The organism is Stenotrophomonas mexicanensis (genome assembly GCF_032911605.1).
In the GTDB taxonomy this organism is placed as follows: Bacteria; Pseudomonadota; Gammaproteobacteria; order Xanthomonadales; family Xanthomonadaceae; genus Stenotrophomonas; species Stenotrophomonas maltophilia_A.
This window is the reverse complement of the sequence record NZ_JAWJTG010000039.1, coordinates 1-45358: the sequence shown is the minus strand read 5'-3', so window position 1 is coordinate 45358 and position 45358 is coordinate 1. Positions and strand designations below refer to the sequence as shown.

Annotated in this window: 46 protein-coding genes; 23 read left to right on the top strand and 23 right to left on the bottom strand. The window is 67.7% G+C overall.

Annotation, left to right across the window (positions count from 1 at the left end):
• Positions 1–238 precede the first annotated feature (238 nt).
• The 4 genes from R1L06_RS15860 to rnfB all read left to right on the top strand — a co-directional run bounded on the left by R1L06_RS15860 (position 239) and on the right by rnfB (position 3983).
• Positions 239–682, top strand: coding sequence for a DUF2147 domain-containing protein (locus R1L06_RS15860; RefSeq protein WP_032130402.1), 444 nt, complete (start codon positions 239–241; stop codon positions 680–682).
• 101 nt (positions 683–783) lie between these two features.
• Complete coding sequence (metG, locus tag R1L06_RS15855) at positions 784–2877, top strand: methionine--tRNA ligase (RefSeq protein WP_182266497.1); 2094 nt, start codon at positions 784–786, stop codon at positions 2875–2877.
• 76 nt (positions 2878–2953) lie between these two features.
• Positions 2954–3544 (top strand): HAD family hydrolase, encoded by a 591-nt coding sequence (locus R1L06_RS15850; RefSeq protein ID WP_049463206.1) that lies wholly within the window; start codon positions 2954–2956, stop codon positions 3542–3544.
• 25 nt (positions 3545–3569) lie between these two features.
• Complete coding sequence (rnfB, locus tag R1L06_RS15845; RefSeq protein ID WP_080291848.1) at positions 3570–3983, top strand: Rnf electron transport complex subunit RnfB; 414 nt, start codon at positions 3570–3572, stop codon at positions 3981–3983.
• A 149-nt stretch (positions 3984–4132) separates the two neighbouring features.
• Here rnfB and R1L06_RS15840 read toward each other — a convergent pair whose 3' ends face one another.
• Entirely contained in the window at positions 4133–4480 is a 348-nt protein-coding gene (locus R1L06_RS15840) for a RidA family protein (protein ID WP_005410556.1), read from the bottom strand.
• 192 nt (positions 4481–4672) lie between these two features.
• On the opposite strand from R1L06_RS15840, the gene mprF reads away from it, so the two are divergent.
• On the top strand, positions 4673–7237 hold the full coding sequence (gene mprF, locus R1L06_RS15835) for a bifunctional lysylphosphatidylglycerol flippase/synthetase MprF (protein WP_317218173.1): 2565 nt from the start codon (positions 4673–4675) through the stop codon (positions 7235–7237).
• 80 nt (positions 7238–7317) lie between these two features.
• Here mprF and R1L06_RS15830 read toward each other — a convergent pair whose 3' ends face one another.
• The 4 genes from R1L06_RS15830 to R1L06_RS15815 form a co-directional block, all read right to left on the bottom strand.
• On the bottom strand, positions 7318–8664 hold the full coding sequence (locus R1L06_RS15830) for a virulence factor family protein (RefSeq protein ID WP_317218172.1): 1347 nt from the start codon (positions 8662–8664) through the stop codon (positions 7318–7320).
• A gap of 78 nt (positions 8665–8742) precedes the next feature.
• Complete coding sequence (locus R1L06_RS15825) at positions 8743–9360, bottom strand: DUF998 domain-containing protein (RefSeq protein WP_317218171.1); 618 nt, start codon at positions 9358–9360, stop codon at positions 8743–8745.
• Complete coding sequence (locus R1L06_RS15820) at positions 9357–9530, bottom strand: oxidoreductase-like domain-containing protein (RefSeq protein WP_049398321.1); 174 nt, start codon at positions 9528–9530, stop codon at positions 9357–9359. Before R1L06_RS15820 ends, R1L06_RS15825 begins: the two co-directional genes overlap by 4 nt.
• 50 nt (positions 9531–9580) lie before the next feature.
• Entirely contained in the window at positions 9581–10183 is a 603-nt protein-coding gene (locus R1L06_RS15815) for an HD domain-containing protein (RefSeq protein WP_125893954.1), read from the bottom strand.
• 228 nt (positions 10184–10411) lie between these two features.
• Between R1L06_RS15815 and R1L06_RS15810 the strand changes: the two genes are divergently transcribed.
• Entirely contained in the window at positions 10412–11566 is a 1155-nt protein-coding gene (locus R1L06_RS15810; protein ID WP_317218170.1) for a tetratricopeptide repeat protein, read from the top strand.
• A gap of 6 nt (positions 11567–11572) precedes the next feature.
• Here the strand turns inward: R1L06_RS15810 and R1L06_RS15805 are convergent, their stop codons facing one another.
• Complete coding sequence (locus R1L06_RS15805) at positions 11573–11908, bottom strand: zinc ribbon domain-containing protein YjdM (RefSeq protein WP_010482882.1); 336 nt, start codon at positions 11906–11908, stop codon at positions 11573–11575.
• A gap of 191 nt (positions 11909–12099) precedes the next feature.
• Here R1L06_RS15805 and R1L06_RS15800 point away from each other — a divergent pair, with 191 nt between their 5' ends.
• The 3 genes from R1L06_RS15800 to R1L06_RS15790 all read left to right on the top strand — a co-directional run bounded on the left by R1L06_RS15800 (position 12100) and on the right by R1L06_RS15790 (position 14178).
• Positions 12100–13461, top strand: a complete 1362-nt coding sequence (locus R1L06_RS15800) for an Hsp70 family protein (RefSeq protein WP_032129362.1) — start codon at positions 12100–12102, stop codon at positions 13459–13461.
• Between the two features lie 229 nt (positions 13462–13690).
• Positions 13691–13984, top strand: coding sequence for a YkgJ family cysteine cluster protein (locus tag R1L06_RS15795; protein ID WP_053462562.1), 294 nt, complete (start codon positions 13691–13693; stop codon positions 13982–13984).
• Between the two features lie 11 nt (positions 13985–13995).
• Positions 13996–14178 carry a hypothetical protein gene (locus R1L06_RS15790; protein WP_005410566.1) on the top strand — a complete coding sequence of 61 codons (183 nt, stop codon included), beginning with the start codon at positions 13996–13998 and terminating at the stop codon, positions 14176–14178.
• 49 nt (positions 14179–14227) lie between these two features.
• Here R1L06_RS15790 and R1L06_RS15785 read toward each other — a convergent pair whose 3' ends face one another.
• From R1L06_RS15785 to R1L06_RS15775, 3 genes are read right to left on the bottom strand one after another with little or no spacing between them, the layout of a single operon-like run.
• The gene (locus R1L06_RS15785) at positions 14228–15109 is read right to left on the bottom strand and encodes a DUF4097 family beta strand repeat-containing protein (protein WP_032129361.1); all 882 of its coding nucleotides are present in this window, start codon (positions 15107–15109) and stop codon (positions 14228–14230) included.
• A 10-nt stretch (positions 15110–15119) separates the two neighbouring features.
• Positions 15120–15653: a hypothetical protein gene (locus R1L06_RS15780; RefSeq protein WP_285302907.1), complete on the bottom strand. Its 534-nt coding sequence runs from the start codon at positions 15651–15653 to the stop codon at positions 15120–15122.
• On the bottom strand, positions 15650–16228 hold the full coding sequence (locus tag R1L06_RS15775; protein WP_317218169.1) for an RNA polymerase sigma factor: 579 nt from the start codon (positions 16226–16228) through the stop codon (positions 15650–15652). Before R1L06_RS15775 ends, R1L06_RS15780 begins: the two co-directional genes overlap by 4 nt.
• A gap of 126 nt (positions 16229–16354) precedes the next feature.
• Between R1L06_RS15775 and R1L06_RS15770 the strand changes: the two genes are divergently transcribed.
• Complete coding sequence (locus R1L06_RS15770) at positions 16355–16534, top strand: hypothetical protein (protein ID WP_049398314.1); 180 nt, start codon at positions 16355–16357, stop codon at positions 16532–16534.
• A gap of 35 nt (positions 16535–16569) precedes the next feature.
• Entirely contained in the window at positions 16570–17163 is a 594-nt protein-coding gene (locus tag R1L06_RS15765; protein WP_317218168.1) for a mechanosensitive ion channel domain-containing protein, read from the top strand.
• A gap of 397 nt (positions 17164–17560) precedes the next feature.
• On the opposite strand, the gene R1L06_RS15760 is transcribed toward R1L06_RS15765, so the two are convergent.
• The gene (locus tag R1L06_RS15760) at positions 17561–17827 is read right to left on the bottom strand and encodes a DksA/TraR family C4-type zinc finger protein (RefSeq protein WP_032129365.1); all 267 of its coding nucleotides are present in this window, start codon (positions 17825–17827) and stop codon (positions 17561–17563) included.
• Positions 17828–17987: 160 nt separating this feature from the next.
• A complete protein-coding gene (locus tag R1L06_RS15755) occupies positions 17988–18545 on the bottom strand; it encodes a DUF2058 domain-containing protein (RefSeq protein WP_253145025.1) in 558 nt (185 codons plus the stop codon).
• Between the two features lie 63 nt (positions 18546–18608).
• Between R1L06_RS15755 and R1L06_RS15750 the strand changes: the two genes are divergently transcribed.
• The 3 genes from R1L06_RS15750 (at position 18609) to R1L06_RS15740 (ending at position 21514) form a co-directional block, all read left to right on the top strand.
• The gene (locus tag R1L06_RS15750) at positions 18609–19109 is read left to right on the top strand and encodes a M48 metallopeptidase family protein (protein ID WP_005414217.1); all 501 of its coding nucleotides are present in this window, start codon (positions 18609–18611) and stop codon (positions 19107–19109) included.
• 47 nt (positions 19110–19156) lie between these two features.
• On the top strand, positions 19157–19855 hold the full coding sequence (locus R1L06_RS15745; protein ID WP_032129355.1) for an RNA pseudouridine synthase: 699 nt from the start codon (positions 19157–19159) through the stop codon (positions 19853–19855).
• Between the two features lie 93 nt (positions 19856–19948).
• Complete coding sequence (locus R1L06_RS15740) at positions 19949–21514, top strand: phospholipase D family protein (protein ID WP_317218167.1); 1566 nt, start codon at positions 19949–19951, stop codon at positions 21512–21514.
• 3 nt (positions 21515–21517) lie between these two features.
• Here R1L06_RS15740 and R1L06_RS15735 read toward each other — a convergent pair whose 3' ends face one another.
• Positions 21518–22594 carry an HDOD domain-containing protein gene (locus R1L06_RS15735; RefSeq protein WP_317218166.1) on the bottom strand — a complete coding sequence of 359 codons (1077 nt, stop codon included), beginning with the start codon at positions 22592–22594 and terminating at the stop codon, positions 21518–21520.
• A 278-nt stretch (positions 22595–22872) separates the two neighbouring features.
• Between R1L06_RS15735 and R1L06_RS15730 the strand changes: the two genes are divergently transcribed.
• The gene (locus R1L06_RS15730) at positions 22873–23970 is read left to right on the top strand and encodes a Glu/Leu/Phe/Val dehydrogenase dimerization domain-containing protein (protein ID WP_010482852.1); all 1098 of its coding nucleotides are present in this window, start codon (positions 22873–22875) and stop codon (positions 23968–23970) included.
• A gap of 44 nt (positions 23971–24014) precedes the next feature.
• On the opposite strand, the gene R1L06_RS15725 is transcribed toward R1L06_RS15730, so the two are convergent.
• Positions 24015–26855, bottom strand: a complete 2841-nt coding sequence (locus R1L06_RS15725) for a S8 family serine peptidase (protein WP_317218165.1) — start codon at positions 26853–26855, stop codon at positions 24015–24017.
• Positions 26856–27038: 183 nt separating this feature from the next.
• On the opposite strand from R1L06_RS15725, the gene R1L06_RS15720 reads away from it, so the two are divergent.
• The 3 genes from R1L06_RS15720 (at position 27039) to R1L06_RS15710 (ending at position 29248) form a co-directional block, all read left to right on the top strand.
• On the top strand, positions 27039–28214 hold the full coding sequence (locus R1L06_RS15720) for a thiolase family protein (protein WP_317218164.1): 1176 nt from the start codon (positions 27039–27041) through the stop codon (positions 28212–28214).
• Between the two features lie 124 nt (positions 28215–28338).
• Positions 28339–28680, top strand: coding sequence for a hypothetical protein (locus R1L06_RS15715; RefSeq protein WP_004153024.1), 342 nt, complete (start codon positions 28339–28341; stop codon positions 28678–28680).
• A gap of 157 nt (positions 28681–28837) precedes the next feature.
• Positions 28838–29248, top strand: a complete 411-nt coding sequence (locus tag R1L06_RS15710) for a hypothetical protein (protein WP_014647982.1) — start codon at positions 28838–28840, stop codon at positions 29246–29248.
• A gap of 308 nt (positions 29249–29556) precedes the next feature.
• Here the strand turns inward: R1L06_RS15710 and R1L06_RS15705 are convergent, their stop codons facing one another.
• Entirely contained in the window at positions 29557–31194 is a 1638-nt protein-coding gene (locus R1L06_RS15705) for an acyl-CoA dehydrogenase family protein (RefSeq protein WP_317218163.1), read from the bottom strand.
• A 113-nt stretch (positions 31195–31307) separates the two neighbouring features.
• Here R1L06_RS15705 and R1L06_RS15700 point away from each other — a divergent pair, with 113 nt between their 5' ends.
• From R1L06_RS15700 to pdeM, 4 genes are read left to right on the top strand one after another with little or no spacing between them, the layout of a single operon-like run.
• Entirely contained in the window at positions 31308–32306 is a 999-nt protein-coding gene (locus R1L06_RS15700; protein ID WP_317218162.1) for a ligase-associated DNA damage response exonuclease, read from the top strand.
• Positions 32303–33910: an ATP-dependent DNA ligase gene (locus R1L06_RS15695; RefSeq protein ID WP_317218161.1), complete on the top strand. Its 1608-nt coding sequence runs from the start codon at positions 32303–32305 to the stop codon at positions 33908–33910. The genes R1L06_RS15700 and R1L06_RS15695 overlap by 4 nt, the downstream gene beginning before the upstream one ends.
• Positions 33907–36363 (top strand): ligase-associated DNA damage response DEXH box helicase, encoded by a 2457-nt coding sequence (locus tag R1L06_RS15690; RefSeq protein ID WP_317218160.1) that lies wholly within the window; start codon positions 33907–33909, stop codon positions 36361–36363. Before R1L06_RS15695 ends, R1L06_RS15690 begins: the two co-directional genes overlap by 4 nt.
• The gene (gene pdeM, locus R1L06_RS15685; RefSeq protein WP_132810593.1) at positions 36353–36994 is read left to right on the top strand and encodes a ligase-associated DNA damage response endonuclease PdeM; all 642 of its coding nucleotides are present in this window, start codon (positions 36353–36355) and stop codon (positions 36992–36994) included. The genes R1L06_RS15690 and pdeM overlap by 11 nt, the downstream gene beginning before the upstream one ends.
• Before the next feature lies 1 nt (position 36995).
• On the opposite strand, the gene R1L06_RS15680 is transcribed toward pdeM, so the two are convergent.
• From R1L06_RS15680 to rlmD, 9 genes are all read right to left on the bottom strand, one after another.
• Positions 36996–37265 carry a hypothetical protein gene (locus R1L06_RS15680; RefSeq protein ID WP_032129345.1) on the bottom strand — a complete coding sequence of 90 codons (270 nt, stop codon included), beginning with the start codon at positions 37263–37265 and terminating at the stop codon, positions 36996–36998.
• Between the two features lie 179 nt (positions 37266–37444).
• Positions 37445–38713, bottom strand: coding sequence for an FAD-dependent oxidoreductase (locus R1L06_RS15675; RefSeq protein ID WP_317218159.1), 1269 nt, complete (start codon positions 38711–38713; stop codon positions 37445–37447).
• A 102-nt stretch (positions 38714–38815) separates the two neighbouring features.
• Positions 38816–39022, bottom strand: a complete 207-nt coding sequence (locus R1L06_RS15670; RefSeq protein ID WP_005410590.1) for a cold-shock protein — start codon at positions 39020–39022, stop codon at positions 38816–38818.
• Positions 39023–39110: 88 nt separating this feature from the next.
• On the bottom strand, positions 39111–39857 hold the full coding sequence (locus R1L06_RS15665; RefSeq protein ID WP_010482830.1) for an S-methyl-5'-thioinosine phosphorylase: 747 nt from the start codon (positions 39855–39857) through the stop codon (positions 39111–39113).
• Between the two features lie 82 nt (positions 39858–39939).
• A complete protein-coding gene (locus R1L06_RS15660) occupies positions 39940–40494 on the bottom strand; it encodes a hypoxanthine-guanine phosphoribosyltransferase (protein WP_005410592.1) in 555 nt (184 codons plus the stop codon).
• Positions 40494–41501, bottom strand: coding sequence for a beta-N-acetylhexosaminidase (gene nagZ, locus R1L06_RS15655; RefSeq protein ID WP_317218158.1), 1008 nt, complete (start codon positions 41499–41501; stop codon positions 40494–40496). Before nagZ ends, R1L06_RS15660 begins: the two co-directional genes overlap by 1 nt.
• Positions 41502–41664: 163 nt before the next feature.
• The gene (locus R1L06_RS15650; RefSeq protein WP_049398295.1) at positions 41665–42360 is read right to left on the bottom strand and encodes a DsbA family oxidoreductase; all 696 of its coding nucleotides are present in this window, start codon (positions 42358–42360) and stop codon (positions 41665–41667) included.
• 114 nt (positions 42361–42474) lie between these two features.
• A complete protein-coding gene (locus tag R1L06_RS15645) occupies positions 42475–42960 on the bottom strand; it encodes a CYTH domain-containing protein (protein ID WP_317218174.1) in 486 nt (161 codons plus the stop codon).
• Positions 42961–42993: 33 nt separating this feature from the next.
• Positions 42994–44328, bottom strand: a complete 1335-nt coding sequence (gene rlmD / locus R1L06_RS15640; RefSeq protein ID WP_125895832.1) for a 23S rRNA (uracil(1939)-C(5))-methyltransferase RlmD — start codon at positions 44326–44328, stop codon at positions 42994–42996.
• Between the two features lie 127 nt (positions 44329–44455).
• Between rlmD and R1L06_RS15635 the strand changes: the two genes are divergently transcribed.
• The gene (locus R1L06_RS15635; RefSeq protein ID WP_032129364.1) at positions 44456–45184 is read left to right on the top strand and encodes a response regulator; all 729 of its coding nucleotides are present in this window, start codon (positions 44456–44458) and stop codon (positions 45182–45184) included.
• Positions 45185–45358 lie beyond the last annotated feature (174 nt).

The window sequence follows — 45358 nt, the reverse complement described above, 5'->3', positions numbered from 1 at the left end:
CCAGCGGCTGGGCCGGACCGCGGAGCGGGGTTTACGGCGTGTCCTGCCCACCCACACCGCCCCGCCATCCCACGGAATGGTCGCTTTTGCCGTTGCCGTTGAGGTTACCGGCCAGCGGCCGGCACTACCGCGGGTGCAGGGCGCAGCCCTGCAAAGCCCCCCTTCCCCATACCCCGCCGAATGGGTATACAGTCGACCCATGCCGGCAGCGTGCCGGAATGAACCCTGGGAGGGGACCATGCGCAACACCTTCAAGACCCTGCTGCTGGCACTGCCGCTGTGCCTGGCCGCCCTGTCGGCACAGGCCGCCGACGGCGCCGCCGGCCGCTGGAAGACCATCGACGACAAGACCGGCAAGGTGAAGTCGATCGTCGAGATCAGCCAGGCCGCCAACGGCACGCTGACCGGCAAGGTGGTCGACATCCTGCACTCGGACAAGGGCCCGAACCCGGTCTGCGACGGCTGTGAAGGCGCCAACAAGAACAAGCCGGTGAAGGGCATGACCATTCTCTGGAATCTGAAGGCCGACGGCGCCAACAAGTGGTCCGGCGGCACCATCCTCGACCCGGCCAACGGCAAGACCTACAAGTCGAAGATGGAACTGCAGCCCGGCGGCACCAAGCTGGACGTGTCCGGCTGCATTGCCTTCATCTGCCGCGCGCAGACCTGGCAGCGCGAATAAGCCCCCAGGCCCCGCTTCATCCCCGTGACCCGGCTTCGGCGGGGTCACGTCGTTGCGGGCATGCGATACTCTGCGGTTCCCCTCGGCTGCACCCCGCGACCATGACCCGTACCGCGCTCGTCACCACCGCCCTGCCCTACGCCAACGGCCCGCTGCATCTGGGCCACCTGGTCGGCTACATCCAGGCCGACATCTGGGTGCGTGCGCGGCGAATGAGTGGCGGCAAGGCCTGGTTCGTCTGCGCCGACGATACCCACGGCACGCCGATCATGCTGGCCGCGGAGAAGGCCGGGGTCACCCCGGAAACCTTCATCGCCAACATCCAGGCCAGTCACGAACGTGACTTCGCCGCCTTCGGCGTGGCCTTCGATCACTACGACTCGACCAATTCGGCGGCCAACAAGGCGCTGACCGAGCAGTTCTACCTGAAGCTGGAAGCGGCCGGCCACATCAGCCGCCGCTCGGTGGCGCAGTTCTACGACCCGGCCAAGGGCATGTTCCTGCCCGACCGCTACGTCAAGGGCATCTGTCCGAACTGCGGCAGCCCCGACCAGTACGGCGACAACTGCGAAGTCTGCGGCGCCACCTATGCGCCGACCGACCTGAAGGAGCCGCGTTCGGTCATCTCCGGTGCCACGCCGGAAATGCGCGATTCGGAGCACTTCTTCTTCGAGGTGGGCCACTTCGATGCATTCCTGCGCGAATGGCTGGCCGGCGATGTGGCCCTGCCGGGCGTGAAGGCCAAGCTGGGTGAGTGGCTCAATGCCGAAGGTGGCCTGCGCGCGTGGGACATCTCGCGCGACGCACCGTACTTCGGTTTCCAGATTCCGGGCCAGCCGGGCAAGTACTTCTACGTCTGGCTGGATGCGCCGATCGGCTACCTGTCCAGCTTCCAGACCCTGTGCGGCAAGCTCGGCGAAGACTTCGAAGCGCATCTGCGCGCCGGCACCGCCACCGAGCTGCACCACTTCATCGGCAAGGACATCGTCAACTTCCACGGCCTGTTCTGGCCGGCGGTGCTGCATGGCACCGGCCACCGCGCGCCGACCCGCCTGCACGTCAACGGCTACCTGACCGTAGACGGCGCCAAGATGAGCAAATCGCGCGGCACCTTCGTGATGGCGCGTACCTTCCTCGACGCCGGCCTGGAGCCGGAAGCGCTGCGCTACTACTACGCCGCCAAGTCCGGCGGTGGCGTCGACGATCTCGACCTGAACCTGGGTGACTTCATCGCCCGCGTCAACGCCGACCTGGTCGGCAAGTTCGTCAACCTGGCCAGCCGCTGCGCCGGCTTCATCAGCAAGCGTTTCGACGGCCAGCTGGCTGCGCAGCTGCCTGATGCGGCGCAGTACCAGCGCTTCGTCGACGGCCTGGCACCGATCCGTGAAGCCTACGAGCGCAACGATCCGGCCGCGGCGATCCGCCTGACCATGACCCTGGCCGACGAAGCCAACCGCTACATCGACGACGTCAAGCCGTGGGTGATCGCCAAGCAGGATGGCGCCGACGCGCAGCTGCAGGCCGTGTGCAGCCAGGGCCTGAACCTGTTCCGCGTGCTGGTCACCGCCTTGAAGCCGGTGCTGCCGGCCACCGCTGCGCAGGCCGAGGCCTTCCTGGCCGCGCCGGTGACCGACTGGACCGAACTGGCGCAGCCGCTGCTGGGCCATCGCATCACCGAGTACACCCCGCTGTTCACCCGTATCGACCCGAAGAAGATTGACGCCATGATCGACGCCTCCAAGGACACCCTGCAGCCGGCCGCCGCTGCCGCCCCCGCCGCCAAGACCGACGCCGCCAAGCCGGCCGCACCGGCACCGGCACCGGCACCGGCCAAGGACGAAGCCAAGGGTGCCGATGCGCCGGCCTACATCGGCATCGACGATTTCGCCAAGCTCGACCTGCGCATCGGCAAGGTGCTGGTCTGCGAGTTCGTGGAAGGTTCTGACAAGCTGCTGCGCTTTGAACTGGACGCCGGCGAGCTGGGCAAGCGCCAGATCTTCTCCGGCATCCGCGCCAGCTACGGCGAGCCGGAGAAGCTGGTCGGCCGCAGTGTGGTGTTCATCGCCAACCTGGCCCCGCGCAAGATGCGTTTCGGCCTGAGCGAAGGCATGATCCTGTCGGCCGGTTTCGACGGCGGCGCGCTGGCGCTGCTGGACGCCGACAGCGGCGCGCAGCCGGGCATGCCGGTCCGCTGATGCCCGCAGCGGGCGTGGTTGCGGCCACGCCCGCCGGCAGCACCGGCCTCGGGGCAACGCGATGGGAGGCAACGGAATGGAACTGGCGCTGTTCGACTTCGACCACACCGTGACCACCTGCGATACCTATGGCCGTTTCCTGCGCCGCGTGGCCACCGCCGAACAGCTGGCACAGGCGTGGTGGAAGGTCGGCCCGTGGCTGGCCGCGTACAAGCTGAAACTGATCTCGGCCGAGCGCATCCGCGCGCGCGTCACCCGTTTGACCTTCAGCGACCGCCACAGCGATGACATCGCCACGCTGGCCGCCGGCTTCTCGCGTGAGTTCCTGCCCGACGTGGTGCGCCCGGAAATGCTGGAGCAGATCCGCTGGCACAAGGAACAGCAGCACACCGTGGTGATCGTGTCCGGCTCGCTGGACCTGTATCTGCGGCCGTGGTGCGAACAGCTGGGCCTGCAGTTGATCTGCAACCGGCTGGAGAGCCAGGACGGCCGTCTCACAGGTCGCTATGCCGGTGGTGACTGTGGCCCGCGCAAGGTCGAGCACATCCGTCGCCAGTTCGATCTGTCACGCTACGTGCGCATCCATGCCTACGGTGACAGTTCCGAAGACAAGCCGATGCTGGCGCTGGCCCACGAGCGCTGGTTCCGTGGCAAGCCCTTGAAGTAACCCCAACGCGCAGCCTTCGCCACGCATGAGCCTGATTCCTCCCCTTACCGAACGCCTCGACCGCCTGCTGCCGCAGACCCAATGCGGGCAATGCGGCTACGACGGCTGCCGCCCGTACGCGCAGGCCATGGCGCGCGGCGAGGCAGGCGTGGACCGCTGCCCGCCGGGCGGCGACGCTGGCGCGCGCGCACTGGCGCAGGTACTGGACGTACCCGCCATTCCGTTTGATCGTTCGCGCGGCGAGCACAAGGCGCCGCAGGTGGCATTGATCGTGGAAGCCGACTGCATCGGCTGCACCAAGTGCATCCAGGCCTGCCCGGTGGATGCCATCGTCGGTGGCGCCAAGTACATGCACACGGTCATTGCCGATCTGTGCACCGGTTGCGAGCTGTGCATTCCACCGTGCCCGGTGGATTGCATCGAGCTGGTGCCAACGTAGCCACCAGACCAACCGGCAGTCGAGCGGCGGGGTAGAGTCGACGGTTGCGCCTGCTCTTCGTTCCGGCGGCGCAAAACCCCGCGCTGCGCGCGATAGTCGACTAACCGTCGACTCTACCCTCCGCTGGTGGGACCTGACCTTGCCTGCCGCTACGGTACCGCCGCCGTCACTACGATCTCGACCTTCCAGTCAGCGTGGGCCAGCTTGGCCTCGACCGTGGCACGCGCCGGGGTCGCACCCTCGACCACCCACTCATCCCACGCCTTGTTCATGCCGTCGAAGTCGGCCATGTCGGCCAGGAACACCTCGGCGCGCAGCACGTGCTGGCGGTCACTGGCGACCAACGCCAGCAGCTTGTCGATTTCTGCCAGCACCTGCCGGGTCTGGCCGGTGATGTCCTGGCTGGTGTCTTCCGGAATCTGGCCGGAGAGATAGGCGACCTTGTTGTATACGGTCATTTCGGACATGCGCGGTCCGACGTCGTAACGCTCCATCATGGGCGTGGCTCCTGCGGTTGATCAGGCCTGCATTGTCCTCCAAACCGGTCGACGGTGGGTGCACGGGCATCCTCCGCGACACGTCACTACCGGGCTCCGACGGTCTCACTGGTCAAATGACGATGACAGGCGCACGATGCGCCACGCCCGCGTTGACACCGCCCTCGCCCCTCCTGCAGCACCCTTGCGCCGATGACCGCCCCCGTCGATTCCACCACTGCCTCTTCCACGCCAACCTGGAAGCGGGTTGCCACCATCATCATTCCCCTGCTGATCCTCGCCCTGGCCCTGCACGGCCTGGCCAACGAGTTCGACGAGCACGGCTATCGCGCCATCCGCCAGGCGTTCCGGCAGCTCAGCGGCACGCAGATCGCGCTCACCGTGGTACTCGGCCTGGCCAGTTACGCCTGCCTGATCGGTTTCGATGCCATCGGCCTGCGTCGCAGCGGCATCCGCGTGCACCCCGCGCGCGTCGGCATCACTGCATTCCTTGCGCACACGCTGGGCCAGACCGTGGGTTTTGCCGCGTTGACCGGCGGCGCGGTACGCCTGCGCGGCTACCGCAGCGCCGGCCTGGACCTGGCGCAGATCGGCCAGGTGGTGCTGATGAGCACGCTCGGCTTCGTGTTCGGTGCATGGCTGCTGATCAGTGTGGCGCTGTGCATGGAACCGGCTGCCGCAGCCTTGGCGCTGCCGCTGGATCCCAATGCGGTACGTATCGTCGGCATCGTCGCGTTGCTCGCCTACCTCGCCACGGTGCTGCTGGTCGGCCGCGATGGACGGCAGTTCAGCGTATTCGGTCATGCGTTGTGGCTGCCCGACCGCCGCACCATGATCGGTGTCACCGTGCTCAGCGTGATCGAACTGGTGCTGGCCAGTGCCGCGTTCTACGTGCTGCTGCCGGACTCCACGCCCACCGGCCTGCCAGGCTTCGTCGGGCTCTACCTGGTGGCAGTGCTGGCCGGCTTGGTCTCGACGGTTCCCGCGGGCCTGGGCGTATTCGAATGGAGCCTGTTGAAGCTGTTGCCACAGGTGGCACCGGCTGCGGTGCTGGCGGCTGCACTGATCTACCGCGTCACCTACTACGTACTGCCGCTGGTGCTGGCCACGCTCCTCGCGCTCGCGCCGGCACTGCGTCAGCCGCTGCAGGCCAGTGCCGGCGCAACCCGCGCCGGCTGGAACGCGCTGCGCCCGTGGCTGCCGCAGATCATCGCGCTGGCGGTGTTCAGCATCGGCGCCGCGCTGGTCATCGACGGCACGCTGCCGACGCCTCGCCGTCACCTGGTCAATGCCTCGCTGCCGATCCTGGAGACATCCCATCTGATCGGCAGCCTCAGCGGCGTTGCACTGCTGCTGATCGGCCAGGGCCTGGCCCGGCGCAGCCATGCGGCGTGGATGCTGGCGATGGCAGTGTGCGTGATCACCCCGCTGCCGCTGTGGCTGCGTGGTGGCCAGCTGTTGATCGCGGTCTCGGCAGTGCTGGTGGCGATGGCACTGTGGGCCGCACGCCGCGAGTTCTACCGCCAGGGTGCCCTGCTGGACGAAGCCTGGTCGTGGCCGTGGCTGCGCAATCTCGGCCTGGTGCTGGTTGCGGTCACCTGGCTGCTGTTCTTCACCTATAGTCATGTCGAATACCAGAACGAGCTGTGGTGGCAGTTCGCGGTGTCGGGCAATGCACCGCGCGCACTGCGTGCGTTGCTGGTGGTCGCCATCGCGCTGGTGATGTTCGGCCTGGCGCGGCTGCTGCACAGCACGCGCAGTCCGCTGCCAGCCGCCGATGAGGCCACGCTGCAATCACTGGCGCCGGTACTGGCCGGTGCCACCGATACCCAGGCCTGCCTGGTACTGACCGCCGACAAGGCGGTGCTGCGCGATGACGCGAAACAGGGCTTCGTGATGATGCAGCGCTACGGCGGTTCGCTGATCGCGATGGGCGATCCGGCCGGCCCGCCTGACGTGGCGCGTGCGTTGATCTGGCGCTTCCGCGAGGAAGCCGACCGGCTGGGCCTGCGCCCGGTGTTCTACCAGGTGGGCGAGACCTACTGGCAGACCTACCTCGACCTGGGCCTGGGCCTGGTCAAGCTGGGCGAGGAAGCGATGGTGCCGCTGCATGACTTCGGCCTGGAAGGCCGCGAACGCGCCGATCTACGCCAGGCCTGGAATCGGGGCAAGCGCGGTGGCCTGTCCTTCCGCGTGGCACCGGTGGAGGAAATTCCCAGCCTGCTGCCGCGCCTGCACGCAATTTCCAATGCATGGCTGGAAGACAAGGCCGGCGACGAGAAGGGCTTCTCGCTGGGCAGCTACGACCCGGATTACCTGGTGCGCTTCCCGGTGGCGCTGGTTGAGGCCGAGGGCCAGATCGTGGCGTTCGCCAACCTGTGGCAGGCACCGGCCGGCGCCGAGCTGTCGGTCGACCTGATGCGCCACGTCAACGAAGCACCGAAGGGCACGATGGACTTCCTCTTCATCGAACTGTTCCTGTGGGGCCGCGCGCAGGGCTATGCGCGTTTCTCGCTGGGCATGGCACCGTTGTCCGGGCTGGCACAGCATCGGCTGGCCGGTCGCTGGAACCGACTGGCCGGTCTGCTGGCGCGGCACGGCGAACGCTTCTACGGATTCAGTGGCCTGCGCCGCTTCAAATCGAAGTTCGATCCGCAGTGGCGGCCGCGCTATCTCGCCGCGCCCGGCGGCATGCATCTGCCGGCCGCGCTGCTGGATGCCACGCGCCTGATCTCGCTGGATCCGCGGCGTAACTGAAGCCCTGAGCCGCCGGGCATGGCCCGGCGCTGCCGGCTCGCACTGGTGGGTGCGAACCGTTGGTTCGCACGCCCTCCGCTTTACGCGCCGCCCCTGAGGATCACTTCGGCGAGGCGGTCGTAATCGCCACCGAAATGGTGATCGCCCGGCAGCTTCACCTTCCTCACGCCGTCATTGGCCCGCAGATCCGGGCACAGCGCGTCCTCATCCTTGTCGCCGTACACGCACAGCGTTTTTTCCGCCGGCAGCCTGGCCACTTCCGGTGCGATCGGCAGGCCGTCGCCGCCACCGCCCAGCCAGTTGCTGACATGGAATTCGAAGTCGGCCTTCCTGCCCACCGACAGCAGCACGATGCGCTCCAGCGCCTCACGGGTGCCGACGTCGAGCTGGTTTATGGTGGCCGGCAGCACGTCGGCGCCCTGCGAGAAACCGATCAACATCACCTTGTCGCGGCGCCATTGCTGGCGGTAGTGGTCGATGATCTTCTGCAGGTCGCCCGCAAAGCCCTTCGGTGTGCGCTCGCTCCAGAAGTAGCGCAGCGAATCGATGCCGACGACCGCCACGCCATGCTCGTTGAGTGACGACGCCACGTTCTTGTCCAGGCCAGCCCAGCCACCGTCACCGGAGACGAACACCGCCAGCGTATCGCCGCTGCCGGTCGCCGGCATTTCCACCACGGGCAGGCCCTTCAGTGCAGCAGGCGGCGGTGCCAGGCTGACGCCGGCCTGCGCGCCGATCACCCGTGCCGCAGCCACCAGGCCCGGTGACGCATCACCGCGCGCGGTGCGCTTGAACTCGCGTGCCATCGCGACCTGCTGCACGAACGCGCTGGCCTGGCCGACCTTGCAGCCGCGGTCACCGGCCGCGCTCAACCACGGAAAATTCAGTTCGGCCGGCTGCAGCCTGTCGTGCTTCACACCATCGCCGCAGACCATGCGCTGGTGGTTGTGGTCCGGGCAGAAGCCGGTGGTCAGTACACCGGCGAACACCTGGGTATCGGCCTGCGCTGCCAGCGAATAGGCCATCTCGGCACCTTCGCCATCACCGCCGACCAGCGGCAGGTAGTAACCGGGCAGATGCAGCGAGGCCTGCAGCCAACGTGAGAAATTCTCGACGTCACCGGAACCGAACGAACAGGTCGGGTCCCCCTCGCGCTTGAGCACACCGCGCAGGTGCGCAATGTCCACTGCCGCGACCAGCGCGCCATCGGCACGCAGGGCCTCGATCGGCAGGCGGCTGGTGTCACCACCGGCCGTGGGTTCGTGGAACCAGATCACCACCCGTTGCGGCGTGCCGGATGGCATGTGCACCGGAATCTGCTCGAACCGCCCATGGCTGAACTGCTGCGGGGTCACGGCCGCCGTTGCCGGCAGCGCGGCCAGCGCCAGTACCACACCCATTGCCCTGCCCAGCCCTGCACGCTTCATATCGCATCCCCGATGGAATGCGCACACGATACGCCGCCGCCGCGTGCACGGCACGTACCGGCGCAGGCCGTTGGGGATTCAGTAGGCCGCGGCCCGACGGCTGCGACGGTACAGGGCCATCGCCAGATACAGCAGCCAGCCAACGATCACCGCGATCACCACTTTCTGTCCCAGCCCACGCGGTGGTCCACCACGCCACAGCACATGCAGCCACAGCAGCACAAAGGCCAGCCATGCCCAGCCCCAGAGCAGGCCCGCAGCGGACTGCCAACCCGGTTCGCGGCGCAGATACCAGGCCTGCAGCAGCATGCCGACGCTGGCACACAGGAACGCCGTGTTGGCTGCCAGCCCATGGATGAACGGTGCCAGCAGCGGTGTTGCTTCAGGCAGCCAGCTGTCGCCGATGGCGACCGTCGCCAGCCCCAGCGCGGAAACCGTGAACAGCAACGGTGCGGCCGCACTGCGCCGCGGGCCGATGCTGCCGCGATACAGCGCAATGCCAAGCGCCGCAATGGCCAGCGCCAGCAGGCAGTAGGCAGCGCGCAATGCCAGCCCCCACGGCCCGTGCAGGTACAGGCTCAAGGTCGCCCGCACCCAGTCCAGATCACTGCGCGCGACCTGGGTCCACAGCGCGGTGGCCACGAACAGCACCAGTGCCACCAGCGCCAGCACCGCCGCCGGGCGTGCACGGCTCATGGTGCGGCCTCTGGATGCCGCGTCTTCCACTCGGCCAGCGCCTTGCGGTAGCGCTGCAGCTCATCGGAATACAGGTCCAGCACACACAGCGGGCAACCACTGCCGCAGCATTCGTTGGGGCCGGGTTCTTCCGGTGGCAGCGGGCGGGGATCGGGATCAGGGACGGACACGGTCGGAAACGGCAATCATTGGAAACAGGTCACCAGTGTACCGGGCCGGCTCAAACGCCCAGCTGACGTCGCAGGTTGTCACGGGCGGCCGCGTCCAGGCGCTGGTGGAAGAACTCGCTGAGGAAGATCCGCGGAGCGCGCAGCAGGCCCTGCAGGAAGCGGCGACGGCCGGCACGGTACAGGAAGCCCGGCACCACCCCTTTGTATTCTTCGGCCACGCCACGGTCATAGGCAGCGAACACCGGCTCCGGCGCGGCCAGGATGGCCATGTCGCAGTCCAGGAACAGCGCCGCCTCGGCATCCACATCCTCTGGACCAAGCGCGCCGTGGCGGGCGGTCAGCAGGATCAATTGCTCCACGCGAGCGGCGTCGACAGTGGCAAGCTCTGGCGCCTGTGCGATCGCCTGCAGAGCCAGCTGCGCCGAACGCGCCTCGTTGTCCTTGCGCCCCGCCTGATAGATCGCATCGTGATAGAGCACGGCCAGATAGATCTCGGCCGGCTGCTTCCAGCCGGGGCCGTCGGCGACCTCCTGGCAGTGCTGCAGCACCGCGCGCACATGGCCGAAGTGGTGGTAGGCCCGTGGCGGCGTTGCATAGCTGTCCTGCAGCGCCTGCCACTGCGCCGGGGCAAGCGTCAGCGGTGAGAAGTCCATGACCGGATCATCCCGCCTGCGCCGGCGCCGGGCAAGCTGGCGGTTTTTTCACCACGCACTCACAACGCTTGCCGGGCGGGGCCCGGAGCCAGTTGTCCACAGCTTTGTCGAGCGCTGGTCCACACCGGTTGTGGATGAACGCGGCGCCGACCAACGGTCGCTGCAGCCGGACATCCATGGGCATACACTCGCCACAGGCGGGAGCGCCCGCCGCTGCCGGGAACCGTCATGTACCGTTCTGCCGCCCATTGCCTCGCTCTTTCGCTGCTGGCCTTCTGTGCTCCTGCCTTCGGCGCAGGCCAGGCACCGCCCGCCGATGTGGTGACGACCCCGACCATCACCGTGTCGGCCGCACGTGTGCCGACCCCGGAAGAAGTGTTCGCCATTCCCGCGGACCTGCGTGCGATGCTCCAGAAGCAGGTGATCCAGCGCAGCTACTCCCGCGACCAGCGGCTGCAGGCGCTCGTGGAGATGATCTTCGACCAGCACGGGCTGGACCTGCAGTACGACGCCAATGCGACCTACACCGTCAGCGATATCTGGCAGCACCGCCGCGCCAACTGCCTGGCCTTCACCCTGCTGTTCGTGACGCTTGCGCGGGAGGCTGGCATCCAGGCCCGCGTGCAGGAAGTCGGGCAGGTGGTGTCCTGGTACCAGGACCAGGACGCGGGCGTGGTCTACAGCGTCGGCCACGTCAACGCCGGTGTCGACGTCGGTGGGCGCTTCGGTACCGTCGATCTGGACCGCAATGTGCTCTATGACCGCCGCGGGCCGGTTCCCGTCAGCCGTGCGCGGGCGTTGGCGCATTTCTACAACAACCGGGGTGCGGAGCGCCTCGCCGACGGTGATTTCGTCGGCGCGCGTGCATTCTTCGACGCGTCCCTGGCTCAGGACAGCGGGTTCGCTCCGGTGTGGAACAACCTCGGCGTGCTCGACCACCGCGAAGGCAACAACGAGGCGGCGCGGCAGGCGCTGGACCGATCGCTGCAGCTGGAAGGCCGCCAGGATGCCGCACTGACCAATGCCTCCGCGCTGTTCCGCAGCCTGGGCTTGACCGCGCAGGCACAGTCACTTGAGCGCCGGTTGAAGTCGGTGCAGCGCGAAGACCCGTTCGCGCAGTACATGTTCGGCGCCAAGGCCGAACGTGCCGGCCAGCTGGACCAGGCGATCCGCTATTACCGGCAGGCCGTGCGCCTGTATGACACCGCGCATCAGTTCCACTTCGGGCTGGCACGGGTCTATTTCCTGGCTGGCCAGCTCAAGCGCGCCGATCGCGAACTGCTGCGTGCGCAGGAACTGGGGGGCGCGCCGGAGCAGGCGCGCTACCAGGCCAAGCTGGACAGCCTGGCCCGCTGGCGCGCGCAGCAGCAGGCCAAGCGCTGAAGGCGATCAGGCCTTCTTGAGGAAGCAGGTCTTCAGGACCAGGCCCTTGATCTTGTCCGAGTTGCCTTCGATGTGCTCGGCGTCATCCTCGACCAGGCGGATGTTGCGGATCACGGTGCCCTGCTTGAGCGGGATCGAGGAGCCTTTGACCTTCAGGTCCTTGATCACGGTGACGGTGTCGCCGGCCTGCAGGGTGTTGCCGTTGCTGTCACGCACGACCAGGGTGGAACCGGCGCTTTCCTCGGCGGTCCATTCGAAACCGCAGTCGGCGCAGATCCACAGCGCACCATCGGCGTAGGTGTTTTCCAGGGTGCACTGCGGGCAGGCGGGGGCAGAAGACATCAGCAAGTACCTCAAAGTGAATCAACAGCCGCCATTGTAACCGCCTGGCTCCCTGCCCTTTTCCGGCCAGCGCCCGGCGGCTCGCATGACCCGATCCGGAACCCCCATCCAGAACAGAAGGCCGCAGGAACTTGCAGTCGGCGACGAACTGCAGCAGAGTGCGCGGCCCCTGATCGCCCCCGGAACTCCCCATGCGCCTCGGCATCGACTTCGGTACCAGCAACTCCGCCGCCGCCATCGTGCATGAGGGGAAACTGCTGCCGATCCGCTTCGGCGACGCCGAGCAGTTCCGCACCAGCGTGTACTTCCCTGGCGTGGTGCCCGACCCGGACGACTTCCAGCTCGACGCCGGCCAGGAACACGAGCTGCAGCAGATGATCGACAGCGCCGCGCGCGCGGCCCGCGCCGCCGGCCAGGAACGCACGCCGCAGGCGCTGCGCCGCGAAGCCCTGCGCGCACTGCGCCGGGAATGGATGGAAGCCCGCGCCGGCAAGGAACGCAGCGCCAGCGACCTGCTGCAGAACGCGGTCTACGGCGACGACGCGCTGGAAGCCTATTTCGAGGAACACGAAGGCAACCTGGTGCAGAGCCCGAAGTCGATGCTGGGCTACAACCTGCACCCGCGCGCGAAGCAGACCATCACCGGCATCGCCGCGCACATCCTCGAGCACATCCGCCTGACCGCCAGCGCCCAGCTTGGCCAGCCGCTGCGTGCCGCCCTGCTCGGCCGCCCGGTGCAGTTCCGCAGCTCGATCGGCGCGGCCGGCAACGATCAGGCACTGGACATCCTGCGCGAAGCCGCCACCCAGGCCGGTTTCGACCAGATCGATTTCCTCGAGGAACCGGCCGCGGCGGCCATGCATTACCACGCCGAAAGCCGCGAGCGGCACCAGGCGGTGATCGTTGACATCGGCGGCGGTACCACCGATATCGCCCACGCCGAGGTTGGTGGCGATGCTGCGCCGCGCATCCACCGCGCCTGGGGTATCGCCCGTGGCGGTACCGACATCGATCTGGCGCTGAGCCTGTCCAGCTACATGCCGCTGTTCGGCCGCGGCATCACCCGCGTGCCCGCCCACCACTACGTGGAAGCCGCCACCGTGCAGGACATGACGCGCCAGCGCGACTTCCGCCAGCACAAATACGACCATGTCGACGAACCGTGGGGCGCGCGCCTGCAGGCCCTGCAGGACACCGGCAACACCGCCCGCCTGTACCGTGACGTCGAACGCGCCAAGATTGCTCTCAGCGCCGCCAGCGAACACCGCAGCACGCTGGACTACATCGCCCGCGACCTGCATGCCGACAGCAGCGCCGACGGCCTGGCCGCCGCCGCCCATGGCTACCTGGAGCAGATCCGCGAGCTGCTGGCCCAGGTCCGCAGCGACATCGGCGGCGACCCAGACGCGGTGTTCCTGACCGGCGGCATGTCCCGTGCCGGCTACCTGCGCCAGGCCGTGGCCGAGGCCTTCCCGGGGGCCCGCATGGTCCACGGCGAGCCCTCGCTGGGCGTGGTCCAGGGCCTTGCGCTGGCGGCAGCCAGCCAGGATTAACAAAACGTTACGCGGTCTAAGTTACTCTTGGTCGGCTAGAACCACGCTGCACCTTCCGCCGGCCACGCCGGTGTGTGTTCACAGTGCAGCCTGGCCCGCCCCGCGGGCCTAGCGGCCATGCCTTCCTGGCTCGTTCATGGTCCGCGCAGCACCTGAGCCGCCATCGAGACCCGCTTTGGGCACCCGCCAGGCCCCTGTGGCCTTACAACCTGACGCAGCACCTGCACCCATCGACTGCCGCCGTTGTGACGCGGTCTGTTGCCGGCTGCCCGTGCTGCTGCAGCCCGGCGACCACGTGCCCGGCCAGTTCCTGTCACGCGACACCCACGGCCGTGCCGTGATGGCGCGCAACGAGGAAGGCTGGTGCGCGGCGATCGATCCCTATCACCTGCGCTGCACGATCTATTCGCAGCGCCCGGCGATCTGCCGCCAGTTTTCGATGGGCGGCGATGACTGCCGCCGCGAGCGGCAGGACTACCTGCGCCAGGCCGATGCCTGGGCGCTTTCCTCCCCTTCCACCTGACAGGAGCAACCATGCCCCGCAAGGCAAAGACCCCCGCGAAGGCCAGCAACAGCATCCGCAGCGAACGCAAGGGCGCGGCCGCCAGCACAGTGGTCAGCAGCGATTCGATCGCTTCGGACCTGGCAGCGTTCCGCAAGGCCGGTGGCAAGATCGAAGTCCTCGGCACCACCTGGGCACTGAAGAAAGCCAGCTGACCCAGTATCGACCGCGGCGGCGCTGCCGCCGCGGCCTGCCGGATCGCGTTCAGCGGTCCAGGCGTACCCGCACACTGCCCGAATGCGACTGGATGCGGATGTCACCATCACCGCCGCCCAGACGCGTATCGAGGTGGCTGCCCGGCCCATAGCGCGGCCGCTCCACCTGCCCGGCGTCACTGTTGATCGAACCACTGAAGCTGTTCACCGACAGCTGTGCCGACACCGTGCGCGGCAGGCTCAGCGTGACCGAGGCACTGACCGATTCGACGTTGATGCGGCCGCCGGGAGCCAACCCGGCCGCTGCCAGATCGATGCTGCCCGAGACGGTCTCCACCGCCAGCCGCTGCACGCGCCCGGCGTCCACCTCGACCCGGCCGGACACCGTCTGCGCACCGATATCACCGGACACGCCGCCGCCGGCCTCGATCCGGCCACTGACCGTGTTCACGTCCAGCTTCGGCGTCTGCAGGCGTGCGCTGACGCTGCCACTGACCGTGTTGAGCTTGCTGTCGCCACTGCGGCCAGCCGCGCTCAGGCTGCCGCTGACCGTGTCGGCCTGCAGCCGTCGCACATCGATGCCACTGATGTCCTGGCTGGCGCTGACCGTGCTCAGCAGCAGCTCCACCGAGCGCGGCACGTTCAGTACCAGCGTCGCGCCACCATTGCTGCTGCGGCGCGGGTATTCGATCTCCCAGCGCACACGGTTGGCACTTTTCTCCTGACGCAGCTGCAGGCCGTCGCTGAGCGTGCCGGTGAGCTGCACGTCATTGCGGTCCCAGCCACGCACGGTCACCTTGCCGGCCACATTGCTCAGCTCGATGCGACCGCCCGCGGCCAGGGTGTGGCGCTCGTCGATGCGGGTGTCGGCCAGCGCCACGGCAGGGGCCAGCAGCAGCGCGACACAGCAGGAAATCAGGGTTCGGGTCATGGGGGTCTCCTCAGGTCGTCAAGCCGGACTCGGCGGCATAGGCCGCCTGCCGGGTCAATTCCAGCCGCAGCGCGTAGGTGCGCTTGAGCTGGCCAAGCAGGTGCGGCGCACGCGGGTCCTGCGCCAAGGCGGCACGGATCTGCGCTGCGCTTTCATCCAGTTCGTGCAGCGCCGGCTGCCATTCCGGCGCCCGCCCATCGGGCAGCGAAGCGACGGCCTGCTGGTACTGCTCGGTCATCACCGCCGCCTGCAGCTGCAGGGTAGACGGCACCGGCGCGTCCGGCTGCGCATGGCGCCACGGCGCCACCGCGTAGAGCACCAGGCTGGCCGCCAATGCCGCACCGACCGGCAGCCACCAGCGACGCCGCGAGCGCGCTGGCAGGGCCACCACGTTGTCGCCCGGCGCAGGTGCCGCCTGCGGTTCACGCGGCGGCAGCTGCGCCGACAGGCGTGCCCAGCCATCGGTGGGTACGCCGCGTTCGGTCGGCAGCGCGCGCAGCCGGGCCAGCAGATCGTGGTCGGAATCGTGGTCGTGTGTACTCATGTCATGTCTCCCAGCCGTGCGCGCAACAGGCCGCGCGCACGATGCAACTGTGCCTTGGAACTGCCGACGGCCATCTGCAGCTGTTCGGCGATTTCCTGGTGTTTCCAGCCTTCGATGTCGTGCAGTACCAGTACCGCACGTGCCCGTGGCGGCAGTGTCGACAGTGCCCGTTCGAGGTCGCGCTCGGTGCCGGCGCAACGATCGTGCACTGCCAGCTCCTGCAACCCTCCGTCCACTTCGTCGAGGCTGTCGTGATCCTGCCCGCCCGCACGTCCGCGCAGCTCCATCAGTGCCGCGTTGACGCCCAGCCGGTGCAGCCAGGTCGACAGGCTGCTCTCGAAACGGAAGCCCGGCAGCGCCTTCCACGCCTGCAGGAACGTTTCCTGCAGCGCGTCCTCGGCGCGTGCCTGCTGGCCGCCACACAGCCGCCACAGCACAGCGAATACACGGGGCGCGTGGCGCCGGTACAGCAGTTCATAGGCAGCGGTATCTCCGGCGGCCGCCGCCCGCACCAGGGCGGGTTCATCGACGGCGTCGTTGGCGGCAGGCGGCGCGGGCATGGTGGTGTCGAGCATATCGCTTGGATGCGGCGACCCGGGAAAAGGTTTAGAGCCGATCGATGATCGATGGCATGCAACCTTTTGGGTGGCTGCTGCATCCATGAAAGGTCCTTCGCGAAATTGCCGTCCAGGAGTCCTGCCATGTCCAGCCCATCCTGCGCCGCCCTGCTGGTGATCACCGCCTGTGTCCTGCTGCAGGCGCTGGGCCTGTCACTGCAGCTGCGTCCCGACAATGGCCGCGCCTGCCTGCAGCAGCACCGCCAGGAGCTGGTGTGCGTGGCCTGGAACCCGGCGGTCGAATCCCCCGCACGCGCCGGGTAACATCAGGGGCCGCTCCCGCCGCCTGTTTTCGCCCCATGATGTTGTCGCTGAAGGATCACCTGCCCACCTGGACCCACCCGTGGTTGAACTACGCCGGCGTCGCCCTGCAGATCGTACTGGTGCTGCTGGTCGCATGGCTCCTGCGCGTGCTCGCCCGTCGCCTGATCCGCCGCTTCGCCGAGCACTACACGCTGCCGCCAGAGATGGTGATGGGTGCGCGCCGGATCACCAGTTTCGTGGTCTATTTCAGTGCCCTGCTGTACATCCTCAGCCTGCTCGGCGCGAAGCCGTCGGTGCTGTGGACCGCGTTCACCGGCTTTGCAGCCGTGGGCGCGGTGGCCTTCTTCGCGGCGTGGAGCGTGCTGTCCAACATCTTCTGCACGCTGCTGATCTTCACCACCCGCCCGTTCCGCCTGCACGACTACATCGAGGTGCTGGAAAACGGCGAGAAGCCGGGCCTGAAAGGCCGGGTGATCGACGTGAACCTGATCTACACCACGCTGCAGGAGACCGGCGACGGCCACGAGGGCACGGTGCTGCAGCTGCCGAACAACCTGTTCTTCCAGCGCACGGTGCGCCGCTGGCGCGACCCGGCGCAGGCCCCCGGCGGCATCCAGGGCGACGGCTGAGGGTGGTTTTCGGCAGGGCTGCGCCCTGCACCCGCTAAAGCCGTCAAGCCAAGGCAACAGCAACAGCAAAAGCCGGCATTTCGTGGGTTGGCGGTGTGGATCCGGTTGCTACGCAACGGGCTCTGACCCCAATTTGACTATCGATATCTGACAGATTTCATCCACGCATGGCGTGGATCTACTCGATCGCGGAGATCTGTCAGAGGCGGGACGGTGTGGGTAGGCAGGACCGTTGGCGCCATGGATGGCGCCATCGAGCCCTCATGGAAGGGTTTACGGCGTGTCCTGCCTACCCACACCGTCCCGCCTACCTACGGAATGCCAGCTTTTGCTGTTGCTGTTGCCTTGGCTTGAAGGCTTCGGCAGGTGCAGGGCTGCAAGCCCTGCCGAACAACCTTTACCTCAACTGGCTGTCCTTGCTGCCACGCCGGTTGTAGCCGGCATGCGCCTGCGCTTCGTCGTCATGCGCCTGCTGGCACGCCACGCACAGCCGTACCCCGGGCACGGCCTGGCGCCGCGCCAACGGGATCGGCGCGTCGCATTCCTCACAATGTTCCAGACCAGGCCCCTCGCGCAGCTGGCGCCGCGCGCGGGCGATCGCATCGTCGACGGTGGCGTCGATCTGGTCCTGGACCGCGCCGTCTCCCGCCCAACCGGTGGCCATGGCCATCCTCCGCAGGTGTGTCGCCTGATATGGGGACGATACACCGCGCAGTAAACGGTAGCGCCGGGCCGTGCCGGGCGGGCCTTCAGCAAGCTGAGCAGAAGGCAGACGGGCCGGATCAAGCCGATTGCGGCTTAATCCCCTCCGTCCCCTTTTTGGCTTACCAGACCAGGTCGTCCGGCACCTGGAACTGGGCGTAGTAGGCGTCGTCTTCGGCGTTGCCGGTGGAGATTTCTGCGGTCGAGCCTGGCTGGCCGTGGTCGACGATGATCGCTTCCGGGGCACGTTCACGCACCTTTTCGGCGGCAGCGCGCGGCAGCAACGCGTAGCTCTCGCCGTGGGCGACGATGACCAGCACACCCACCGACAGCGCCTTGCGCAGCTTGGGGTCGATCAGCAGGGTGCGGATCGCCGCGCCGTCGCTGAATCGGTACTCGTCGTCGCCCTTGTGGGGCACGGCATGGGTGCTGATGATCTGCTTGGCCTGGGCCTTCTGTTCAGCCTGCCTGGCCTGGGCATTGCGCTCGGCGGCCAGTGCGCGGTCGCGCTCGACCTTCTCGGCGCGGGCCCGTTCAGCCTCGCGCTGGACCTCGGCCGAGGTCGATTCGGCCTTGCCCTGCCGGGCCTTGGCCTGCGCGCTCGCGGCAGCGCTGGCCTGCGACTTCTTGGCCAGGCCGGCCTTGAGCAATTGTTCCTGCAGCGCGTTGGGCTTTGCCATGGTCGATGCGTACCGCGTGTAATCTTGGATGTCCCCATTCTACCGACGCCCCGCCGCCCCTGCATGGCAGTCCTGAAGTACCTCACCGGCTATCCCGAACCCCTGGTCGCCCAGGTCAGTGAACTGCTGGCGCAGGGCAAGCTCGGCCCCTGGCTGCAGCAGCGCTATCCCGATCCGCACGAGGTGCGCAGCGACCGCCAGCTGTACGACTACACGCAGGAGCTGAAGGACCGCTACCTGCGCAAGTCGGTGCCGCTCAACAAGGTCTGCTACGACAACACGCTGGAAGTGATCAAGCACGCGCTGGGCACCCATACCGCCATCTCCCGCGTGCACGGCGGCCGCCTCAAGGCCAGCCGCGAGATCCGCATCGCCACCGTGTTCCGCCAGGCACCAGCGGCGTTCCTGCGCATGATCGTGGTGCATGAGCTGGCCCACCTGAAGGAAGCCGATCACAACAAGGCCTTCTACCAGCTGTGCCAGCACATGGAGCCGGAGTACCTGCAGCTGGAGTTCGATACCCGCCTGTACCTGACCGAGCTGGCCAACCGCGGCCAGCGCTGACCGGCCGCAGCGGCTACACTGCGCGCCCCCTGCCTGACCTTTCCGCCATGGAACCGATCCGTCTCGACAAACGCCTGTCCGCCCTGCTCGGCATCCCGCGCGGTGAAGCGCGGCGCTACATCGAAGGCGGCTGGGTCAGCGTCAATGGCGAGGTGGTCGAGCAGCCGCAGCGCCCGGTCGATGACAGCGCGGTGATCGTCGTGGCCGAGCAGGCCAGTGATGAAAAGGCCGAGCGGGTCAGCATGCTGCTGCACAAGCCGGCAGGCGTTGCCGCTGAAACCCTGTGCGCGCTGGTCAGCAGTGACAGCCGCAGCGAACTTGATGCCAGCGACATCCGTCCGCTTCAGCGTCACTTCCACGGCCTGCAGCTGGCCGCCTCGCTTCCGGCCAGCGACAGCGGCCTGGTGGTGGTCAGCCAGGACCCGGCCACGCTGGCCCATCTGCAGCGCAATCTGGGCCGCACCGAACAGGAATACCTGATCGAAGTGGCCGAAGGCGGTCCCGAGCGCGGCCCCTGGCTGATGGCGCGGCTGCAGCAGGAATCGGGCGGCGCCAAGGTCAGCTGGCAGAGCGAGCAGCGCCTGCGCTTCGCCGGCAAGGGCCTGACGGCCAAGGGCCTGCGCGTGGCGGTCACCGCTGCCGGCCTGCAGGTCGCGGCCGTGCGTCGGCTGCGGATTGGCCGCGTGGCACTGGGACCGCTGCCTGCGGGGCAGTGGCGTTACCTGGGCAGCGACGAGCGCTTCTGACCGCGAAGTCCCTGCCATCCACGCATGGCGTGGATCTACGGCGATAGGTCTGTTGGCTTTCATCCACGCACGGCGTGGATCTACCATCGGGGCATGAGCCTGCCCAAGCCCCTGTGGCGACGCCTGCTGCGCGTCGCTGCGATCATCCTCGCCGCGCTGTTGCTGCTGGTCCTGTCCGGGCTGCTGCTGGCCGACCACCTCACCCCGCAGGCACAGGGCGCACCCTCGCATGTGCTGCCACTGCAGCCGGCGCAGACCCGCATCGACCAGCAGATCGTGCCGCTGCAGGACGCACACCCCGGGCAGTCCGGCGTGGCGTTCCTCAGTGATGGCATGGATGCCTTCGCCGCGCGCGCGATGATCACCGCGCACGCAGGCCGCAGCCTGGACCTGCAGTACTACATCTGGCACGACGACCTGATCGGCCATCTGATGGCCAAGGCGCTGTACGACGCCGCCGAGCGCGGCGTGCGCGTGCGCATCCTGCTTGACGACATGAACGCCAAGGACAAGGACGCGTTGATGATGGCACTCGATGCGCATCCGAACATCGAGATCCGCCTGTACAACCCGTTCCGCAACCGCAGCGGCATCGCGCGCACGCTGGAGCTGGTGCAACGCGCTTTCAGCGTGAACCACCGCATGCACAACAAGAGCTGGATCGCCGACGGCCGCATCGCGATCGTCGGTGGCCGCAACATCGGCGAGGAATACTTCAGCGCGCGCGACGATGTGAACTTCCAGGACCTGGACCTGGTGGTGGCCGGCCCCGCCGTGCAGCAAGCCAACCAGATCTTCGACGACTACTGGAACAGCAGCACGGCGATCCCGATTTCCGCACTGGCCTCGTATACCGATGCACAGTTGCAGCAGCTGGTACGGCAGTCGGACCTGGATGCCATGCATGCCAAGGCACAGCCCTACCTGCAACGCGTGGCCGAGTCGCGCGCGCTGCAGCGGCCCAGCCCGGAACCGCTGCACTGGAGCGCGAACGTGCGCATCGCTTCCGATCCGCCGATGAAACACCGCGATGACGATCGCCGCGGCTGGCTGGTCAGCCGTCTCAGCGACGAATTGCGCAGCGCGCGGCGCAGTGCGCTGTTGATCTCGCCCTACTTCGTGCCCGGCAACGAGGGGGTCGAGGCGCTGTCGGCGCTGGCCGCACGCGGCGCGCAGGTGGGCGTGGTGACCAACTCACTGGCCGCCAACGATGTGGCAGCGGTACACGGCGGCTACATGGGCTACCGGGTGCCGCTGCTGAGGGCCGGCGTGCAGCTGTACGAACTGAAGGCACATGGCCAGCTGGATGCCAGCCTGTTCGGCAGCAGCGGCGCCAGCCTGCACACCAAGGCATTCGTGGTCGATGATCGCCGCGGTTTCGTCGGTTCGTTCAACCTCGACCCGCGTTCGGCCTACCTCAATACCGAAATGGGCGTGCTGTTCGATGACCCGGCGCTCGGTGCACAGCTGCGCGACGAGTACCTGCGCCTGGCCGGTCCGCAGCACAGCTGGTGGCTGGCGCTGGGGCGCGATGATGACCTGCGCTGGCTGGAGCGGCAGCCACCGCCGCACTGGGTGGAGGCCGAACCCGGGGCCAGCCTGGGCAAGCGCTGGACCGCGCGGGTGATCAGCTGGCTGCCGGTGGAATCGCAGCTGTAGCGCTCAGGGCGCAGGACCCGCCTCTTCCTGTCCGGTGTCATCCCGTGTTTCCACGCTGCGCCCATGCAGGCGCCGCCAGATCCAGCGCAGGGCATGCGGCGGCGCCGAAGGCAACTGTTCAAGCAGGGCCAGCATGCGGCTCTGGCTGGCATGTCCGTGCCGGCACAGCAGGCTGGCCGCTGCGGCCGTGCTGGCCAGGCGCAGGCTGTCGGCCAGCGGGCCATCCGCCTCGGGCGCCAGCGCCTGGTGCACCGGCTCGGGCAGCTCCCAAGCCGCAGCCACGCGTTGCGCCAACGGCAGCGACCACTGCTGGAGCAGCTGCAGCGCCAGCGCCGGTTCCACCGTTTCATCGCGTGCCTGCGCTTCCTGCAGCAGCTGGCGCATCACCAGTGCGGCCCCCAGCCCCTGTACCAGGCCCAGCCACTGGGCGGCGAAGGCATCGCCGAAAGTGACCGTGCGCGCGTGGTCAGCGGCTGCGCGCGAGGCCAGCAGTGCGTGCTCCCAGATGATCGTGCTGAACTGCGGAAACACCTCGCACTGCACCTGCATCACCGGCTGCACCAGAACTGCGCTGATGATCTGTCGCACGCCTTCGGTACCGACCAGCGTCACCGCCCGCTGCAGGCTTTCCACCGGGCGCTCGTGCACCTTGTAGGCCGGGCTGTTGGCGATGCGCAGCAGGTTGCCGGTCAGCACCGGGTCCTGGCCGATGATCGCCGCCATCACCCGCGCCGACGCAGCATCGTCGTTGACCGTCTGGATCAGCTGCGGCAGCAGTTGCGGGCGGCGCGGCAGCTGACGGGCCGCCCAGTCCCGGTCCTGCAGCGCGCGCGCCACCGCCTCGCCCAACCCCGCAGCCTGCACCGCTGTGGATTCACCGGCCAGGCGCGGGTACAGGGCCAGCGCATGCAGGCCACGCTGCAGATGTGCAGCGATCTCGGCCGAAGGCAGAGCCTCGCCCTGCAGGCTGGCCGCAGCCGCCGCCACCGCCTGCCGCGACGCCGCCGCCAACCGGGACGGTGCCGTCCCGGTCGAGCGCGCCAGCCAGCCACGCAGTGATCGCCACCAGGCCGGCGTCATCGCCGCCCGCCCTGTCGTTGTGGTGCCCTTGCCGTCACTGACCGCCCTGCCTCTTCACGCGAATCCGGCCACCCGCCGTCGTCGCAGCATCGGCCGAACTTTCATCTTCTTTAACCGGAAGGCCACCGATGTCGACGGCACCGGCCGGGGGAATGGACTAGAATGGCGCCGCGCGACCCGTCCCCCTGCACCGACGACGTCGCTTTTTTTGTTTTGGGACCCTACCGTTCACTGGCCGTTCGCTGCAGTTCGCCGCTGATCGCGCCATCGGAGACGCCATGCTATTCGAAACCCTCGCCACCACCGGCCACGAACAGGTGGTGTTCTGCCACAACCACGACGCCGGCCTGAAGGCGATCATCGCCATCCACAACACCACCCTCGGCCCGGCCCTGGGCGGCGTGCGCATGCGCCCCTACGCCAGCACCGACGAGGCGCTGGCCGATGCGCTGCGGCTGAGCCGGACGATGACCTACAAGAATGCGCTGGCCGGCCTCAACGTGGGTGGCGGCAAGGCGGTGATCATCGGCGACCCCAAAGTGGACAAGACCGAAGTGCTGTTCCGTGCCTTCGGCCGCTATGTCGATTCACTGGGCGGGCGCTACATCACCGCCGAGGACGTCGGAACCGACGTCAACGACATGGAGAACATCTACCTGGAAAGCCAGTTCGTGACCGGCGTGCACCAGGTCCATGGTGGCTCCGGCGATCCCGCCCCGTTCACCGCCTACGGTGCGCTGCAGGCACTGATGGCGTCGATGCGCTTCAAGTTCGGCCATGAGGAAGTGGGCAAGACCAGCATCGCCGTGCAGGGCCTGGGCCACATCGGCATGGAACTGGTGAAGCTGCTGCGCGACCGCGGTGCCAAGCTGTACGTCACCGACCTGGACAGCGCGCTGGTTGATCGCGCGGTCAGCGATTTCGGCGCCGAAGCGGTCAAACCGGATGAGATCCACGAGGTGAACGCCGACGTGTTCGCACCGTGCGCGCTGGAAGGTGCGATCAACGCCGACACGCTGCCGCGGATCAAGGCGAAGATCATCTGCGGCACCGCCAACAACCAGCTGTCGAGCCTGGAAATCGGCGACGAGCTGCATGCGCGCGGCATCCTGTATGCGCCGGACTATGCAGTCAACGCCGGTGGCGTGATGAACGTGTCGCTGGAGATCGATGGTTACAACCGCGAACGCGCAATGCGCCTGATCCGCAGCATCTACCACAACCTCACCCGCATCTTCGAACTGTCGCAGCGCGAGAACATCGCGCCGCAGCGTGCCGCCGACCGCATCGCCGAAAGCCGCATCCTGTCGATCGGCAAGCTGAAGATGCCGCTGGGCCGCAGCACCCCGCGCCTGGGCAACCTGCGCGGCGGTTGAACCTGCCGATGTCGCGCCGGGCATGACCCGGCGCGAGCCGTCCTTCAGAAGCCGGTGCTGTAGCGCAAGGCGGCCTGCCGCGCACCTTCGCCACCAACGCGCTGGTCGAAGCCCAGGCTCAGGCGGCCATTGCGGCCCCACCACGATTCCAGCGCCACGCCGATCAGCGCACTGCCGCGCGGCGCGTTCCAGCCCGCCAACGGCGCCCAGGCATCGACGCCGACGAAGCTGGCCTGCCAGTCCGCATCCGCACCATCAAGCCGTTGCTGCCATTCGGCATGCCCACGCAGCGTCCAACGCCCCCAGCCGCGCTCGCCGCGGATACCGGCCAGCATCTGGCTGCGCTGCACGCGGTTGGCATCGCCCCGCAGGCCGAAACCAAAGCCGCCGAGTTCATTGAAGGCGTCGGTCTCCACACGCGTGGTGCTGGCACCGACGTAGGGCGTCATCGATGCGCCCGCACGCCCCAGCCGGTACCCGCCCTCCACGCTGGCACTGCTGAAACGGCCGCCGTACCGCGCGGAGACACCATAGGCACCCGCACCGAGCAGCAGCTGACGATCCAGCGCGCGGGTGAACTGTCCGCTCCCCACCTGGGCCAGCGCGTAGCCACGTCCCAGATTCCAGCCGGCATACAACTGTGCCTGCGCCTGGCGATCACGCCCACGATCACCGCCGAAACTGCTGCCACCAGTGCTGCGGGTCTCACCAAACGCCACGCCCATCAGGCCGTTGCTGCCCAGTGGCAGATCCTGGCCGGCCATCCAGCCCCGGCTGTCGGCAGCGTTGCCGGCGAAGCTGCCCTGCCCCGCCTCACCCAGCGCGCTCTGCCAGCTCCCGCGCAGGCGCGGTGCGACCTGTACACGATCAAAGCGCTCGGCGATCGCACGCCGCGACATGTCGATGCTGTCGAAGGTCGCTGCTTCGGCTCGCGCATGCGCTTGACCGGACAGGCTCTGCAGGCTGGCGGCCAGGCCCTGCGGGCCACCGCCGGTCCACTGCAGGGCACCGGCCGCTGCACCAAAGGCCGATCCCTGCAGGCCTGCGTTTTTGTCCAGCGCTGCGAATGCACCCTCCAGGCGCTGTGCTGCCGCCTGGGCGGACGCCCCCAGCCCGCTGGCCGCTGCGGTGACGCTGACCTGGGTCAGGTTCAACCACGCGTTGTTGCTGTCATAGCCGTAGCTGCTCTGCAGCAATGACAGCCCCTGCAGCCCACTGGAGGTAGCCGGCGTACTGAAGGTGCCGCTGAGTCCGCCTGCCGCATGGATCAGGTCCTGCCGGCTGCCGTTCTGTGGCACGTAGCCGGAAACGAAGCCATGCACGCGCACACCACCGTCGATCGCGGCATTGCCGGTGACCTGCAACGCATTGGCGCCCAGTGCGATCATCAACTGTGCGCCGGCCTGCTGGGTGTAGTTGCCCTCGATGGTGCCTGTGGTGTTGCCGGTGGTGAGGAATACGCTGCTGCCGTTGACCACATTGCCGATCACGCGGGGCGTGCCGCCATTGAACTGCAGGCCGGTCGAATCCGGATCGGACTGGCCGAGGATGGTCACGTTGGAACGGATCACGCCACCGTTCTGCAGCGACAGGATGCCGCGTTCGATGCGGGTTGCTCCGGTGTAGCTGTTGTTGCCGGCCAGCACCAGGGTGCCCCCGCCCTGCTTGACCAGCCCGCCGCTGCCGACGATATCGTTGCGCCACGCCGAGCCGGTCGAGGCCAGATCCACGTTGGCGACCACATCACCCCAGTCGAAACGACCCGGACCGTTGATCGCACGACCGATGTCGAGCAGGCCGTAGCCGAACACCGGATCCACGCCCGGCGCGCCGATATCCTTGGCGGTGCCCAGCAGGGTCTGCCGCACCAGATCGTTGCTGAAGTACGGGAAGCGCTCCCAGACCAGCGCCGCCGCACCGGAAATCAAGGGCGCCGCGAATGACGTGCCGTAGTTCCAGTAGTAGCTGCCACCGTCGGCATCGGGGTAGACCGCGCTGCCGGGCGCCGCCAGGCAGTAGCGGGCCGCCTGGCCACAGGCATTGGCATAGCTGGCCAGCGTACCGGGCGCATACGGATCCACGGCGGTGGCCACCAGCCAGCCGCGCTCCAGGTCGGCAGCCGGCAGCGTGCCGGCCACGCCCTGCTGGCTGGGCAGTGCGGCCAGGCTGCTCGGCTCGCTGCGGCCATCATTGCCCGCGGCGAACACCACCAGCCCGCCATGGTTGATCACGAAGGGGCGATATTCGGCGGCCACCTGCGCGGTGGTCGGCAGATCGGTCCAGTACAGGCCGCCCCACGAATTGTTCATCACCTTCACGTTGTAGCTGATCAGGTCCTGGTGGACCTGCGCCACGCCCAGCGGGCCGCTGAAGGAATTGCCCTTGCCGCTGCCGTCATCGACCGGCGGCTTGTCGGCAATGATCCGTGCCGACACGATCTGCGCCTTTGGCGCGATGCCACCCGGCCAGGAGCCCGTTGCCGCGCCGGCAGCGAGGCTGGCCACGGCGGTGCCGTGGCCGACCACATCATCGACACCCAGATTGTTCCTGGCCGGATCGATGTAGTTGAGGTTGGCCAGCACCCGGCCATTCAACGCCACCGCATTGCGCTGCACGCCGGAGTCGACGATGCCGATGCGCACGTTCTGGCCGGTCAGGCCGGCAGCCTGTGCGGCGCGCGCATTGGTGACTGACAGATGCGCGTCGAAGGCCGGCTCCTGCGGTTTGACCGGGGGCGGCGTCGTCGGTGGCGGGGTAGTCGGTGGCGGCGGTGGTGGCGGGGTATCGATGCGCACGTTGCCGCCCCCGCCACCTCCACCACAGGCCGTCAGCGCTACCGCCAGCGCGGTTCCCAGGGCAGACCTCACCATCATCGTGCGTTCCATCGATTCCTTCCCATGAACGTTGTCCTGCCTTCATCCCGGCAGGCGTGCGGCCGCGCCCAGCGGCGGCCCTCCCCGACCCTCTATACTTGGGTCGACCCCCACGCAGTCTGCCGGGAAACCGGGGCACATCCAACGGCCCCCGGTCTCCTTTCCGAACATTGCTTACGCATCAACGAGATTGCCATGTCCAACATCGTCATCGCCGCCGCCAAGCGCACCGCCATCGGCTCCTTCCTCGGCCAGTTCAACGGCGTGCCGACCCCGACCCTCGGCGCGGCCGCCATCGCTGCCGCCCTGGAACAGTCCGGCATCCCGGCCAGCGACGTTTCCGAAGTCCTCATGGGCTGCGTGCTGCCGGCCAACCTCGGCCAGGCGCCCGCCCGCCAGGCGGCGATCGCTGCCGGCATCCCGCTGTCGACCGGTGCCACCACGCTGAACAAGGTGTGCGGCTCGGGCATGAAGACCATCATGCTCGGTCATGACCTGATCAAGGCCGGTTCGGCCAGCATCGTTGTCGCCGGCGGCATGGAATCGATGTCCAACGCGCCGCACATGCTGCCGAACTCGCGCACCGGCAACCGCTTCGGCAACTTCCAGGCGGTCGATCACATGGCCCACGATGGCCTGGTCAACGCTTATGACGGCAAGGCGATGGGTGAATTCGCCGAATGCGCCGTGGACAAATACCAGTTCAGCCGCGAAGAGCAGGACGCCTACGCCATCGAATCGGTCAAGCGCGCGCAGGCGGCGCAGGCCAACGGTGCGTTCGCCGATGAAATCGTCGCGGTGAAGGTCGCCACCCGCAAGGGCGAGGTCGAGGTCACCACCGACGAGCAGCCGGGCCGCTCGGACATCGCCAAGATCCCGACCCTGCGCCCGGCCTTCAAGAAGGACGGCAGCGTCACCGCCGCCAGTTCCTCCAGCATCTCCGACGGCGCTGCTGCAGTGGTCCTGCTGACCGAGGAAGATGCAGCCGCTCGCGGCATCACCCCGCTGGCCCGCATCGTCGGCCACGCGACCCATTCGCAGGAACCGGAGTGGTTCACCACCGCCCCGATCGGCGCGCTGCACACGCTGCTGGACAAGACCGGCTGGTCGCTGGACCAGGTCGATCTGTTCGAGATCAATGAAGCCTTCGCCGTGGTGGCGATGGCGCCGATGCGCGAACTGGGCATTCCGCACGACAAGCTCAACGTGAATGGCGGCGCCTGCGCACTGGGCCATCCGATCGGTGCCTCCGGTGCACGCCTGGTGGTGACCTTGGTCAACGCCCTGCGCACGCGCGGTGGCAAGCGCGGCATTGCCACCCTGTGCATCGGCGGCGGCGAAGCAACCGCAATCGCCATCGAATTGATTTAAAAAGATTTAACGATGATTTCGCAAAAATGAATGCGGGATCGCTTGACACCCAATCTTGGCTTGTCATCATGTTGTCGGCGCGCAGCATGCGCGTTGCCTAATTCTAACGACGAGGATTCACACAATGAGCATCAACAAGCTGCTGGTCGCGATGTCCCTGGCTCTGGCCCTGGCCGCCTGCTCGAAGCAGGAAGCTGCCCAGGACGCCGCTGCTTCGGCCAACGAAGCCGCCACCGAAGCCCAGGCTGCTGCCGACCAGGCCGCCGCTGCTGGCGCCCAGACCGCCGACGCTGCCCAGCAGGCCGCTGACACCGCCGCCACCGCTGCTGACGCTTCGGTTGACGCTGCTGCCCAGGCTGGCGCTGCTGCCACCGACGCCGCTGCCGGCGCCGCTGCTGACGCTGCCAAGGCTGCTGAAGGCACCGCTGAGAAGGCCAAGGACGCTGCTGAAGAAGCCAAGAAGTAATAACTTCTTTCTTCACGCTGTTCTGGAAAAGCCGCTGGTTCGCCAGCGGCTTTTTCTTTTTTCGAATGCGCGCGACTGAGCCGCTGCATCGCGACCCCGTCTTCACAACGGCATGAATAGGCTGGCGTCCCCATCCATTGCAGTACCGGAGACCGCCATGAAGATTCGTCCGATCACCACCACCCTGCTGGCCGCCTCCCTGCTGCTGGCCCTGGCCGCCTGCAAGGGCCCGGAAGCCGAACAGGCCAAGCAGGACGCACAGCAGGCTGCCGACAGCGCAGGCGCTGCCGCCCGTGACGCCGTGGACAAGGCCGCCGAAGCCACCCGCGACGCCGCCGACAAGACCGCTGCCGCGTCCGAGCAAGCCGCCGCCGATACCCAGCAGGCGCTGGACAAGGCTGCAGACGCCACCGCCAACGCCGCCGACAAGGCCAAGGACGCCGCAACCGATGCCGCCGCACATGCCAGCGACGCCACCGCGAACGCCGCACAGAAGGTCGCCGACAAGGCCCGCGATGTCGCCAATGACGCCAAGGCCAACGCCGCCAAGGAAGAAGCCAAGCACTAACGGTTCGTTCGCCGGGCATGGCCCGGCGCTACCGACCAGCCGAGCATCGGCTCGGCTGCACAGGAAAAGCCGCGGCACTGCCGCGGCTTTTCTGCTTTTCGCTCTCTGCTCTTTCTGTTGATTCCGTGGTGGACGCGTACGGAAAGTGTCCACGGACGCGCGGGTAGGTTGCGCAGGGGCGTAAGCGCCATGGATGGCGCGCCCGAGCTTACATGGACGTACTTGCAGCGCCCCCTGCGCGATCTACCCGCGCGGCCCACCCATCAGTATCAGCGCCCACCACGAGGGGCTCCGCCGTTGGCCGCCTCCTACGGCAGCGCGCGCGCCAGCATCGCCGTCAGCTCCACCCCCGCCGGCAGCGTCCCGAACGCCAGCCCGTGCTCCCCTTCCAGCCGGCTACGCACGAATGCCTCCGCCATCGGGCTGCGCGCACGCAGCAGCAGCGCCGCCTGCAGCAGCAGCGCAGTGCGCTCGCAGAACAGCCGCGCCTGCGCTTCCTCCGGTGGCGGTGCCGCTGCCCAACGCTGCAATGCCGCTGCATAGCGCCCATCACGGTCAGCCACCGATGCCAGCTCACCGCGCAGCGCCGCCATCGCCTCCGGTTCACGCGCCAGCGCACGCAGCACATCCAGGCACTGGATGTTGCCGCTGCCCTCCCAGATCGAATTCAACGGTGCCTGCCGGTACAGGCGCGGCAGCATCGACTCCTCCACGTAGCCCGCACCACCCAGGCATTCCTGCGCTTCATTGACAAAGGCGGGCGCGCGCTTGCACAGCCAGTACTTGCCCAGCGCCGTCCCCAACCGCGCCATCGCGGCTTCATTGGCATCCACACCGGCGCGATCCACCGCGCGCGCGATCCGCATCGCCAACACCGTGGCCGCTTCGGACTCCAGCGCCAGATCAGCCAGCACGTTGGTCATCAGCGGGTGCTCGACCAGCAGCTTGCCGAAGGTACGTCGATGACGTGCGTGGTGCAGCGCCTGCGCCAGCGCCATGCGCATCTCCGCCGCTGCACCCAGCATGCAGTCCAGGCGGGTCATCATCACCATGCCGATGATGGTGGCCACGCCGCGCCCCTCTTCGCCCACGCGCCATGCCTGTGCGCCGCAGAACTCGACCTCACTGGAAGCGTTGGCCCAATCGCCGAGCTTGTCCTTCAGCCGCATCAACCGGAACGCATTGCGGTCACCATCGGCCAGCCGGCGCGGCATCAGCAGGCAGGTCAGGCCTCCCGGCGCCTGCGCCAGCACCAGGAAGCCATCGCACATCGGTGCGGAAAAGAACCACTTGTGGCCGACCAGACGGTAACGCTCGCCATCGATCGGTTCGGCGCGCGTACTGTTGGCACGGACATCCGAGCCGCCCTGCTTCTCGGTCATGCCCATGCCCAGGGTGATGCCGGCCTTGTCCGCCACCGGCACGTCGCGCGGGTCATAGACCGGCGCAGCGGCCTTGCGCGCCCACTCGGCCAGATGCGGCTGCGAATGCAGTACCGCCACCGCCGCATGGGTCATGGTCAACGGGCAGCTGGTGCCCGCCTCGGCCTGGTGATGCAGGTAGCTCAACACCGCACGTGCCACGTGCGCGCCGGGCTGCGGCTCATGCCAGGACAATCCAGCGACGCCGTGCGATTTTGCCGTGTCCATCAACTGGTGATAGGCCGGATGGAACTCCACGGTGTCGATGCGATGGCCCTGTGCATCATGCGTGCGCAGCCGCGGACGATCACGGTTGGCATCGAAGCCGAGGCGGTACAGTTCATCACCGGCGAGTGCACCATAGACACCCAGTCGCGGCGCGAAGCTGGCGGCGCCTTCGCGCTGTACGGCCTCCATCAGCGCCACGTCGTCGGTCCACAACTGTCGCCCTGCGAACGGCGGCGGCTGGTTCAACACCACATGGGTTTCATACGGTGCGTAGCTGCTGAAGCTGGGTCCACTCATCCGGTCCATCCTGGCGGCAAGAGGTCTGCGGCCCGATTGTGCCGCATCGCCTGCCAAGCCCGTGTTCAGGCCGGTTCTCACCCTCTGCACGAGACGCAGGCCACAGTGACCGCATGGCAGGCAACGACGATCTGGTGGTGCTGCGCCCGGAGGGGCTGTACTGCGCCGCCGGCGATTTCCATATCGACCCGTGGCGACCGGTAGCGCGCGCGGTCATCACCCATGGCCACGGCGACCATGCCCGCCCGGGCATGAGGGAGTACCACTGCAGCGAAGGCAGCCTGCCGATCCTGCGCTGGCGCCTGGGTGACGTGCCGGTGCAGGCGCATGCCGAGGGTGTGCCGTTCCGCCTCGGGCAGGTGCAGGTATCGCTGCATCCGGCCGGCCACGTGCTCGGTTCGTCACAGGTACGCATCGACGACGGGCGACAGGTCTGGGTCGCCTCCGGCGACTACAAGCGACAGCCTGATCCGACCTGCACACCGTTCGAAGTGGTGCCCTGCGATACCTTCATCACTGAAGCCACGTTCGCACTGCCGATCTACCGCTGGCCGGACACGCCGGCGGTGGCTGCAGAGATCGTGGCGTGGCGCCGCGAATGCGAACAACGTGGCGAAGCCGCGATCCTGCTGTGCTACGCATTGGGCAAGGCACAGCGGGTGCTGGCCGAGCTGCTGCCGCTGGACGATCGACCAGCCTGGCTGCACGGCGCCATCGCCAATGGCGTGGCGGTGTACCGGCAGGCCGGCGTACCGATGCTGGAGACGCTCGCGGTGGCCGAACAGGGCCGCCAGCCGGACGCGGCGGGCCAGTTGATCCTCGCCCCACCCTCGGCCGCGGGCACACCATGGATGCGCCGCTTCGGCCGCCACCAGCTGGGTTTCGCCTCGGGCTGGATGCAACTGCGCGGCAACCGCCGGCGCCGCAATGTCGATCGCGGTTTCGTCATTTCCGATCACGCCGATTGGCCAGCACTGCTGCAGACCATCGAACAGACAGGCGCGCAGCGGGTGATCGCTACCCATGGCAATACCGATGCGTTGATTCCGTTCCTGCGCGAGCGCGGCGTGGCTGCCGAAGCCTTCCGCACCGATTTCGGGAGCGAGGAATGAAGGCCTTCGCTGCGCTCTACCAGCGCCTGGACCGCAGCACGGCTACGCTGGACAAGCGTGCAGCCCTGGTCGACTACTTCCGCCAGGCGCGCGCGCACGATGCGGCATGGGCGATGTACCTGCTCAGCGGTGGCAAGGTGGGCGGCGCACGCCGGAAGATCGCCGCCAGCGGCGAACTGCGCGGCTGGATTGCCGAAGAATCCGGCTTGCCCCCCTGGTTGGTGGAAGACAGCTATGCGCAGGTGGGTGACCTGGCCGAAACGCTGACCCTGCTGCTGGATGATCCATCGCAGCCAGCCGCCGACCGCCCGTTGGCTGATTGGATCGAACAGCATCTGCTGGCCGTGGCCAACCAACCCGAGGCAGTACGCCGCGCTGCGGTCGTCGCCGGGTGGCGGCAGCTGTGCAGCAGCGAACGCCTAGTGTTCAACAAGCTGCTGACCGGCGCCCTGCGCGTTGGCGTTTCGCAGCGACTGGTACAGCAGGCACTGGCGGAATGGTCCGGCCTGGACATCGCACGCATCGCCCAGCGCATGCTCGGCGAGTGGGTCCCCTCGCCCGGGCTGCTGGCTCAACTGCTGTCACCGGACGAGCTGCCGTCCGACCGCCAGCAGCCCTACCCCTTCTTCCTCGCTTCCCCTCTGGAAGGCGATCCTGCCGAACGCCTCGGCGCGATCGACGACTGGCTGCTGGAATGGAAATGGGATGGCATACGCCTGCAGCTGCTGCGCCGGCGTGGCGAAGTCGCGCTGTGGTCCCGTGGCGAGGAACGACTGGATGGCCGCTTCCCCGAGATCGAGCACGCCGCGATGGCGTTGCCGGAGGGCTGCGTGCTGGACGGAGAGCTGCTGGCCTGGGACGAGACCGCCAACCTGCCGCGCGCATTCACCGCCCTGCAGACCCGCATCCAGCGTCGCAAGCCAGGAGCAGCGACTCTGCGCAACACGCCGGTACGCGTGCTCGCCTATGACCTGCTGGAGCACGACGGCGCGGACCTGCGTGAGCTACCGTTGCAGGAACGGCGTACGCGGCTTGCCGCGATCATCGGTGCACTGGACGATGTGCGGATCCAGCTGTCGCCCGACGTTGCCGCCGTCGACTGGCCGCAGGCGGCGGCGATGCGCGATGTGGCACGCGAACGTGGCGTGGAAGGGCTGATGCTGAAACGACGCGGCTCGCCCTACCTGGCTGGGCGACGCCGCGGTGACTGGTGGAAATGGAAGGTCGATCCGCTCACCATCGATGCGGTGCTCTTGTACGCACAGGCTGGCCATGGGCGGCGCAGCACGCTGTACACCGACTACACCTTCGGCGTCTGGGACGGCGACACGCTGGTGCCGGTGGCCAAGGCGTATTCGGGCTTGGACGACAAGGAGATCCTCGCGCTTGACCGCTGGATCCGCGCCAACACCCGCGAGCGTTTCGGGCCGGTGCGCAGCGTACGCGCCGAACAGGTGTTCGAGCTGGGTTTCGAAGCGGTCAACCGCAGCAGCCGGCACAAGTCGGGGATCGCCGTGCGCTTTCCGCGCATCCTGCGCTGGCGCCACGACAAGCCTGCCAGCGAGGCCGATCAGCTGGCCAGCCTGCAGGCGCTGGCGCGATGACCCGCAGCCAGGCACTGCGCCGGCTGGAAGACTGGTTCGCGGCACGCGGCTGGCGCTCACTGCCCTTCCAGCGCGCGATGTGGCGCCACTACCTGGCCGGCGAGTCCGGGGTGCTGCATACGCCCACGGGCAGCGGCAAGACGCTGGCGATGTTCGGCGGGCCGTTGCTGCAGGCGCTGATCGATCCACCGCCCTCGCCCCGCGCCAGTGCGGTGCGCCCATTGCAGGTGCTGTGGGTAACGCCCTTGCGCGCGTTGGCCAGTGATACCGCACGCGCGCTCCAGGCCGTCGTCGACGGCTTGGGACTGGGATGGCGTGTCGGCCTGCGCAGCGGTGACGCCAGCAACCGCGAGCGGCGCCAGGCCCGCGAAGGCCGCATCGACGTACTGGTAACTACGCCCGAATCACTGGCGCTGCTGCTGAGCTATCCGGATACGTTGCCGCGCATGCGCCAGCTGCGCTGCGTGGTGGTGGACGAATGGCATGAGCTGCTGGGCAACAAGCGCGGTGTGCTGCTGCAGTTGAACCTGGCGGTGTTGCGCGATGCTGCGCCTGCAGTGCAGCTGTGGGGGCTTTCGGCCACGCTGGGCAACCTGGATGAGGCGCGCGACGTGCTGCTGCCCGGACAGCCCGACGCGCCGATCGTGCAGGGCGTGCGCCCGCGCGCGATCAGCGTGCGCAGCCTGCTGCCGGAACCCGGCGAACGTTTTCCGTGGGCCGGGCATCTGGGCCTGGCGCAGCTGCCGCGGGTGCTGGACGCGTTGATGCGGGCACGCAGCAGCCTGTTGTTCACCAACACCCGTGCGCAGGCAGAACTGTGGCATCAGGCGCTGGCCGCGGTCTGGCCGGAAGCCCCGGACACGCTTGCGCTGCACCACGGCTCGCTGGATCCAGCGCTGCGCCAGCAGGTCGAGGATGGCCTGCGCGCGGGCGCGCTGCGCTGCGTGGTTGCCACCTCCAGCCTCGACCTCGGCGTGGACTTCCCCGAGGTTGAGCAGGTACTGCAGCTGGGCAGCCCGAAGGGCGTGGCCCGCCTGCGCCAACGCGCGGGACGTGCGCGTCACCGCCCGGGTGCCAGCGGTTCCATCCTGTGCGTGCCCAGCCATGCACTGGAGCTGGCCGAATACGCCGCGGTGCGCCGTGCATTGGCCCAAGGCGTGGTCGAAGCGCGCAGGCCGCCGACGCTGTCGCTGGATGTGCTGGCCCAGCATGCGGTCAGCCGCGCCCTGGCCGGTGGCTTCGACAGCGATGCGCTGCTGGCGCAGGTACGGCGTACCCATGCCTTCGCATCTCTCGGCGAAGACCAGTGGCAGGCCGTGCTGACGTTCATCGTGCAGGGTGGCCAGGCCCTGGCCCAGTACCCCGATTTCCACAAGGTCGTGCGTGATGCCGACGGCTACTACCGCATGCACGATCGCCGCCAGGTACTGCGCCATCGGCTGTCGATCGGCACCATCAGCAGCGATGGCAGCGTGCGCGTGCAGTTCCTGCGCGGTGGTGGCCTGGGTGCCGTGGAGGAACAGTTCGCCAGCCGCCTGCGTCGCGGCGACCGTTTCCAGTTCGCCGGGCGCCTGCTGGAACTGGTGCAGCTGCGCGACATGACGGCCTTCGTGCGGCTGGCACGAGGGCGCGGTGATGGTGTGGTGCCGCGCTGGCAGGGAGGCCAGTTGCCGCTGTCGATGCCGCTCGGCCGCGAGCTGGAGTGGGTACTGTCCGGCGCCGACGACAGTGCCGAATCACGCTGGTTGTCCCCCTTGCTGGCACTGCAGCAGCAGTTGTCGGCGCTTCCCGGCCCAGAGCATCTGCTGGTGGAAGATGTGCGGCGCCGCGACGGCCAGTTCCTGTTCGTCTACCCTTTTGCCGGCCGTCACGTGCACGAGGCGCTGGCCGCCTTGCTGGCACTGCGCTGTACCCGCCGGCAGCGCAACAGCATCGGCTACGCGGTGAACGATCATGGCCTGGTGCTGGCACCGGCGCAGGCGATCGAACTGGATGCGGCGCAATGGCGGGCATTGTTCACCCCCGATCAGCTGCTGGACGATCTGCGTGCCGCGGTGAACCTGGGCGAGCTGGCGCGCCGCCAGTTCCGTGGCATCGCACGCGTAGCGGGCCTGCTGGTCCCCAGCCTGCCCGGCGGTATGCCGCGATCGCTGCGCCAGCTGCAGGCCTCGGCAGGCCTGCTCTACGACGTACTGCGCGAGCATGACCCCGGACACCTGCTATTGGCATTGGCCGAACGCGAAGTGCTGCATGACAGCCTGGACCTGCCGGGACTACAGCAGGTCCTGGCAAGGATCGGCATGCAGGCCCTCTCGGTGCAGCACCCGACATCACTCACGCCACTGGGCTTCCCGTTATGGGCCGAACGCCTGCGCGGGCAGTTCAGCAACGAGGACTGGCGCACCCGCGTGCAACGCGCGGCCCAGCAGCTGGAGCGCCGCCATGGCCGATGAACTGCCGCTGCTGCGCGCCGGCGAATCGCTGATACTGCTTGGCGCGCGTGCGCTGTACTGGCCCGCGCGGCAGGCGCTGTTGATCGCCGACCTGCACCTGGGCAAGGCCGATGTATTCCGCCGCGCCGGCATCGCATTGCCCAGCGGCGGCACCGGCGAAGACCTGCAACGCCTGCAGGGGCTGCTGGACAGGCATGCCTGTCGCGAGCTGTGGATCCTGGGTGACATCCTGCATGGACCGGCGCATCGCGCTGCGTGGTACCAGCAATGGCTTGCATGGCGCGAACGCAATGCTTCGCTGGACGTGCATGTCCTGCGTGGCAATCACGATCGCCAGCTGCCGCATGCTCAGTTGCAGGTACAGATCCACGATGAAGTACGGCTGCAGCCGTTCCTGCTTCGCCATGAGCCGATGCCCGATGCAGAGCTGCATGTGATCGCCGGGCATCTGCATCCGCAGGTCGCCTTGCCGCCATTGCGACGGCGCTTCCCCGCGTTCTGGCTGCGTCAGCGGATGACGGTGCTGCCGGCCTTCTCCGCGTTCACTGCCGGCATCGTGCCCGTGCCCGCCCGCGGCGAGCAAAGGGTCGCCTGCGTGGAAAACGGCCTGGTGCAACTGCCGGTGGCTTGAATCAGGCCGGACGAATGCCCAGCTGCGGCATCAACTGGAAATCAGGCGTGTCACCCTCACGTCGTCGCGGCAACGCCTGGATCGCCGCCAGCATTTCCTGCGCGCAGGTGCGGATGCGCGCGTGGTGCTCCGCTGATGCATGACTGATCAGGCTGCCGACATGGAACTCGAACACGTCCTCCAGTACGTCGGGCTGGTCCTCGTGCAGCATCTGCAGCAATCCGCGCAGCTTGCAGATTTCCGATTCCAGCTCCTCGACCGCGAACAACATGGCGTCCTCCTCTTCAACATCAGCGGCACATCCGGGCCGCAACAGGCCGCAACGGCAGCGCCGCCCGGGCCACGCGCGATGTTGATCACGGAAAGGAAAACGGGCGACGCGCAATCGCGTGCAACCTATTTCTCGCATATCGGCGGTGAGGCAACCGTTAATTCAGGTGACGACGCGCTTCACGCATTGGCCGTGATCGCGTTGATACGAGACATCTCCGCTGCGGTGGCCAGTGCGTCGACGAACGCCGGATCCAGTGCAATTGCACCGAACCAGCCGTGCTGGGTGCCACTGAGCACGCGCAGCATGTGGCCACGGCCCCCGGGCAGGCGCCCCATCGGCCCCAGCAGCACGTCACGCGCCTTCGCCCAGGCGTCGCGGTCGGACTGGAACAGCGGCGTCAGCCAACGACTCCAGCGCTGGTACACCGCAACGTGTGCCCTGCGTTGCGCCTGGTAGGCCTGCAGCGCGACCGTGCTGCCGCCATAGGTGCGCACCGCATCGCGCAGCGCCAGCGCGTCCAACAGCGCCATGTTCACGCCCTGCCCCAGCTGCGGGCTCATCGCATGCGCGGCATCACCGGCCACCACCATGCGGCCGTGGTGCCAGCGCGTCATCACCGCATCACGGTAGACCGCGCGCGCCAACTGGCCGACATCACGCAGATGGGCGAAGCGCGCACTGGCCTGCGGCCACAGTGCATGCAGTTCATCCAGCCAGGGCGTCATGCCATCGGCCTGCCAGCGTTCGAAGTCGGCGCGCGGCAGGCTCCAGAAGAAACTCAGGCGCGGCGTGTCATCACCGGGGCGCGTGCCGACCGGCAGCAGTCCGATCATCTTGCGCGCGGCCACGTAACGCTGCCGCAACTCCTGCACGTGCGGCCAGTCCTCGGCCGGCAGCAGGCACCACAGCGCCCCCCACGGATACACGCGGTCCAGCCCTGCACCGCCGGCGATCGTGCCGCGCAGCGTCGACGCGGCGCCATCGGCGACCACTACCAGGTCGAACGGGCCATGCGTGCGCCCGTCGCTGTCGCGCAGACGGCCGTGTCCGGCATCCACCTCGGTAATGGTGGTACCGGCATGCAGCTGGCCCTCGCCTGCGCGCGCCTCGTCCAACAGCGAGAACAAGGCCCCGCGCTGCATGCCCAGGCCATGCAGGCGCGCATCCAGTCCCTCGTAGCGCATGTCCATCACCGCGCGCTCGCACGGCGTGTCGCCATACAGGCGGTGCACCGGCGCGGCATGTGCGCGCACGGAATCAAGCAGGCCCATCTGCCACAGTACCTGCAGGCCGCTGGGCTGCAGCAGGAAACCGGCACCCACCGGCCCCGGCGTGGGCACGCGTTCGAAGATCTCCACCTCGTGGCCGTCACGGGTGAGCAGGATGGACACTGCCTGTCCAGCGGTGCCGTAGCCGATCACGGCGATGCGCAGTCGTTCCGTCATGGCCGCATTGTGCCCGAGGCGGGTGGATCGCGAGCGGGTCGCGGGCAATCCGCGCAAAAAAAACCCCGCCGAAGCGGGGTTTTCAACGCACTGTCGAGTGGATCACTCGGCCGGCGTGATGTTCGAAGCCTGGGCACCCTTCGGGCCCTGGGTCACGTCATAGGTGACACGCTGGCCTTCCTGCAGGCTGCGGAAGCCCTTGGAGTTGATGGCGGAGAAGTGCGCGAACACGTCGGCGCTGCCATCCTCCGGCGAGATGAAGCCAAATCCCTTGGCGTCGTTGAACCACTTGACGGTACCGTTCGGCATGGTGATGCGAGACCTTATGCAATGAATGGGTGGTGTACGCTGAACCCGCGCACAAGCTGAGTATGCAAAGCTTGCTCGGGGAAGACAATCACCCCCGTGCCAATTCGCCCACCAGTTCCGGAAGTCCGTTGCCGGCCGCCTGCACGTTGGCCAGCACTTCGGCCATCGTGATCTCCTCGCCATCACCACAGCCGGCAGCCCAGTTGGCGATGATCGCCAGGCAGGCGTAATCCAGCCCCAGCTCGCGTGCCAGGGCGGCTTCCGGCATGCCGGTCATGCCCACCAGATCGCAGCCGTCGCGGCGCATACGGGCGATTTCAGCGATGGTTTCCAGGCGCGGGCCCTGTGTTGCGCCGTAGCAGCCACCGTCATGGACCGTGACGCCGGTCACTTTGGCCGCAGCCAGGATCTTGCTGCGCAGCATTGGTGTGTACGGGTGGCCGAAATCAACGTGGACCACGTCGGTGCCTTCTTCCTCACAGATCGTGCTGATGCGGCCCCAGGTGTAGTCGATGATCTGGTCCGGGCAGGCCAGCACGCGCGGACCAAAGTGTTCGGTGATGCCTCCCACCGTGTTCAACGCCAGCACGCGCTGCGCGCCCAGCTGCTGCAGCGCGGCCAGGTTGGCGCGGTAGTTGATCTTGTGCGGCGGCAGCGAATGGCCTTCGCCATGCCGCGCCAGGAACGCCACGCGATGGCCGAGCAGCGTACCAACGCGCACCGGGCCCGACGGACGGCCGAAGCGGGTGTCGACCTCGTGGGTCTGCACGTCGTCAAGCTTGGCCAGGTTATAGACACCGGTACCACCGATCACGGCCAGGGCAATCTGTTGCATTCGAAGCACTCCATGAAAAGACGAACGCCGGCACCCGAGGATGCCGGCGGCAGAAGAAGACGCGCCGCGGGCGGCTGCGCCGTTATTCCTTCATCGCGTAGATGGCCGGCACGCAGCGCAGGGTTTCGTTGACGTCCATGCCGAAGCCGAACACGTAACGGTCCGGCAGTTCGATGCCGGCGTAGTCGGCAGTCACGTCCGGCAGCGCGCGGTCGTGCTTCTTCACCGTCATCGCGGCGATGCGCACGTCGGTCGCGCCTTGTTCCAGGCACCAGGTGCGCACGCCCTGCAGGGTGTAACCCTCGTCGAGGATATCGTCGACCAGCAGCACGCGGCGACCGAACAGCGAGGTGGCCGGCTTGTGCTTCCAGACCAGGTCGCCGCCGGTGGTTTCACCGCGGTAACGGGTGGCGTGCAGGTAATCGAACTGCACGTCCTGGCCGCGCGCGCCCAGTTCCAGCGCCAGCTGGCCGGCGAACGGCAGCGCACCGTGCATGATGGACAGGAACAGCGGCACCTCGCCCTTGTAATCGCGCGCGATGGCGTCGGCGATACCAGCGATGGCCTTGTCGATGGTGGGGCGGTCGACCAGCAGGTCAGCCTGGGCCAGGGCCTGGGAAATGGTGAGGTTGGGCATCAGACGGTTCTTCCAAGGGTTTCAAGCAGACGGGATTGGGTGTCGCCATGGCGGGCATCGGCCAGCAGGCCGTCCCAGCCGAGCGCGCCGCGGCCCAGCAGGCCCAGCAGCGCAGCAGTATTGAGGGAGCGTCCCTGCACGGCGTGCAGGGCTTCATCGACCAGTTCCGGGTGGCAGACCAGCACCACGTCGCAGCCGGCATCCAGATGCGCGTGCACGCGCGCCGGCACGCCGCCGGCACTGTGCGAGGCAGCCATGCCGATGTCATCGGAGAACACCACGCCGCGGAACCCGAGCTCGCCGCGCAGGATGTCCTGGATCCAGCGCGGCGAATAGCCGGCCGGTTCCGGTGCCACCTGCGGATAGATCACGTGCGCCATCATCACCGCGTCGGCACCGGCGGCGATGCCGGCCTGGAACGGGACCAGGTCCTGGGCGCGCAGCTCGTCCAGCGCGCGCGGGTCGATCGCGGTATCCACGTGGGTGTCTTCCAGCACGGTGCCATGGCCGGGGAAATGCTTGAGCGTGGCGGCCATGCCGACCGCATGCATGCCGCGCACGTAGGCGGCGGTGAACGCGGCCACCACCTGCGGGTCTTCACTGAAGGCGCGGTTGCCGATGGCGCGGTTGCCACGGCCAAGGTCGACCACCGGCGCGAAGCTCAGGTCCAGGCCGCTGGCGCGCACTTCGCTGGCCATCAGCCAGGCGTGCTGCTCGGCCATGGCCAGCGCCTGCTGCGGGTCGGTGGCGTACATCGCCCCGATGTCCTGCAGTGGCGGCAACTCGCTGTAGCCCTCGCGGAAACGCTGCACGCGGCCACCTTCCTGGTCCACGCAGATCAGCTGCGGGCGCGGCGCGGCAGCGCGGATCGCCGCGCTCAGATCGGTCACCTGCTGGCGCGAGGCGAAGTTGCGCTTGAACAGCACCACTCCGGCCACGGCATCGTGCTGCAGCCAGTCACGTTCCTGGGCGGTCAGTTCGGTGCCGGCAACGCCGATCAGCAGCATGGTCGATCTCCACAACGCGCGCCCGCATGGCGCAGTGCCGCATTGTCGCAGAACCGGCCGACAGGCGCAGTGGTCAGAAAAAGGGGACGGAGGGGATTAAGCCGCAATCGGCCCCTACGGGCTGGATACGTCTTAATTCCCTCCGTCCCCTTTTCGGATCCGGTCAGACCTTGCAGCCGTCCGGACCGCAGGCCTCGTCGCCGTCAGCCGGGGCCGCAGGCGCGCCCTGCTCGGCGGCGATCTGGCGCAGGGCGTTGGCGAAGGCCTCGGGGGGCTGCGCCCCGGAAATGGCCCACTTCCCATCGATGACGAAGGTCGGCACCGAAGATACGCCCAATGCATGAGCCTGCGCCAGCTTGGCTTCGACCTCGGCCAAGCCGCGGTCGGAGGCCAGCATCTGCGTGATTTCACCCGCGTCGAGGCCGCCTGCCGCGCCCGCCTTGATCAGCACCGAGGGGTCCGCCAGGTTCTGACCGTGCTCGAAGTGGGCGCGGAACAGTGCTTCGCCGACCGCGTCCTGCACGCCGTGCTCGCCCGCCAGCCACAACACCCGGTGCGCCGGCAGCGTGGTCACCCGCACCTGGCCCTGGCTGAAGTCCATCGGCAGGCCCTCGGCCCGCGCGGTGGTCTGGGTCTGGCCGAGGATCTGTTCGGTACGCTCAACGCCGCCGAACTTGCGCACATAGGCCTCGCGCAGCGGCACCGGGGTGGCGTCAGCATCCGGATCGAGCTGGAACGGCTGCCAGTGGATATCGAGTTCAGGCGCGTTGGCGCCCAGCAACTGCACGCCCTGCTGGAAACGATGCTTGCCGATCCAGCACCAGGGGCAGACCACGTCGGAGTAGATGTCGATTCTCATCCTTTCCACATGGGGGCCGACACCCTCGATAAAAGGGGACGGAGGGGATTAAGTCGTTTTCCGCACAGATGGGGTAAAGACGACTTAATCCCCTCCGTCCCCTTTTTGGTGGTTTCACCACTCTGAATACGGGTGGCTGGCCAGGGCAACGTTGTAGTAGCGGGCATCATCGGTGACTTCGGCACCCACCCAGTCTGGCAGGTCGATGATCTGCTCAGCGCTGTCCAGCTCAACCTCAGCCACTACCAGGCCGGCGTTGTCGCCGAGGAACTCGTCCACCTCCCAGGTCAGGCCGGCGTGTTCGACCAGATGGCGGCGCTTGTCGATCAGGCCGCCCACGCACAGCGCCAGCAGTGCGCGCGCATCGTCCACCGGAATCGGGTAGTCGAACTCCTGGCGGGTGTGGCCGATGGTTCGCGACTTCAGGTTCAGCGCGGCGTGGTCGCCTTCGATGCGCACGCGCACCGAAGCGTTCTGGGTGCCGCGATCGAGCGCGCCCATGTCGTTGATGTAGCCCTGCGCCATCGGGATCACCCGGTGCGCGGCGGTGCGCCAGCCATCACTACTGACGAGGAATTTGCGTTCGATTTCGATGCCCATCGCGCCATTATGCGCGATGGGCATGACAGCCGATCAGCGCTTCTCGAATACCGCGATGCTTTCCACGTGTGCGGTGTGCGGGAACATGTCCATGGCACCGGCACTGACCAGGGTGAAGCCCTGTTCGTTGACCAGATAGCCGGCATCGCGTGCCAGCGAACCCGGGTGGCAGCTGACGTAGACGATGCGCTTGAACTGCTTGAGCGGCAGCTGCTGCAGCACCTCGATCGCGCCCGAGCGCGGCGGATCCAAGAGCAGCTTGTCGAAGCCCTGGCGCATCCACGGCGTGCTGCGCTGGTCCTGGGTGAGGTCGGCGCTGAAGAACTGGGCGTTGGTCAGGCCGTTGCGCTCGGCATTCTCACGGGCCCGCGCGACGAGGCCAGCATCACCTTCCACACCGACCACTTCGCGCACGCGGCGCGCCAGCGGCAGGGTGAAGTTGCCCAGGCCGCAGAACAGGTCCAGCACACGCTCGTCCTCACCCGGCTCCAGCAGGTCCAGGGCGTGGGCGATCATCTTCTCATTGAGCTTGGCGTTGACCTGGATGAAGTCCAACGGACGGAACGCCAGCTCCACGTCCCACGGCGCCAGCCGGAACGACAGCGGCACGCCCTGCCCGTCCAGCGGCTGCACGGTATCCACGCCACCGGACTGCAGGTAGATCACGAAGCCATGCTGCTGGCCGAAGGCGGCCCAGGCCACGCGGTCGGCATCGCTGAGCGGCTGCAGGTGGCGCACGGTCAGGACCACGGCCTGGTCGCCAGCGATGAATTCGATCTGCGGGATGTCACGCTTGCCATCGAGCGATTCGATGAAGGTGGACAGCGCCTCGACCTTGGTGCCGATCTCGGGGATCACGGTCAGGCACTGGCTGAGGTCGGCGACGAAGCGCGGATCCTGTTCACGGAAGCCGACCAAGGTCTTGTCTTTCTTCTCGACCCGGCGCACCGAGAAGCGGCCCTTGCGGCGGTAGCCCCAGCTCTCACCGACCAGCGGCGCCAGCACGGTGCCCGGCTTCACGTGGCCGATGCGCTCCAGGTTGTCCATCAGCACGCGCTGCTTGGCGACAATCTGCTGGTCTTCGTCCAAGTGCTGCAGCACGCAGCCGGCGCAGGTGCCGAAGTGCGGGCACTTCGGGGTGACGCGCTGCGGCGAGGCCTGCAGCACTTCCACCGTACGCGCTTCGTCGAAATGGCGGCTGCGGGCGGTCTGTTCGGCCATGACCACCTCGCCCGGCAGGGCGCCGCTGACGAAGGTGACCTTGCCGCCCTCGCCTTCACGGCGGGCGACACCGCGACCATCATGGCTGAGGTCGAGGATCTCGGTCTGGAACGGGGTACGGTCGATGCGGGAGCGGGATCGGGCCACGTGGCAACAGGCTGCGGGCAAAAATGGGGGCGTATTGTCGCAGATCCTGACCGGCAGGGTCCGGACCCGCTTGCGCCCGCCGCCGCTGTGCTTGATGATTGCAACAGCTGACATGGAGGCAGCCCTGATGCAGATGACCCCGCGGGCCAGCCGGCCCCGCTTCCTGCTTGTCGAGGACGACATCATCAGCCGCGGTTTTTTCAAGGCGGCGTTGGAAACGTTACCGGCGGACGTGGACACCGCAGATTCATTGGCCAGTGCCCTGGCCAGCGCCGAGCCCGGCGCGCATGACCTGTGGCTGATCGACGTCAACCTGCCTGACGGCAACGGCGCGCAGCTGCTGCGCGAACTGCGCCGTTCACATCCCGACACCCCGGCGTTGGCGCATACCGCCGACGGCGATACCTCGATCCATGCGCGCCTGCGCGAGGCCGGTTTCAGCGACACGCTGGTCAAGCCGCTGGGCCGCGACCAGCTGCTGAAGGCGGTGCGCCGCGCCCTGGTCAACAGTCCGGCCGGGATCGTCATGGCCCAGGCGCCGGCCGCGGTCGAGCTGCAGGTACAGGACTGGGACGAGACTGCGGCACTGGCCGCGCTCAATGGCCAGCGCAACCACCTGATCGCGCTGCGCGAGCTGTTCCTGGCCGAGCTGCCGGGCGTACGCGATGCGGTCGAGCAGGCGGTGGACCAGCATGACGAGCGCCAGCTGCGCAGCCAGTTGCATCGGCTGCAGGCGAGCTGTGGCTTCGTGGGCGCGGCGCGGTTGGGCCGGGCGGTGCGCCAGTTGCATCATGCGCCGGAGTCCGGGCAGGCCCAGGCGGGATTCCGCGACGCGGTAGCTGCCCTGCTGCATTGAGGGTTGTTCGGCAGGGCTGCGCCCTGCACCTGCAGAGGCTTTCAAGCCAGAGCAACACCAAAAGGCCAGAGCCAGATCGGCTCTGGCTTTCTGCTTGTTGGGCAGGGCGGTGTGGATTGGCAGGACACGCCGTAAACCCGTCCCTGGGGGCTCGATGGCGCCATCCATGGCGCC

Excerpts from the sequence above, each read along its gene's own strand:
- R1L06_RS15860 (WP_032130402.1), top strand. The coding sequence starts at position 239 with ATGCGCAACACCTTCAAGACCCTGCTGCTGGCACTGCCGCTGTGCCTG.
- metG (WP_182266497.1), top strand. The coding sequence starts at position 784 with ATGACCCGTACCGCGCTCGTCACCACCGCCCTGCCCTACGCCAACGGC.
- R1L06_RS15850 (WP_049463206.1), top strand. The coding sequence starts at position 2,954 with ATGGAACTGGCGCTGTTCGACTTCGACCACACCGTGACCACCTGCGAT.
- rnfB (WP_080291848.1), top strand. The coding sequence starts at position 3,570 with ATGAGCCTGATTCCTCCCCTTACCGAACGCCTCGACCGCCTGCTGCCG.
- R1L06_RS15840 (WP_005410556.1), bottom strand. The coding sequence starts at position 4,480 with ATGATGGAGCGTTACGACGTCGGACCGCGCATGTCCGAAATGACCGTA.
- mprF (WP_317218173.1), top strand. The coding sequence starts at position 4,673 with ATGACCGCCCCCGTCGATTCCACCACTGCCTCTTCCACGCCAACCTGG.
- R1L06_RS15830 (WP_317218172.1), bottom strand. The coding sequence starts at position 8,664 with ATGAAGCGTGCAGGGCTGGGCAGGGCAATGGGTGTGGTACTGGCGCTG.
- R1L06_RS15825 (WP_317218171.1), bottom strand. The coding sequence starts at position 9,360 with ATGAGCCGTGCACGCCCGGCGGCGGTGCTGGCGCTGGTGGCACTGGTG.
- R1L06_RS15815 (WP_125893954.1), bottom strand. The coding sequence starts at position 10,183 with ATGGACTTCTCACCGCTGACGCTTGCCCCGGCGCAGTGGCAGGCGCTG.
- R1L06_RS15810 (WP_317218170.1), top strand. The coding sequence starts at position 10,412 with ATGTACCGTTCTGCCGCCCATTGCCTCGCTCTTTCGCTGCTGGCCTTC.
- R1L06_RS15805 (WP_010482882.1), bottom strand. The coding sequence starts at position 11,908 with ATGTCTTCTGCCCCCGCCTGCCCGCAGTGCACCCTGGAAAACACCTAC.
- R1L06_RS15800 (WP_032129362.1), top strand. The coding sequence starts at position 12,100 with ATGCGCCTCGGCATCGACTTCGGTACCAGCAACTCCGCCGCCGCCATC.
- R1L06_RS15790 (WP_005410566.1), top strand. The coding sequence starts at position 13,996 with ATGCCCCGCAAGGCAAAGACCCCCGCGAAGGCCAGCAACAGCATCCGC.
- R1L06_RS15785 (WP_032129361.1), bottom strand. The coding sequence starts at position 15,109 with ATGACCCGAACCCTGATTTCCTGCTGTGTCGCGCTGCTGCTGGCCCCT.
- R1L06_RS15780 (WP_285302907.1), bottom strand. The coding sequence starts at position 15,653 with ATGAGTACACACGACCACGATTCCGACCACGATCTGCTGGCCCGGCTG.
- R1L06_RS15775 (WP_317218169.1), bottom strand. The coding sequence starts at position 16,228 with ATGCTCGACACCACCATGCCCGCGCCGCCTGCCGCCAACGACGCCGTC.
- R1L06_RS15770 (WP_049398314.1), top strand. The coding sequence starts at position 16,355 with ATGTCCAGCCCATCCTGCGCCGCCCTGCTGGTGATCACCGCCTGTGTC.
- R1L06_RS15765 (WP_317218168.1), top strand. The coding sequence starts at position 16,570 with ATGATGTTGTCGCTGAAGGATCACCTGCCCACCTGGACCCACCCGTGG.
- R1L06_RS15760 (WP_032129365.1), bottom strand. The coding sequence starts at position 17,827 with ATGGCCACCGGTTGGGCGGGAGACGGCGCGGTCCAGGACCAGATCGAC.
- R1L06_RS15755 (WP_253145025.1), bottom strand. The coding sequence starts at position 18,545 with ATGGCAAAGCCCAACGCGCTGCAGGAACAATTGCTCAAGGCCGGCCTG.
- R1L06_RS15750 (WP_005414217.1), top strand. The coding sequence starts at position 18,609 with ATGGCAGTCCTGAAGTACCTCACCGGCTATCCCGAACCCCTGGTCGCC.
- R1L06_RS15745 (WP_032129355.1), top strand. The coding sequence starts at position 19,157 with ATGGAACCGATCCGTCTCGACAAACGCCTGTCCGCCCTGCTCGGCATC.
- R1L06_RS15740 (WP_317218167.1), top strand. The coding sequence starts at position 19,949 with ATGAGCCTGCCCAAGCCCCTGTGGCGACGCCTGCTGCGCGTCGCTGCG.
- R1L06_RS15735 (WP_317218166.1), bottom strand. The coding sequence starts at position 22,594 with ATGACGCCGGCCTGGTGGCGATCACTGCGTGGCTGGCTGGCGCGCTCG.
- R1L06_RS15730 (WP_010482852.1), top strand. The coding sequence starts at position 22,873 with ATGCTATTCGAAACCCTCGCCACCACCGGCCACGAACAGGTGGTGTTC.
- R1L06_RS15725 (WP_317218165.1), bottom strand. The coding sequence starts at position 26,855 with ATGGAACGCACGATGATGGTGAGGTCTGCCCTGGGAACCGCGCTGGCG.
- R1L06_RS15720 (WP_317218164.1), top strand. The coding sequence starts at position 27,039 with ATGTCCAACATCGTCATCGCCGCCGCCAAGCGCACCGCCATCGGCTCC.
- R1L06_RS15715 (WP_004153024.1), top strand. The coding sequence starts at position 28,339 with ATGAGCATCAACAAGCTGCTGGTCGCGATGTCCCTGGCTCTGGCCCTG.
- R1L06_RS15710 (WP_014647982.1), top strand. The coding sequence starts at position 28,838 with ATGAAGATTCGTCCGATCACCACCACCCTGCTGGCCGCCTCCCTGCTG.
- R1L06_RS15705 (WP_317218163.1), bottom strand. The coding sequence starts at position 31,194 with ATGAGTGGACCCAGCTTCAGCAGCTACGCACCGTATGAAACCCATGTG.
- R1L06_RS15700 (WP_317218162.1), top strand. The coding sequence starts at position 31,308 with ATGGCAGGCAACGACGATCTGGTGGTGCTGCGCCCGGAGGGGCTGTAC.
- R1L06_RS15695 (WP_317218161.1), top strand. The coding sequence starts at position 32,303 with ATGAAGGCCTTCGCTGCGCTCTACCAGCGCCTGGACCGCAGCACGGCT.
- R1L06_RS15690 (WP_317218160.1), top strand. The coding sequence starts at position 33,907 with ATGACCCGCAGCCAGGCACTGCGCCGGCTGGAAGACTGGTTCGCGGCA.
- pdeM (WP_132810593.1), top strand. The coding sequence starts at position 36,353 with ATGGCCGATGAACTGCCGCTGCTGCGCGCCGGCGAATCGCTGATACTG.
- R1L06_RS15680 (WP_032129345.1), bottom strand. The coding sequence starts at position 37,265 with ATGTTGTTCGCGGTCGAGGAGCTGGAATCGGAAATCTGCAAGCTGCGC.
- R1L06_RS15675 (WP_317218159.1), bottom strand. The coding sequence starts at position 38,713 with ATGACGGAACGACTGCGCATCGCCGTGATCGGCTACGGCACCGCTGGA.
- R1L06_RS15670 (WP_005410590.1), bottom strand. The coding sequence starts at position 39,022 with ATGCCGAACGGTACCGTCAAGTGGTTCAACGACGCCAAGGGATTTGGC.
- R1L06_RS15665 (WP_010482830.1), bottom strand. The coding sequence starts at position 39,857 with ATGCAACAGATTGCCCTGGCCGTGATCGGTGGTACCGGTGTCTATAAC.
- R1L06_RS15660 (WP_005410592.1), bottom strand. The coding sequence starts at position 40,494 with ATGCCCAACCTCACCATTTCCCAGGCCCTGGCCCAGGCTGACCTGCTG.
- nagZ (WP_317218158.1), bottom strand. The coding sequence starts at position 41,501 with ATGCTGCTGATCGGCGTTGCCGGCACCGAACTGACCGCCCAGGAACGT.
- R1L06_RS15650 (WP_049398295.1), bottom strand. The coding sequence starts at position 42,360 with ATGAGAATCGACATCTACTCCGACGTGGTCTGCCCCTGGTGCTGGATC.
- R1L06_RS15645 (WP_317218174.1), bottom strand. The coding sequence starts at position 42,960 with ATGGGCATCGAAATCGAACGCAAATTCCTCGTCAGTAGTGATGGCTGG.
- R1L06_RS15635 (WP_032129364.1), top strand. The coding sequence starts at position 44,456 with ATGCAGATGACCCCGCGGGCCAGCCGGCCCCGCTTCCTGCTTGTCGAG.